Annotated in this window: 56 protein-coding genes (1 of these 56 running past the window's edge); 30 read left to right on the top strand and 26 right to left on the bottom strand. The window is 73.0% G+C overall.

Features of this window, described 5'->3' with window-relative positions; genetic code table 11:
- On the top strand, positions 1-709 hold the end of the coding sequence (locus SM418_RS32205; RefSeq protein ID WP_371945117.1) for an error-prone DNA polymerase. 2,564 nt of this gene lie to the left of the window's left edge; only the last 709 of its 3,273 coding nucleotides appear in the window; the start codon falls outside the window, past its left edge; it ends in the stop codon at positions 707-709.
- Between the two features lie 113 nt (positions 710-822).
- The gene (locus SM418_RS32200) at positions 823-2,970 is read left to right on the top strand and encodes a protein kinase domain-containing protein (RefSeq protein WP_371945119.1); all 2,148 of its coding nucleotides are present in this window, start codon (positions 823-825) and stop codon (positions 2,968-2,970) included.
- Positions 2,971-2,980: 10 nt separating this feature from the next.
- On the opposite strand, the gene SM418_RS32195 is transcribed toward SM418_RS32200, so the two are convergent.
- Entirely contained in the window at positions 2,981-3,910 is a 930-nt protein-coding gene (locus SM418_RS32195) for a Ppx/GppA family phosphatase (protein ID WP_371945121.1), read from the bottom strand.
- A gap of 63 nt (positions 3,911-3,973) precedes the next feature.
- Here SM418_RS32195 and SM418_RS32190 point away from each other — a divergent pair, with 63 nt between their 5' ends.
- Complete coding sequence (locus SM418_RS32190) at positions 3,974-4,402, top strand: PH domain-containing protein (protein ID WP_371945123.1); 429 nt, start codon at positions 3,974-3,976, stop codon at positions 4,400-4,402.
- Here the strand turns inward: SM418_RS32190 and SM418_RS32185 are convergent.
- Positions 4,399-5,301 carry a ribokinase gene (locus tag SM418_RS32185; protein WP_371945125.1) on the bottom strand — a complete coding sequence of 301 codons (903 nt, stop codon included), beginning with the start codon at positions 5,299-5,301 and terminating at the stop codon, positions 4,399-4,401. The two genes, SM418_RS32190 and SM418_RS32185, sit on opposite strands and share 4 nt — an antisense overlap.
- A gap of 151 nt (positions 5,302-5,452) precedes the next feature.
- On the opposite strand from SM418_RS32185, the gene SM418_RS32180 reads away from it, so the two are divergent.
- Both SM418_RS32180 and SM418_RS32175 read left to right on the top strand, forming a co-directional pair.
- Positions 5,453-6,256, top strand: a complete 804-nt coding sequence (locus SM418_RS32180; protein ID WP_371945126.1) for an SAM-dependent methyltransferase — start codon at positions 5,453-5,455, stop codon at positions 6,254-6,256.
- 157 nt (positions 6,257-6,413) lie between these two features.
- Positions 6,414-8,345, top strand: coding sequence for a methyltransferase (locus tag SM418_RS32175; protein WP_371945128.1), 1,932 nt, complete (start codon positions 6,414-6,416; stop codon positions 8,343-8,345).
- On the opposite strand, the gene SM418_RS32170 is transcribed toward SM418_RS32175, so the two are convergent.
- Positions 8,318-9,493: a M20 metallopeptidase family protein gene (locus SM418_RS32170; protein WP_371945130.1), complete on the bottom strand. Its 1,176-nt coding sequence runs from the start codon at positions 9,491-9,493 to the stop codon at positions 8,318-8,320. The genes SM418_RS32175 and SM418_RS32170 overlap by 28 nt on opposite strands.
- A gap of 29 nt (positions 9,494-9,522) precedes the next feature.
- Between SM418_RS32170 and SM418_RS32165 the strand changes: the two genes are divergently transcribed.
- The 8 genes from SM418_RS32165 to SM418_RS32130 all read left to right on the top strand — a co-directional run bounded on the left by SM418_RS32165 (position 9,523) and on the right by SM418_RS32130 (position 19,622).
- The gene (locus SM418_RS32165; RefSeq protein WP_371945131.1) at positions 9,523-9,729 is read left to right on the top strand and encodes a hypothetical protein; all 207 of its coding nucleotides are present in this window, start codon (positions 9,523-9,525) and stop codon (positions 9,727-9,729) included.
- Positions 9,730-9,770: 41 nt separating this feature from the next.
- Positions 9,771-10,484 (top strand): (Fe-S)-binding protein, encoded by a 714-nt coding sequence (locus SM418_RS32160; RefSeq protein WP_371945132.1) that lies wholly within the window; start codon positions 9,771-9,773, stop codon positions 10,482-10,484.
- Positions 10,481-11,935 (top strand): LutB/LldF family L-lactate oxidation iron-sulfur protein, encoded by a 1,455-nt coding sequence (locus SM418_RS32155; RefSeq protein WP_371945133.1) that lies wholly within the window; start codon positions 10,481-10,483, stop codon positions 11,933-11,935. Before SM418_RS32160 ends, SM418_RS32155 begins: the two co-directional genes overlap by 4 nt.
- On the top strand, positions 11,932-12,552 hold the full coding sequence (locus SM418_RS32150; protein WP_371945134.1) for a LutC/YkgG family protein: 621 nt from the start codon (positions 11,932-11,934) through the stop codon (positions 12,550-12,552). Before SM418_RS32155 ends, SM418_RS32150 begins: the two co-directional genes overlap by 4 nt.
- The gene (locus SM418_RS32145) at positions 12,549-12,671 is read left to right on the top strand and encodes a hypothetical protein (RefSeq protein ID WP_371945136.1); all 123 of its coding nucleotides are present in this window, start codon (positions 12,549-12,551) and stop codon (positions 12,669-12,671) included. The genes SM418_RS32150 and SM418_RS32145 overlap by 4 nt, the downstream gene beginning before the upstream one ends.
- A 252-nt stretch (positions 12,672-12,923) precedes the next feature.
- A complete protein-coding gene (locus SM418_RS32140) occupies positions 12,924-15,857 on the top strand; it encodes a helix-turn-helix transcriptional regulator (RefSeq protein WP_371945137.1) in 2,934 nt (977 codons plus the stop codon).
- Positions 15,858-16,010: 153 nt separating this feature from the next.
- Positions 16,011-17,105, top strand: a complete 1,095-nt coding sequence (locus SM418_RS32135; RefSeq protein WP_371945138.1) for an alpha/beta hydrolase — start codon at positions 16,011-16,013, stop codon at positions 17,103-17,105.
- 3 nt (positions 17,106-17,108) lie between these two features.
- The gene (locus SM418_RS32130) at positions 17,109-19,622 is read left to right on the top strand and encodes a GMC oxidoreductase (RefSeq protein WP_371945139.1); all 2,514 of its coding nucleotides are present in this window, start codon (positions 17,109-17,111) and stop codon (positions 19,620-19,622) included.
- 172 nt (positions 19,623-19,794) lie between these two features.
- Here the strand turns inward: SM418_RS32130 and SM418_RS32125 are convergent, their stop codons facing one another.
- From SM418_RS32125 to SM418_RS32115, 3 genes are all read right to left on the bottom strand, one after another.
- Complete coding sequence (locus SM418_RS32125; RefSeq protein WP_371945140.1) at positions 19,795-20,244, bottom strand: SRPBCC family protein; 450 nt, start codon at positions 20,242-20,244, stop codon at positions 19,795-19,797.
- 58 nt (positions 20,245-20,302) lie between these two features.
- Complete coding sequence (locus SM418_RS32120; protein ID WP_371945141.1) at positions 20,303-20,728, bottom strand: PPOX class F420-dependent oxidoreductase; 426 nt, start codon at positions 20,726-20,728, stop codon at positions 20,303-20,305.
- 67 nt (positions 20,729-20,795) lie between these two features.
- Positions 20,796-21,503: a hypothetical protein gene (locus SM418_RS32115; protein ID WP_371945143.1), complete on the bottom strand. Its 708-nt coding sequence runs from the start codon at positions 21,501-21,503 to the stop codon at positions 20,796-20,798.
- A gap of 328 nt (positions 21,504-21,831) precedes the next feature.
- On the opposite strand from SM418_RS32115, the gene SM418_RS32110 reads away from it, so the two are divergent.
- From SM418_RS32110 to SM418_RS32100, 3 genes are all read left to right on the top strand, one after another.
- Positions 21,832-22,428 carry a sigma-70 family RNA polymerase sigma factor gene (locus tag SM418_RS32110; protein WP_443098412.1) on the top strand — a complete coding sequence of 199 codons (597 nt, stop codon included), beginning with the start codon at positions 21,832-21,834 and terminating at the stop codon, positions 22,426-22,428.
- The gene (locus tag SM418_RS32105) at positions 22,425-23,156 is read left to right on the top strand and encodes an anti-sigma factor family protein (protein WP_371945144.1); all 732 of its coding nucleotides are present in this window, start codon (positions 22,425-22,427) and stop codon (positions 23,154-23,156) included. The genes SM418_RS32110 and SM418_RS32105 overlap by 4 nt, the downstream gene beginning before the upstream one ends.
- A gap of 82 nt (positions 23,157-23,238) precedes the next feature.
- Positions 23,239-23,943, top strand: coding sequence for a hypothetical protein (locus tag SM418_RS32100; RefSeq protein WP_371945146.1), 705 nt, complete (start codon positions 23,239-23,241; stop codon positions 23,941-23,943).
- A gap of 16 nt (positions 23,944-23,959) precedes the next feature.
- On the opposite strand, the gene SM418_RS32095 is transcribed toward SM418_RS32100, so the two are convergent.
- Both SM418_RS32095 and SM418_RS32090 read right to left on the bottom strand, forming a co-directional pair.
- On the bottom strand, positions 23,960-24,784 hold the full coding sequence (locus SM418_RS32095; protein ID WP_371945148.1) for an ABC transporter permease: 825 nt from the start codon (positions 24,782-24,784) through the stop codon (positions 23,960-23,962).
- Complete coding sequence (locus tag SM418_RS32090; protein WP_371945150.1) at positions 24,781-25,737, bottom strand: ATP-binding cassette domain-containing protein; 957 nt, start codon at positions 25,735-25,737, stop codon at positions 24,781-24,783. Before SM418_RS32090 ends, SM418_RS32095 begins: the two co-directional genes overlap by 4 nt.
- A 93-nt stretch (positions 25,738-25,830) precedes the next feature.
- Here SM418_RS32090 and SM418_RS32085 point away from each other — a divergent pair, with 93 nt between their 5' ends.
- Entirely contained in the window at positions 25,831-26,580 is a 750-nt protein-coding gene (locus SM418_RS32085; protein WP_371945152.1) for a TetR/AcrR family transcriptional regulator, read from the top strand.
- On the opposite strand, the gene SM418_RS32080 is transcribed toward SM418_RS32085, so the two are convergent.
- Entirely contained in the window at positions 26,567-29,158 is a 2,592-nt protein-coding gene (locus SM418_RS32080; protein WP_371945153.1) for an ATP-dependent RNA helicase, read from the bottom strand. The genes SM418_RS32085 and SM418_RS32080 overlap by 14 nt on opposite strands.
- Here SM418_RS32080 and SM418_RS32075 point away from each other — a divergent pair.
- Positions 29,120-29,350 (top strand): hypothetical protein, encoded by a 231-nt coding sequence (locus tag SM418_RS32075; RefSeq protein ID WP_371945155.1) that lies wholly within the window; start codon positions 29,120-29,122, stop codon positions 29,348-29,350. The two genes, SM418_RS32080 and SM418_RS32075, sit on opposite strands and share 39 nt — an antisense overlap.
- Before the next feature lie 98 nt (positions 29,351-29,448).
- Entirely contained in the window at positions 29,449-30,213 is a 765-nt protein-coding gene (locus SM418_RS32070) for an NERD domain-containing protein (RefSeq protein WP_371945157.1), read from the top strand.
- Between the two features lie 45 nt (positions 30,214-30,258).
- Here the strand turns inward: SM418_RS32070 and SM418_RS32065 are convergent, their stop codons facing one another.
- Together SM418_RS32065 and SM418_RS32060 are read right to left on the bottom strand one after the other, a co-directional pair.
- A complete protein-coding gene (locus SM418_RS32065; RefSeq protein WP_371945205.1) occupies positions 30,259-30,666 on the bottom strand; it encodes a hypothetical protein in 408 nt (135 codons plus the stop codon).
- A gap of 121 nt (positions 30,667-30,787) precedes the next feature.
- Entirely contained in the window at positions 30,788-31,153 is a 366-nt protein-coding gene (locus SM418_RS32060) for a hypothetical protein (RefSeq protein ID WP_371945158.1), read from the bottom strand.
- A gap of 104 nt (positions 31,154-31,257) precedes the next feature.
- Here SM418_RS32060 and SM418_RS32055 point away from each other — a divergent pair, with 104 nt between their 5' ends.
- On the top strand, positions 31,258-31,989 hold the full coding sequence (locus SM418_RS32055) for a histidine phosphatase family protein (RefSeq protein ID WP_371945160.1): 732 nt from the start codon (positions 31,258-31,260) through the stop codon (positions 31,987-31,989).
- Positions 31,990-32,025: 36 nt separating this feature from the next.
- Here SM418_RS32055 and SM418_RS32050 read toward each other — a convergent pair whose 3' ends face one another.
- Entirely contained in the window at positions 32,026-33,483 is a 1,458-nt protein-coding gene (locus tag SM418_RS32050; RefSeq protein WP_371945162.1) for a helix-turn-helix domain-containing protein, read from the bottom strand.
- A gap of 558 nt (positions 33,484-34,041) precedes the next feature.
- Here SM418_RS32050 and SM418_RS32045 point away from each other — a divergent pair.
- The 4 genes from SM418_RS32045 to SM418_RS32030 all read left to right on the top strand — a co-directional run bounded on the left by SM418_RS32045 (position 34,042) and on the right by SM418_RS32030 (position 38,223).
- Positions 34,042-34,605: a hypothetical protein gene (locus SM418_RS32045; protein ID WP_371945164.1), complete on the top strand. Its 564-nt coding sequence runs from the start codon at positions 34,042-34,044 to the stop codon at positions 34,603-34,605.
- A gap of 40 nt (positions 34,606-34,645) precedes the next feature.
- Positions 34,646-35,704, top strand: coding sequence for a threonine aldolase family protein (locus tag SM418_RS32040; RefSeq protein ID WP_371945166.1), 1,059 nt, complete (start codon positions 34,646-34,648; stop codon positions 35,702-35,704).
- Positions 35,705-35,803: 99 nt separating this feature from the next.
- On the top strand, positions 35,804-36,994 hold the full coding sequence (locus SM418_RS32035) for a thiolase C-terminal domain-containing protein (RefSeq protein ID WP_371945168.1): 1,191 nt from the start codon (positions 35,804-35,806) through the stop codon (positions 36,992-36,994).
- A 317-nt stretch (positions 36,995-37,311) separates the two neighbouring features.
- Positions 37,312-38,223, top strand: coding sequence for an oxygenase MpaB family protein (locus SM418_RS32030; RefSeq protein ID WP_371945169.1), 912 nt, complete (start codon positions 37,312-37,314; stop codon positions 38,221-38,223).
- Positions 38,224-38,441: 218 nt separating this feature from the next.
- Here SM418_RS32030 and SM418_RS32025 read toward each other — a convergent pair whose 3' ends face one another.
- Positions 38,442-39,593, bottom strand: a complete 1,152-nt coding sequence (locus tag SM418_RS32025; protein WP_371945170.1) for an aminotransferase class I/II-fold pyridoxal phosphate-dependent enzyme — start codon at positions 39,591-39,593, stop codon at positions 38,442-38,444.
- Positions 39,594-39,841: 248 nt separating this feature from the next.
- Between SM418_RS32025 and SM418_RS32020 the strand changes: the two genes are divergently transcribed.
- On the top strand, positions 39,842-40,870 hold the full coding sequence (locus SM418_RS32020) for a lysylphosphatidylglycerol synthase transmembrane domain-containing protein (RefSeq protein WP_371945172.1): 1,029 nt from the start codon (positions 39,842-39,844) through the stop codon (positions 40,868-40,870).
- A gap of 18 nt (positions 40,871-40,888) precedes the next feature.
- Here SM418_RS32020 and SM418_RS32015 read toward each other — a convergent pair whose 3' ends face one another.
- The 4 genes from SM418_RS32015 to SM418_RS32000 all read right to left on the bottom strand — a co-directional run bounded on the left by SM418_RS32015 (position 40,889) and on the right by SM418_RS32000 (position 43,454).
- On the bottom strand, positions 40,889-41,698 hold the full coding sequence (locus SM418_RS32015) for an amidohydrolase family protein (RefSeq protein ID WP_371945174.1): 810 nt from the start codon (positions 41,696-41,698) through the stop codon (positions 40,889-40,891).
- Positions 41,688-42,260 (bottom strand): TetR/AcrR family transcriptional regulator, encoded by a 573-nt coding sequence (locus SM418_RS32010; RefSeq protein WP_371945176.1) that lies wholly within the window; start codon positions 42,258-42,260, stop codon positions 41,688-41,690. Before SM418_RS32010 ends, SM418_RS32015 begins: the two co-directional genes overlap by 11 nt.
- Before the next feature lie 106 nt (positions 42,261-42,366).
- A complete protein-coding gene (locus SM418_RS32005; protein ID WP_371945178.1) occupies positions 42,367-43,182 on the bottom strand; it encodes an SGNH/GDSL hydrolase family protein in 816 nt (271 codons plus the stop codon).
- Positions 43,183-43,319: 137 nt separating this feature from the next.
- The gene (locus SM418_RS32000; protein ID WP_371945180.1) at positions 43,320-43,454 is read right to left on the bottom strand and encodes a hypothetical protein; all 135 of its coding nucleotides are present in this window, start codon (positions 43,452-43,454) and stop codon (positions 43,320-43,322) included.
- A 58-nt stretch (positions 43,455-43,512) separates the two neighbouring features.
- Between SM418_RS32000 and SM418_RS31995 the strand changes: the two genes are divergently transcribed.
- Entirely contained in the window at positions 43,513-44,019 is a 507-nt protein-coding gene (locus tag SM418_RS31995) for an NUDIX domain-containing protein (protein ID WP_371945182.1), read from the top strand.
- Positions 44,020-44,036: 17 nt separating this feature from the next.
- Positions 44,037-44,438 (top strand): PPOX class F420-dependent oxidoreductase, encoded by a 402-nt coding sequence (locus SM418_RS31990; RefSeq protein WP_371945184.1) that lies wholly within the window; start codon positions 44,037-44,039, stop codon positions 44,436-44,438.
- Between the two features lie 78 nt (positions 44,439-44,516).
- On the opposite strand, the gene SM418_RS31985 is transcribed toward SM418_RS31990, so the two are convergent.
- The 3 genes from SM418_RS31985 to SM418_RS31975 form a co-directional block, all read right to left on the bottom strand.
- Positions 44,517-44,966 (bottom strand): CBS domain-containing protein, encoded by a 450-nt coding sequence (locus tag SM418_RS31985; RefSeq protein WP_371945186.1) that lies wholly within the window; start codon positions 44,964-44,966, stop codon positions 44,517-44,519.
- 253 nt (positions 44,967-45,219) lie between these two features.
- Positions 45,220-47,871 carry a tetratricopeptide repeat protein gene (locus SM418_RS31980; RefSeq protein ID WP_371945188.1) on the bottom strand — a complete coding sequence of 884 codons (2,652 nt, stop codon included), beginning with the start codon at positions 47,869-47,871 and terminating at the stop codon, positions 45,220-45,222.
- 1 nt (position 47,872) lies between these two features.
- Positions 47,873-48,175: a trypco2 family protein gene (locus SM418_RS31975; RefSeq protein WP_371945190.1), complete on the bottom strand. Its 303-nt coding sequence runs from the start codon at positions 48,173-48,175 to the stop codon at positions 47,873-47,875.
- A 196-nt stretch (positions 48,176-48,371) separates the two neighbouring features.
- Between SM418_RS31975 and SM418_RS31970 the strand changes: the two genes are divergently transcribed.
- On the top strand, positions 48,372-48,551 hold the full coding sequence (locus SM418_RS31970) for a hypothetical protein (RefSeq protein WP_371945192.1): 180 nt from the start codon (positions 48,372-48,374) through the stop codon (positions 48,549-48,551).
- A 159-nt stretch (positions 48,552-48,710) separates the two neighbouring features.
- On the opposite strand, the gene SM418_RS31965 is transcribed toward SM418_RS31970, so the two are convergent.
- Positions 48,711-49,292 (bottom strand): dihydrofolate reductase family protein, encoded by a 582-nt coding sequence (locus tag SM418_RS31965; protein WP_371945194.1) that lies wholly within the window; start codon positions 49,290-49,292, stop codon positions 48,711-48,713.
- Positions 49,293-49,432: 140 nt separating this feature from the next.
- Here SM418_RS31965 and SM418_RS31960 point away from each other — a divergent pair, with 140 nt between their 5' ends.
- The gene (locus SM418_RS31960; RefSeq protein WP_371945196.1) at positions 49,433-50,734 is read left to right on the top strand and encodes an NAD(P)/FAD-dependent oxidoreductase; all 1,302 of its coding nucleotides are present in this window, start codon (positions 49,433-49,435) and stop codon (positions 50,732-50,734) included.
- Positions 50,735-50,740: 6 nt separating this feature from the next.
- On the opposite strand, the gene SM418_RS31955 is transcribed toward SM418_RS31960, so the two are convergent.
- The 5 genes from SM418_RS31955 to SM418_RS31935 form a co-directional block, all read right to left on the bottom strand.
- Complete coding sequence (locus SM418_RS31955) at positions 50,741-51,970, bottom strand: MFS transporter (RefSeq protein WP_371945197.1); 1,230 nt, start codon at positions 51,968-51,970, stop codon at positions 50,741-50,743.
- A gap of 244 nt (positions 51,971-52,214) precedes the next feature.
- Positions 52,215-52,901 (bottom strand): DUF6082 family protein, encoded by a 687-nt coding sequence (locus SM418_RS31950; protein WP_371945198.1) that lies wholly within the window; start codon positions 52,899-52,901, stop codon positions 52,215-52,217.
- A gap of 90 nt (positions 52,902-52,991) precedes the next feature.
- A complete protein-coding gene (locus SM418_RS31945; RefSeq protein WP_371945200.1) occupies positions 52,992-53,762 on the bottom strand; it encodes an MBL fold metallo-hydrolase in 771 nt (256 codons plus the stop codon).
- 127 nt (positions 53,763-53,889) lie between these two features.
- Positions 53,890-54,081, bottom strand: a complete 192-nt coding sequence (locus tag SM418_RS31940) for a DUF397 domain-containing protein (RefSeq protein ID WP_371945201.1) — start codon at positions 54,079-54,081, stop codon at positions 53,890-53,892.
- Positions 54,065-54,901 (bottom strand): helix-turn-helix domain-containing protein, encoded by an 837-nt coding sequence (locus SM418_RS31935; RefSeq protein WP_371945202.1) that lies wholly within the window; start codon positions 54,899-54,901, stop codon positions 54,065-54,067. The genes SM418_RS31940 and SM418_RS31935 overlap by 17 nt, the downstream gene beginning before the upstream one ends.
- 90 nt (positions 54,902-54,991) lie before the next feature.
- Between SM418_RS31935 and SM418_RS31930 the strand changes: the two genes are divergently transcribed.
- Entirely contained in the window at positions 54,992-55,456 is a 465-nt protein-coding gene (locus tag SM418_RS31930; RefSeq protein WP_371945203.1) for an ATP-binding protein, read from the top strand.
- Positions 55,457-55,526 lie beyond the last annotated feature (70 nt).

Below are 55,526 nucleotides of genomic sequence, written 5' to 3'. Positions count from 1 at the left end.
GCACGCGCCGAACGAGCCGCAGCCGGCGATCCGGCTGGGCCTGTCCGGAATCCGCAACCTGGGCGACGCCACGGCCGAGGCCGTCGCGGCGGGACGTCCCTACACGGGCATGGAGGACCTCGCCCGGCGCGTGCCGCTGTCGGCCGGGGCGCTGGAGGCGCTCGCCACCGCGGGCGCGTTCGACGGGCTCGGCCTGTCGCGGCGGGAGGCGCTGTGGGCGGCGGGCGCGCTGGCCGGTTCCGGCCCGGGGCAGCTGGAGGGCGTCACGCCGGGCGCGTCGGCGCCCGCGCTGCCCGCGATGACGCCCATCGAGGAGACCCTCGCCGACCTGTGGGCCACCGGCGTCTCCCGCGTCCACCCGGTCGCGCACGTCCGGGAGGCGCTCGACGAGCTCGGCGCCCTGTCGTCGGCGCGGCTCGCCGGGACGCCGGGCGAGACCAACGTCGTCGTCGCCGGGCTCGTCACCCACCGGCAGCGCCCGCCGACCGCCGGCGGCATCGTGTTCATGACGCTGGAGGACGAGACCGGCATCGTCAACGTGGTGTGCCCGCCGCAGGTGTTCCAGCGGCACCGGGGCCTCGCCGTCGACTCGCAGGCGCTGCTGGTCAGCGGGCGGCTGGAGCGCGCCGACGGGGTCGCCAGCGTCCGCGCGACCCGGCTGCGGCGGCTGCCCGTCCCCGGCCGGGTGCGGGCGCGCAATTTCCATTGATCCCCGGACGCTAGAACCTTGGGCCGCCCTCTGTCATCGTAAGGAAGCGTTGGGGCCGCGTGCCGCCGCGGGGGCGGCCGCCAAGACGCGGCTCGCGGAGAAAGGTGATCTCCATGGACGGGCCGCGAGCGCCCTCCCTGCGCGAGCTGCGCCCGGACGACCCCACGCGGATCGGCCGGTACCGGATCGAGGCCAAGGTCGGCGAGGGCGGGATGGGCGCCGTCTACCTGGGCCGCGACGAGGCGGGACGTCCCGTCGCGGTCAAGGTCGTCCGCGCGGAGCTGGCCGGCGACCGGACGTTCCTCGCCCGCTTCCACGACGAGGCCGCCAACGCCCAGCGGGTCGCGTCGTTCTGCACCGCGCAGGTCCTCGAACACGGCGAGGACCTCGGTCTCGCCTACATGGTGACCGAGTACATCGACGGGCCGTCGCTGCTGGAGCACGTCGGCGCGAAGGGCGCGCTGTCGCCCGGCATGCTGCACGGCGTCGCGGTCGGCGTCGCCGCCGCGCTCGTCGCCATCCACAGCGCGGGGCTGGTGCACCGCGACCTGAAGCCGAGCAACGTGCTGCTGTCCATCTCCGGCCCCCGGGTGATCGACTTCGGGATCGCCCGCGCGCTGGACGTGGCCTCGTCCCACACCCGGACCGGGCAGGTCGTCGGCACGCCCGGCTGGATCGCGCCCGAGCAGATCACCACGCAGCAGGTCACCCCGGCGGTGGACGTGTTCGCCTGGGGCTGCCTCGTCGCCTATGCGGCGAGCGGCCGCAACCCGTTCGGGCAGGGCTCGTTCCAGCTGCTCGCGGCGCGCGCCGTGCACGCCGAACCCGAGCTCGGCGACCTGCCGCCGTCGCTGTCCGCGCTCGTCCGGGCGGCGCTGAGCAAGGACCCCGCCGCCCGGCCGGACGCCCGCGACCTGCTGCTCTCCCTGGTCGGCGGCGCCGGCGAGGCCGCCGTGACGACCGAGCTGGGCGAAGCGTGGACGTCGCCCCCGGCCGCCGGGAACCCCGGTGTCACCTCGTACGACACCCCCGCGCCCGCACCCGCACCCGCTCCGCCCGTCCCACAACAGCCCGTCCCACAACAGCCCGTCCCACAACAGCCCGTCCCGCAACAGCCCGTCCCGCAACAGCCCAGCACGCAGCCGCCCGTCCCGCAGCAGCCTCTCCCCCAGCAGCGTCTCCAGCAGCAGCCCGTCGCCGCGCCGCCCGTGCCGGAGCCGCGGACGCAGCCGGTGTACGAGCGCCGGACCGACCCGCCCACCGAGCGCGAGTACGCGGTCCCCCCGCCCGTCCTTCCCCGGACCTCGCGTCGGAGCGAGTGGCCGTCCCGGCGGACCACGCTCATCGCCTCCAGCGTGGCGGGCGTGCTGGTGGCGGCGGCCGTGGCGGGCGGCGTCTACTACCTGACCCGGCCGTCCGGCAGCGCGGAGAACACGGGCGCGACACCGGGGGCGTTCCCGACCGGGCAGATGCTGGTCCGCGTCGACACCGAATCCGGCTGGCCGAAGTCGTGCCACGCCGACATCGGCCTCTTCACGCCCGGCAACGGGGATGTGCAAACGCTGGCGAGCGGGTCGAGCTGCGACATCCTGCCCGAGCGGTCACCGGACCGGAGGCTCATCGCGTTCACCCGGACGGGCGGCGGCAAGTCCGAGGCATGGGTGATGAACGCCGACGGCAGCGATCCCAGCAAGGTCACCGACATCGCCGGCGGACGCGTGACCTGGTCCCCCGACGGCAAGCGCCTCGCCTACATGGGCAGGCAGGGCGGCACCAAGCAGATCTTCGCGATCACCCTGCAGGACCACAAGGTCACCCAGCTCACCACGGACGCCTCCGCGAAGGACGACCCGATGTGGTCGTCCAAGGGCCTCGTCTTCTGGAGCAAGCGCGACGGCGGTGTCGAGCAGATCTACACCCTCGACCCGGCCCGTCCCGGCGGCGACTGGAAGCGGCTCACGAACGACCGCGTCCGGTCGGTGGACCCGGAATGGTCGCCCGACGGCTCGAGGATCGCCTTCACCCGGGGAACGTCCGAGGTCAGCAGCATCTGGACGATGTCCGCCGACGGATCCGCCGCGGGGCCGGTGACGTCCGGCGGCGGGCACGACCAGGACCCGGCGTGGTCCGCCGACGGCCGGTGGATCTGCTACGTGCGCGGCCCGGTCGCCGCACCCGTGATCCGCGCCGTCCGGGCGGACGGCACCGAAGACCGCGTCCTCACCCCCAAGAACCGCGTCCTCGGCCACCCGAACTGGTAGCCCGGCGGGCTCAGCCGACGATCATGTCGAGGCGGCGCAGGATGACGCCCTCGCGCAGCGCCCACGGGCAGATCTCCAGCTCGGTCAGCTCGAACAGGTCCATCGCGGCGTCCGCGACGATCCCGCCCGCGAGCAGCTGCTCGGCGCGGCTCTCCGACACGCCGGGCAGCTCGGCGCGCTCGGCGGACGGCATCGGCGCGAGCTTGTCCGCCCAGTCCGTCACGTCGGAGTGGGACAGGGTGCGGCGCTGGAACGGTCCCTCGGCGGACGGCGCGGCCCCGGCGATCCGGGCGAGCTGCCGGAACGTCTTGGACGTGGCCACCGCGTGGTCGGCGGGCCCGTACCTGGCGACGTCGCCGACCTGCCGGGCGATCTCGGCCCGGACGTGCCGGCGCACGTCGCGGATCTCGTCGGGCGGCGGCGGGTCGGCGGTGAACCGGTCGCGGGTGAGCCGGCCGGCGCCGAGCGGCAGCGAGATCGCGACGTCCGGCTCCTCGTCGATGCCGGACGCGATCTCCAGCGAGCCGCCGCCGATGTCCACGACGAGCAGCCGCCCCGACGACCAGCCGAACCAGCGCCGGACGGCGAGGAACGTCAGCCGCGCCTCCTCCTCGCCGGGCAGCGCGCGGATGTCGATCGACTTGTCGGCGCGGATGCGGCCGAGGACGTCCTCGCCGTTGGCGGCGTCGCGGACTGCGGAGGTGGCGAACGCGACCAGGTCCTCGACGCCCTTGTCCTCGGCGATCCGCAGCGCCTCGTCGACGAAGTCGCGCAGCAGCGCCTCGCCCTCCTCGGACAGGCGGTCGGCGTCGTCGAGGTGGGCGGCGAGCCGCAGATCGGCCTTGTGGGAGCACGCGGGAAGGGGCCGCGCCCCCCGGTGGGCGTCCACCACCAGCAGGTGCACGGTGTTCGAGCCCACGTCCAGCACGCCGAGTCGCATGCCTGTGACGCTACCGGACGCGCGCGGCCCGGGCGGGGGCCGGTAGCGGCTACGGTGGCGGGCATGAACGCGGGAGCACGGCGGCGGTGGCGGGTACCCCCAGGTCAGGTGGCGGTGAAGTGCGCCGCGGCGGCGGCCGTCACGGCCCTCGCGGTCCTCTACGGCCACGACCCGCAGTTCGTGTTCCTCGCGGCCGCGGCGGCGGTGGGGCTGAACGCGCTCGCGCTGCGCGACCTGGTCGCGCCGGTCCGGCTCGCCGCCGACGAGGGCGGGCTCACGGTCGTGACCGGCTACGCGGGGCGCCGCCGCGTCGCGTGGGACGAGATCAGCGCGATCCGGGTGGACGAGCGGCGCCGGCTCCTGCTGCGCACCCGGATGCTGGAGATCGAGACCGCCGACGACCTGCATCTGCTCAGCGCGTTCGACCTCGGAGCCGACGTCCACGACGTCGCCGACGAGCTGTACCGGCTGCGGGCCCGGACGAGCCGCTAGGGCTCGGGCAGTTCGTCCGGCGTGGGGTAGGAGCTCTGCGCGCCCGGCTTGCGGACGGCGGCCGCGCCCACGCGGGCCGCGTACCGGGCGGCGTCGCGCAGCGCGTCGCCGCGGGCGAGGCGCAGGCACAGCGCGGCGGTGAAGGCGTCGCCCGCCCCGGTCGTGTCGACGGCGTCCGCCTTCGGGGACGGGATGCCCGTGACGCCCTCGCCGTCGGCGACCACGACGCCGTCGGCGCCCAGCGTGACGACGACCGAGCGGGGCCCGGAGCCGGCGAGCGCCGCCGCCAGCTCGCCGGCGTCGCCGGCGCCGTCCAGCAGGAACGCCGCCTCGTGCTCGTTGACGACGAGGGGGTCGCACAGGGCGAGCAGCTCGCCCGGGACGGGCGCGGGCGGCGACAGGTTGAGGACGACGCGTCCGCCCGCCTCCGCCGCGGCGCGGGCGGCGGCCTCCACGGCGGGCAGCGGAACCTCCAGCTGGAACGACACGACGGACGCCCCGGCGATCATCGCGCGGGCGGCCTCGACGTCCGCCGGGCCGAGCCGGGCGTTGGCGCCGGGCGAGACGATGATGCTGTTGTCGCCGTCCGGCCCGATCGTGATCAGCGCGACGCCGGTCGGCACTCCGGGCGTGGTCGCCAGGTGGGCGAGGTCCACGCCGTCCGCGGCGAGCGCGCCGCGCAGCAAGTCGCCGTGCCCGTCGTCGCCGACCCGCCCGACGATCCCGGCCCGGCCGCCGAGCCGCGCGGCGGCGACCGCCTGGTTGGCGCCCTTGCCGCCCGGATGGACGACGAGGTCGGAGCCGAGCACGGTCTCCCCCGGCGCGGGCCGCCGGTCGACCCCGACCACCAGATCCGCGTTGACCGACCCGACCACGACGACGTCCCAGCGCTCACTCACGGTGTAACGACTACAGGTGCGGCGGCCTTTCGCGCAAGCGCTGGTCACACCGGGTGCGGCCGGCCGGGTCGCCGGCCTCGGCGAGAACCTCGCCCCGGGGCCGTCGCCCGTCCGTGTTGCCGCCGGCCCCCGATGGCACGATCATGACCCGGTGACCGACTTCTCGGACGGGGCCGCCGCCGGCCTGGACACCGGATCCCCCAACGTGGCGCGGATGTACGACTACTGGCTCGGCGGCAAGGACAACTTCGCCGCCGACCGGGAGGCCGCCGAACGCGTCGTCGAGATCTCCGAGGGCCGGGTGGTGCGCGGCGTCCGCCTCAACCGCGCCTTCATGCGCGAGGCGGTGCGCGCCTGCGCCGCGGCCGGCGTCCGCCAGTTCCTCGATCTCGGCTCCGGGCTGCCGACGCGGGAGAACGTGCACGAGGCCGTGACGTCCGTGGCGCCGGACGCGCGGACCGTCTACGTCGACTACGACCCGGTCGTGTGCGCGCACGGCCGCGCGCTCCTCGCCGGCGCGGAGAACGCGGGATTCGCCGAGGCGGACCTGCGCCGGCCGGACGGCGTGCTCGCGCACCCCGCCGTCCGCGACATGATCGACTTCTCCGAGCCGGTGGCGCTGCTGCTGGTGTCGGTGCTGCACTTCGTGGACGACGCCGACGACCCGGCCGCGCTCGTCGCCCGGTACCGGGACGCGCTGGCTCCCGGCAGCCGGCTGATCCTCTCGCACCTGGCCACGGACGCCTTCCCGGAGCAGATGTCGCTGACCGAGCAGGTCTACGAGGGCGCGAGCGCCCGGCTCGGCGCCCGCCCGAGCGCGCAGATCCGCGGGTTCTTCGACGGGTTCGAGCTGCTGCCGCCGGGCCTCGCCGGCCCCCGCGAGTGGCTGGACGGCGGCGTGGCGAGCGACGGCGAACGGTTCGCCGGCCTCGTCGGCATGGGTGAATTGCGATAAAGGCCCAATCACGGCCGATATCGCGGCCGAAACCGGTCCGGTAACGCGGCACACGCCATAGAAATCCGCCGTCCCGCCCACGATGCTGGTTGCGGAGCACATTCCGCATTCCCCTTGGACGCGCACTCGGGAGGCAGGGACGTTGGACCGTACACGAGTGTTTCTGGCCTGGTCCCAGCAGGTCCCCGAGGACGGCCCGCTGCGCAAGGCGCTCGACATCGTCAAGCGGCAGCTCGGCGAGCGCGACTGCGAGGTCTACGACTGGAGCGAGCAGCAGCACATCCGCAACATCGGGGCGGAGATCGAGGAGCAGATCCAGCTCTGCGACCTGATGATCATCGAGGGGTCCTCGGGCCGTCCCAACCTGGCGTTCGAGGTGGGCTTCGCCCGCTGCGCCGACATCCCGGTGATCGTGCTGAAGCAGGAGGACTCCGACGACCTGCCGGAGGACTTCGGCGCCCCCAAGTACCTGCGGTACCCGAACGACGCCAGCTGGGAGGCGAACTTCAAGCGGTTCGAGGCGGACCTGCGCCGCCTGCTGGACGGGCTGCAGACCGGTGTGCTCAGCCCCGGGCACCGCGAGCTGCGCCGCGCCCGCGGCGAGTTCCACCGCGGCGTCCAGCAGGTCCTCGACGCCCACGCCGGCGACCACGCCCACCTCTACCTGATGGACGGCCTGGTCCGGGCGCTGTCGGGAGCCGTCCGGGAGGGCGGGCAGTCCGTCATCACCGCGCACTCCGAGTACTACGTGCGCATGTTCAACGCGCTGCAGAAGAACAAGGACGTGCGGGTCAAGGCGATCGCGGACCTCACCGAGGACGTCGAGCCCTTCTGGAAGTCGAGCAAGCCCGACCTGAGCACGCCGGTCGGCGAACGCGTCTTCCTGATCGACTGGCGCCTCTTCTTCGAGGGCGAGGCGGAGCTTTCGCGCTACATCGACACCTGGCGCAAGGAACTGCAGCGCTACAAGGACTACAAGATCTACGTCGCGACCAAGGACGACATCGACCGGCGCGCCCGGCATCCGTTCAGCAGCGAGTCGATCGGCCTCAACCTGCTGCTCATCGAGAGCGACGCGACCTTCGGCGGGTACCGCCGCAGCCGCAACGGCGGCCACCAGACGTTCGTGATGGAGCACGACGAGCACCGCTGCGAGAACGCCCGCGTGTTCTACAACGCGGTGCTGGAGGGCGCGGTCGAGTTCGAGTGCACCGACGACTTCGTCACCCTCAAGCGAGCCTGGCTCACCAAGCACCGGATCGGCCGCTGGGACGCGGCCTGGACGCAGCAGACCGAGCGCCGCCCGCCGGTCTACTTCGACCGGTACGACCAGCACGCCCGTTGCTGGATCCCGCTCTACAACGAGCTGATCTCCGAGTGCGCCGCGGCCGTCGCCCGCGAGGTGCTGCACATCCGCCAGGGCACCGGGAAACCGGTGAACCTGCTGGAGATCGGGCACGGCACCGGCAGCCTGACCGCCCGCATCCTGCCGTGGATCAAGCATCTGCGGGCGCCGTCGGAGGCGCTCGGCGACCTCCCGCCGGTCGGCCACTACTACGCCGTCGACCGCGCCGAGCAGATGCACGACCTGGCGCGCGAGTACCTGGGCGACGACGTCAACGCGCGCGTCTACCTGCTCCGGCAGATCGCGTGGCAGGGCGTGCGCGACGACCTGCAGTACGACGTGGTCTTCGGCTCGCTGGTGTCGCACTTCATGCTCGACCGGAACGCGGGACCGGCGAGCGCCGACTCGTTCTTCGCCGAGTGCGCCAAGCGGCTGCGGCCCGGCGGGAGCCTGGTGTTCTCCGACGCGTTCGGGGTCGACGAGGACGCGGGCGTCGACGCCGCCGAGGCGGTCGCGCAGTGGCGCGACTCGATGATCGCCAACGGGCTGTCGGAGGAGTACGCCGACGGCTTCATCACCGGCAACCCGGACATGTGCAACGCGTTCTCCTCCGCGGAGCTGAGGCGGGCGGCCGAGTCGCAGGGCTTCGTCTCCGTGGGCGCGCACTCGATCGGGACGCTGCCGCTGTTCAAGGTGCTGGTCTTCCGGCGGCCGGATCAGGAGGCGGCGGCCCCCGCGACGTAGCCGACGGCGAGCGCCCGTGCCACGGCGCGCACCGCCTCGTCCGGCGGGAGGAAGGTCGGCCGGTGCAGCGGGACCCGCGTGAACCCCGGCGCGCCGTCCAGCCCAACGAAGATCATGAGCGCCGGGCACACCGCCCGGTAGTGCGCGAAGTCGTCGCCCCCGCAGGACTTCCAGGGCGGCGCGATCGCGAACCCCGCCGGCTCCGCCAGCTCGCGGGCGGCGCGGGCGAGGCCCGCGTCGTTCACCAGGGCCGGCTCGCTCTTGGGGAAGGTGAGCGCCGCCGTGCAGCCGTGCGCGGCGGCGATGTGCTCGGCCATGCCGGCCACGGCGCGGCGCAGCCGGTCCTGGTCGTCCTCGTCGAGCGCCCGTACGGTCGCCATGACCTCGGCCCGTCCGGGGATGACGTTCTCCGCCGACCCGGCCCGGACGCTCCCGACGGTGAGCGTCGCCGCCCGCACCGGGTCGACGCGGCGCCCGACGAGCCCGTGCAGGCCGACCACGAGGTGCGCCATCGCCAGCACCGGATCGGTGGCCCGGTGCGGGTAGGCCGCGTGGCCGCCGGCGCCCTCGACGACGATGTGCACCGCGTCGGCGGCGGCGTTCACGGGGCCCGGCTCGATGCCGAGGCCGCCCCACGGCAGGTCGGGGTGGACGTGCGCGGCGACCGCGGCCCGCACGCCCGCGCCGAGCGCCGGCTCGTTCACGAGGGCCAGCGCGCCGGACGGGGACCGCTCCTCGCTCGGCTGGAAGACCGCGACCAGCCGCGCCGGCAGGACGTCCCGCATCCGGTGCGCGGCGCGGACGAGCGCGGTGAGGGCGGCGAGGTGCACGTCGTGGCCGCAGGCGTGCATGTGCCCGTTCGCCGCCGCGTGCGGCGACCCGGTCCGTTCGGCGATGGCGAGCCCGTCCAGTTCGGCCCGAACCCAGACCGCGCCGCGTCCCGGCAGGCCGGTGGACGCCAGCCTGCCGGTGCCCGCGAAGGGCGCCCCCGTGACCGGGAGATCGCCTTCGACCAGCGCGATCGTGGCGTGCTCGTGCGCGCCGAGTTCCGGGACGGCGTGCAGCCGGTGCCGCAGCTTCACCGCGGCGGGCAGTTCCTCGTCCAGGACGCGCAGCAGGTCCGACAGGGAGAAGCCGCCGAAACCCATCCGGACCGCCCGTCTCGAAGCTCACGATCATGATCGCACCGGCGGCGGGCCGCACCAAGCCCGCGCCCTGTCCGGCTCCGGCCCGGGTGGACAGTTTCGCCTATCGCGTCCGCTGCTCGCGCCAGGCGCTCTGGCGCGGTCGGCGGGCCACCGGTCGGCGGGCCCGCGCGATCGTGTTCGTCACCGCGCCGACGGGCTGCGGCGATGCGCCGACTGACGCGGCCTTGATCGGGTAGAAACGGCATCGATTTCTCGGCCGCCGCCCTGGAGGCGCCTCATGAAGGTCGCGCTGTTCCTCACCTGCGTCAACGACACGATGTTCCCGGGGACGGGGAAGGCGATGGTGCGGCTGCTGCGGCGGCTCGGCCACGACGTCGAGTTCCCCGAGTCGCAGACCTGCTGCGGGCAGATGCACCTCAACACCGGGTACCGGCGGCAGGCGCTGCCCCTGGTGAAGGGGTTCGCGGAGACGTTCGAGCCGTACGAGGCGATCGTGACGCCGTCCGCGTCGTGCGCCGCGATGGTCCGCGACTGGCATCCGAAGCTGGCGCCGCGCACCGCCGGGGTCGCCTCCCGCGTGTACGAGCTGTCGGAGTTCCTGGTGGACGTCCTCGGCGTCACCGACGTCGGCGCCTACTTCCCGCACCGCGTCACCTACCACCCGACGTGCCACTCGCTGCGGATGCTGCACGTCGGCGACCGTCCGCTGCGGCTGCTGCGCCAGGTGCGCGGCATCGACCTGGCCGACCTGCCGGACGCGGCCGAGTGCTGCGGGTTCGGCGGGACGTTCGCGCTGAAGAACTCCGAGGTGTCGGCGGCGATGTGCGCCGACAAGGTCACCGCCGTCCGGGAGACGAGGGCCGAGGCGCTGTGCGCGGCCGACAACTCGTGCCTGATGCACATCGGCGGCGCGCTCACCCGCACGCGGGCGGGCGTGCGGACCGTCCACCTGGTCGAGATCCTCGCGTCGACGGAGGAGGACCCGTCATGACCTCTCCTGCCATGCCGACCTACCTCGGGATGCCCTCGTTCCCGGACGCGGCGCGGCGGGCCGTGGCCGACACGCGGCTGCGCGGCAACCTCGCGCACGCGACCGCCACGATCCGGGGGCGGCGCGCCGGGGCCGTCGCCGAGCTGGCGGACTGGCCCGCGCTGCGCGAGGCGGGCAAGCAGATCAAGGACCACGTCCTGGAGAACCTCGGCCACTACCTGCGGCTGCTGGAGGAGAAGGTCACCGGGGCCGGCGGGACGGTGCACTGGGCGCGGGACGCCGCCGAGGCCAACCGGATCGTCGCGGACCTGGTGAAGGCGACCGGGGAGACCGAGGTCGTCAAGGTCAAGTCGATGGCGACGCAGGAGATCGGCCTCAACGAGTTCCTCGCCGAGGAGGGCGTCACCGCCTACGAGACCGACCTCGCCGAACTGATCGTCCAGCTCGGGGACGACCGGCCGTCGCACATCCTCGTTCCGGCCATCCACCGGAACAGGTCCGACATCCGCGACATCTTCCTGCGCGCGATGGAGGACGCGCCGGAAGATCTGACCGACTCCCCCGCCGAGCTGGCGGAGGCCGCGCGGCGGCACCTGCGCGCCAAGTTCCTGTCGGCGAAGGTCGGGGTGTCGGGCGTGAACTTCGCCGTCGCCGACACCGGCACCCTCGTCGTCCTGGAGTCGGAGGGCAACGGGCGGATGTGCCTCACCCTCCCCGAGACCCTGATCTCCGTGATGGGCGTGGAGAAGATCGTGCCGAGCTGGCGGGACCTGGAGGTGTTCCTCCAACTGCTCCCCCGCTCGTCCACCGCGGAGCGGATGAACCCCTACACCTCCACCTGGACGGGCGTCTCCCCCGGCGACGGCCCGCGCGACTTCCACCTCGTCCTGCTGGACAACGGCCGCACCGCCACCCTGGCCGACGAGGTGGGCCGGCAGGCGCTGCGCTGCATCCGCTGCTCGGCGTGCCTGAACGTCTGCCCGGTCTACCGGCGCGCGGGCGGCCACGCCTACGGGTCGCCGTACCCGGGGCCGATCGGCGCGATCCTGTCCCCGCAGATCAAGGGCATCGGATCGGACGTGGACGCCTCCCTGCCGTACGCCTCGTCGCTGTGCGGGGCGTGCTTCGAGGTGTGCCCGGTCGCGATCGACATCCCGGAGGTGCTCGTCCACCTGCGCGCCCGCGCGGTGGAGGAGGGCCCGCGCCATCCGCTGGAGCGGGTGGCGATGACGGCGGCCGGGTGGACGCTGCGCTCCCCCACCCGCCTCGGCCTCGCCCAGCGCGCCGCGTCCGCGAGCCGCCGGATCGTGGCGCGCGGCGGCCGGATCCGGCGGCTGCCCGGGCCGCTGAACGCCTGGACCGAGACGCGGGACGCGCCCGCCCCGCCGCCCGAGTCTTTCCGCGCCTGGTGGGCCCGGACGGACGGCGGCCGCAAGGAGGAGGACGAGTGAACGCCCGCGAGGAGATCCTCCGCCGGATAGAGGGCATCGTGCCCACCCGGCCGGCCGCCGACGTCGCGGCCTCCTACGACCGGATCGACCGCTCCTACCTGCGCCGCCACCACGAGGACGGCGTCCTCGACCTGTTCGCCGAGCGGGTCGCCGACTACCGCGCGACGGTCCTGCGGGTCGACGCGTCCGAACTGCCCTCGGCGGTCGCCGGGCGGCTGGCGGCCCGCCCCGGCTCCTACGGCGTCCCCGCCGACCTGCCCGCCGAGTGGACGGCGGCGACGGGCGCGCCACTCGTCCGCGACCCGTCCCCGCCGTCGCTCGACGGCCTGGCGGGCGCGGTCACCGGCTGCGCCGTCGCGATCGCGGAGACCGGCACGATCGTCCTGGACCACGGCGCCGCGCAGGGGCCGCGCGCCCTGTCGCTCGTGCCCGACTACCACCTGATCGTCGTTCTCGCGGACCAGGTCGCGCCGGACGTCCCCGAGGCGCTCGAACGGCTCGACCCGTCCAGCCCGCTGACGTTCGTGTCGGGGCCGTCGGCGACGAGCGACATCGAACTGTCGCGCGTGGAGGGCGTGCACGGGCCCCGCACGCTGGAGGTACTGGTCGTCCAATGAGCGAAGCGACTTTCGCGGCCACGACCTCCGCCGCCACACCCCGTCCGGCGACGAGTCCCGCTGGAGGGGAGGCCGCCGTCCGCCTCGGCCTGGAGAGCCGAGCCGGCTCGGAGACCTGACCCGGCCACCGGATGTCACGGCGCCGCGACGGTTTACCCACCCGAGGTTGACATGGGGCGCCCGAGGGCCGTTCATTGCTATGTACACACGGTCACGGAGGAGGCCGCCCCGTGGAGGTCACGCGCGGGCGCGGGCGTGTTGCCCCACCTTATTGACGTTCTACCCGATAAGGTAATTCCGCAATTCTCAGGGACCACAACGAGAAGCATGATCACGGCGTATCGACCGCCTGGCGCTGTTGGGATGTGGACATGCAGGGTCGTGCGGCGCGCGGGGCCGGGGTCTCCGGCAACGCTCCGCTGGTCGGGCGACGGGACGCGCTGCACGAGATAGACCGCGTCCTCGACGCGACCGAGGGCGGCTACGGCTTCCTGGCGATGGTCGGCGAGCCCGGCGCGGGCAAGACGCGGCTGCTGAACGAGCTGGCCGACGGCGCGGTCACGCGGGAGCTGCCCTTCGTGGCCGGGCGCGCGGCCGAGTTCGAGCAGGAGATGCCGTTCGGCGCGGTGGTCGACGCGCTCGACGACCGTCTCGAGGAGCACACGCTCGGCCTGTCGGCGGGCGCGCTGCGCCTGCTCGGGACGGTGTTCCCCGCGCTGGCCGAGCTGACCGGCGAGCCGGCCTTCGCCTCGCCGGAGTCGCAGGTGGCGCGGTACCAGCTGCACCGCACCGTCCGGCACCTGCTGGAGGAGCTGGCCGAGCCGTCCGGGCTGGTGCTGATCCTGGACGACCTGCACTGGGCCGACGACGCGACGATCGAGCTGCTCGACCATCTCGTCCGGCATCCGCCGCGCGCCCGGGTGCTGGTCGCGGTCGCCTACCGCCCGGCGCAGGCGTCGCCGCGGCTGGCGGCGCTGGTGGACGCGGCCGGCCCGCAGGGCGTGCGGGTGACCGTCGACCCGCTCACGCAGAGCGAGGTGCGCGAGTTCCTCGGCCCGGAGGTCAGCCGGTCGCGGTGCGACGCGCTGTTCAAGGCCAGCGGCGGCAACCCGTTCTACCTCGAGGCGCTCGCCAAGATGGCGGACGGCATCGCCCCCGTGGCCGGAAACGGCCTCGACCGGCAGTGGGAGAAGGGCGTCGCGAACCTGACCGAGGTGCCGCCGGCGGTCCGGGCGGCGCTGCAGGTGGAACTCAGCGCGCTGCCGCCGCAGGCGCTGCAGATGGCGCGCGGCGCGGCCGTCGCCGCCGACGTGTTCGAGCCCGCGCTCGCCGCGGTCGCCGCGGAGATGGAGCAGGGCGACGCGCTCGCCGCGATCGACGTGCTGACCGGCCACGACGTGGTGCGGCCCGCGCCGGGCGGCCGGTTCCGGTTCCGGCATCCCCTGGTGCGGCACATCGCCTACGCCTCCACGGCGGCGGGCTGGCGGATCGCGGCGCACTCGCGGGTGGCGGCGCGGCTGTCCGCGCTGGGCGCGCCGGCGGCCGTGCGCGCCCACCATGTGGTGCGGTCCGCGCGGTTCGGCGACCGCGAGGCGATCCGGACGCTGGTGGAGGCCGCCCGCGTCGTCGCGCTGCAGGCGCCCGGCACCGCCGCGTACTGGCTGCAGGCCGCGCTCGACCTGATGCCCGACGCCGCCGACCAGACCTACCCCGACCGGCGGGAGCTCCTCGTCGAGCTGACCCGGGTGCAGGCCGTCAGCGGGCACGCCGAAGAGGGCCGCGAGACCGCGCGGACCCTGCTCGGGCTGCTGCCGCCCGACGACATCGCCCGCCGGGCGCGGACCGTCCACATGTGCGCGATCATGGAGCGGCAGATCGGCCGGATCCACGAGGCCCGCGCCCTGGTGCTGGACGAGCTGCGCCTCATCACCGACCGGCAGACCCCCGAGGCCGTGCTGCTGCGGATCCGGCTCGTCGCCGACCGCATCCAGCGGATCGACACCCGCGGGTCCCACGCCATCCTGGAGACCATTCCGGACAGCGCCCCCGGGTGGGGCGCGGGGCTGACGGCGGCGGTCGCGTCGATGCGCCCGATGGTCGCCTACGGGCGCGGCGAGGTCGAGGAGGCGATCGGCCACGCGCAGACCGCCGACCGGCTGTTCGCCGCCGCGTCCGACAACGAGTTCGCCGACTGCCTGGACTGCTTCGCCTGGCTGGTGTTCGCCGAAGGCTTCCTCGGCATGTACGACGAGGCGCTGCGGCACGCGGAGCGGCTGGTGTCGATCACCCAGGCGACCGGGCAGACGTACGTACTCGGCTACATGCTGGCCGGGCAGTCCCGCGCCCTGGCCCAGCTGGGACGGCTGGAGGAGGCCTCCGCCGTCGCCGACGAGGCCACCGCGGTCGGCCGCGACCTGCGCTCGCAGGAGGTGCTGGCCTACGGGCTGATCCAGCAGTGCCTGACCGCGTCCTGGATGGGCGACCACGAGCGGGCGGTGCGGGCCGGGGACGAGGCCGTCGCCAACGACACCGGTTCGGGCGAGTGGTGGACGCACATGGCGCACGTCGCCCGCGCCATCGCGATCATCAACGAGGGCCGGCTGGAGGAGGGCGCCACCACGCTGATCGAGGCGTGCGGCGACGGCACCCTCGGCCTGGACTTCGGCACGCTCGGCATATGCGCGGAGGCGCTCGCGCACGTCCGCGCCGCGCAGGACGACGCCGCCGACGCCGCGAACTGGGCCGGCATCGCCGAGGCGATCGCCAACCCGGCGCTGCCCGGCGACATCGGCCTCGCCCGCCTCGCCCGCGCCCACGCGGTGCGCGCCGCCGACCCGGCCGCCTCCGCGACCCTGGCCGCCGAGGCCGCCGACCTGCTCGCCAAGGCCGGGCGGCGGCCGGAGGCGGGCCGCGCCGAACTGGCCGCCGGGCTCGCGCACGCCGCCGCCGGCGACCGCCCGCAGGCCCGGGAGCGGCTGCGCGCCGCCGCGGAGATCTTCGAGTCCTGCGGGATGCGGGGGCTGCACGCGCAGGTCGTCCGCGAGCAGCGCCGCCTCGGCGTCCGGGTGCCCGCCGCCGGGACGCCCGCGAAGAGCGCCAAGGGCAGGAAGGACCTCCCGTTCGGGCTGTCGCCGCGCGAGCACGAGATCGCGCTGCTGGTCGCCGACGGCCTCGGCAACCAGCAGATCGCCGAGCGGCTGTACCTCAGCGTCCGGACGGTCGAGACACACCTGTCCCGCGTCTTCGCCAAGATAGGTGTGACCTCGCGGGTCGGCGTCGCGACCGCGATGAACCGTTCCGAGTAGTTCCGACACGCGGTTGTCGTTCCGACACTTGGTTCACGTAGGTCCCGTACGTGCACCGAATCCTGTCGCACACGTAAGTACGGGTTCTCCACGATGCCGCGCCGATATTCGCGTTTGGCAAGGTTGGATCGTCAGAAAGCGGAGGAGACGGACATGGATCAGCAGCGGATCGCGCGCTTCACGCACGCGGGCGTCGCCGGCGCCGAGGTGTCCGTGCACCCCTTCGCCACCGACGACGGGCTGGGCCTGAACCTGACCCGGTTCCGCCGGGCCGACAGCGACGACGTCGTCCTGCTGGTGCACGGCCTGACGACCTCCAGCGACATGTACATCATGCCGGAGCACACCAACCTGGTGAACTACCTGCACGACGCCGGGTTCGGCGACGTGTGGGCGGCCGACTACCGGATCAGCGGCCGGTTCCCCTACAACGCCGAGACGCAGCGGAACGACCTCGACACCATCGCGCTCCACGACCACCCCGCGGCGCTCGCCGAGCTGCGCCGCCACATCGGGGACCGCCGGCTCCACGTGATCACGCACTGCGTGGGCGCGATCTCGTTCTCGATGGCGCTGTTCGCCGGCACCGTCACCGGTGTCACCAGCCTGGTCTGCAACAGCGTCTCGGTCACCCCGCGGACGCCGCGCTGGTCGCGGATCAAGCTCGGCTACGGGCCCGCGCTGATGGAGTACGCCGTCGGGCCGTGCCAGCTCGACCCGCGGTACGGGACCGCTCCGGTCATGACGCGCGGCTGGCTGCTCGCCAAGGCGGTCGCGCCGTTCCACCGCGAGTGCGCCGAGCCCGCCTGCCACATGCTCAGCTTCATGTGGGGCGGCGGGAAACCGATCTTCTCGCACGAGAAGATGTCGCCGGTCACGCACGGCCGGCTGCCCGACCTGTTCGGGGCCTGCAACGTCAACTACTACCGGCACATCCACGCGATGGTGAAGGCCGGCCGCGCGGTGAAGTACCGCCCGCGCGACCCCCGCTTCGCGGCGCTGCCGGACGACTACCTGTCGCGCGCCGACACGGTCACGACACCGATCCTGTTCCTCACCGGAGACCGCAACCACGTGTTCACCGACTCCAACATCGTCTGCCACCGCACGCTGGACGAGATCACGCCCGGCCTGCACGAGCTGGCGATCCTGCCCGGCTACGGCCACCAGGACCCGTTCATGGGCGAGAACTCCGCCACCGAGGTCTTCCCGCAGGTCGTGGACTTCCTGAAGCGGAAGGCGGGCTGATCGATGAGCGGAGCGGAGGGTCAGCGGAGCCGAGGCCGCCGCCCGGCCCCCGAGTCGGGGGCCCCGGGGGCGTCCCCGAAGGGGGGCGGGGCGGCGGTCGAGCACGCCGGCGCCGTCGTGGTCGGGTCCGGGTTCGGCGGATCCGTCGCCGCGTACCGGCTGGCGGAGGCCGGCGAGTCGGTCGTCCTGCTGGAGCGCGGGCAGCCGTACCCGCCGGGGTCCTTCCCCCGCTCGCCGGCCGAGATGGGACGGGCCTTCTGGGACCCGGCCGAGGGCCTGTACGGGATGTTCGACGTCTGGAGTTTCAGCGGCTGCGACTCGGTCGTGTCCTCCGGGCTCGGCGGCGGGTCGCTGATCTACGCGAACGTGCTGCTGCGCAAGGACGAGCGCTGGTTCGTCAACGACCGCCCGGACGGCGGCCACGATCCGTGGCCGATCACCCGCGCCGACCTCGACCCGCACTACGACGCGGTCGAGCGGATGATGGGCGCGACGCCGTACCCGCTGGAGCAGGTCCCGTTCGACGACACCCCGAAGACGCACGCCATGCAGGACGCGGCGGCCGAGCTCGGGCTGGAGATCTCGCTGCCGCCGCTCGCGGTCAGCTTCGCCTCGCGTCCCGGCGGCCGGCCGGGGCTGAGCCTGCCGATCGCGGACGCGGGCTACGGCAACATCCACGGCGCCGGGCGGCGGACGTGCAGGCTGTGCGGCGAGTGCGACATCGGCTGCAACGACGGCGCCAAGAACAGCCTCGACCACACCTACCTGTCGGCGGCCGCGCACCACGGCGCCGACATCCGCACCTCCCACGAGGTCAAGGCGATCCGGCCGCGGCCGGGCGGCGGGTACGAGGTCGACTACGTCCACCACGCCGACCTGGCGGCGAAGAAGATCCGCCAGCCCGTCCGGACGATCTCCTGCGACCGGCTGATCCTGGGCGCCGGCACCTACGGCACGACGTACCTGCTGCTGAAGTCGCGGGCGGCGTTCCCCGGGCTGCCGGCCGCACTCGGCACCCGGTTCAGCGGCAACGGCGACCTGCTGACGTTCCTGCTGCGCGCCAAGGACCGCAACCGCGTCCGGCCGCTGAACGCCGCCCGCGGGCCGGTGATCACCACCGCGATCCGGCTTCCGGACGCGCTGGACGGCGTGCCCGGCGCGGGCCGCGGCGCCTACATCGAGGACGGCGGCTACCCCGGCTTCACCGACTGGATCGTCGACAGCCTCGACCTCGGCAACGACTTCGAGCGCGCGGTGAAGTTCCTGTGGAACCGGTTCACCGAGTTCTTCAAGGACGCGCCGGACACGAACCTGTCCAAGGAGATCGCCGACCTGATCGGCGACGGCGCCCTCACGGTCAGCTCGCTGCCGCTGCTCGGCATGGGCCGCGACACCGCCGACGGGCGGCTGCACCTCAGCGGCGGCCGGCTCGCCGCCGACTGGAGGGCCGAGACCAGCGAGGCGCTGTTCAACCGCGTCCGCAAGACGATGCGGGGGATCGCGGACGTGCTCGGCGCCGACTACGCCGACAACCCGATGTGGTTCCGCAAGCGCGTCATCACCGTCCATCCGCTGGGCGGCGCCCCCATGGGCGCCCACCCGGGCGAGGGCGTCTGCGACGCCTTCGGCGAGGTGTTCGGGTTCCCGGGCCTCTACATCGCCGACGGGGCGGCGATGCCCGGACCGGTGGGCCCGAACCCCTCGCTCACCATCGCCGCGCACGCCGACCGGTTGGCCACGCGGCTGCTGGAGGACACGTCCGCACGACGGCGTGCGGCCCGGTCCGCGACCGTCCCGTCCGCCGCGGGGGCCGAGCCGGCCGGGGGAGCCGGCTCGCTTGGCGGGGCGGGGAACGGCTCGGCGTACGGCCTCGACTCGGGGAGCCGCGGCGGGGCACGGGGACCGTCCACCGCGGCGGGCCATACGTCGCTGTCGTTCACCGAGGAGATGAAGGGGTTCGTCACCTACGGGGAGCGCGACCCGCGGATCGGCGAGCTCGCGGACGGGCGCCGGCCGCTGTCGTTCCGGCTGACGATCACCGCGGACGACACCGACCGGTTCCTCACCGAGCCCGGCCACGAGGCGAAGGCCGAGGGGTGGATCGACGTCGGCGGGCAGGGGGGCCGCTGCCCGGTCGAGCGGGGCATGTTCAACCTGTTCGTCGCGGACGGCGCGGACGACCGGCGGCTGATGAGGTACCGGCTGTTCTACCGCGACGGCGAGGACCGGCGGCGGACGCTGAGCGGGCACAAGAACGTCCTGCACGGGCCGCCCACGCGGATCTGGCCGGACACCTCCACGCTGTACGTGCGGCTGCTGGACGGCCACGTCGGCGAGGAGGCGGAGGACGGCGCGGACGTCGTCGCGGCGGGGGTGCTGCACATCCGGCTGACGGACTTCGCGCGGCAGTTGACGACCTTCCGCACGTCCGGCCCTGACGGGGCGGGCAAGCTCCTCCACTTCGGCAAATTCTTTGCCGGGGAGCTTTGGGAGGTGTACGGCCCGGATCCCGTCTGAACGGGATCCGACAAGGGGGGCCGGATCGTGCAGGCCGAGGGAACTGCGGGGTGCTCTCGGCCTGCACCTTTTTCCGCCGGAGGCCGCGCGGGGGGTCGCGCGGTCTCCGGCCCATGCCCGCGCCCTACCCGCCCGCCCTGCCCGTCCTGCCTGCCCGCCTTACATGCGTGCCCTATATGTCGCCGGCGCGGCGGGCGGGGCAGTCGGCCGGGCAGTTCTCCAGGTGCGCGGGGAGCCGGCGGGTGAACAACTTCAGCATCAGCCGCAGCACGGGCGCCACCAGCGGGCGGGTGCCGGGGATCAGCGGCTCGAACGCCGCCTCCCAGCGGATGACCGTCCCGGAGTCGCCGGCCTCCAGGTGGATGTCGGAGCGGTAGCGGCGCACCGGCATCCCCGACAGGGCGACGTAGCCGAAGTGCGAGTACGGCTCGTAGGCGACGGTCTGCTCGCTGACGGGCCAGATCTTCTTGACCGTCCCGACGCCGTAGGTGGTGGTGTCACCCTTGCGCACCTGCTTGGCGGGCATGGGGAACTTCCCCCACGCCCCCCACGCCTCGGGGACGGCCAGGTGCCGGAACACCTCTTCGGGCGTGGCGCTGGTGGTGGCGGTGGCCTGCATCATCACCGAACCGTAGCCACCCGCGCACCGCCGCACAAGGCCGCCGGCCCGGCGCCGCGCGTCAGCCGGCCTGCCCGTAGAGGCGTTCGACGCGCAGTCGCACGACCAGGCGGCGGTCCTCGACCATGACGCGCCGGTACTCGTCCCAGTCGGGGTGCTCGCCGCGGATGTCGCGGTACACCCGCACGAGCTCCTCCACGGCCGCGTCGTGCGGGTCCGCGGCGACGGCGGTCAGCTCGGCGGTGCCCTCGGCGACGACCCAGGACCAGCCGTCCGGGGCGCTGACGTGCAGGCTGGCGCGCGGGTCGCGGGCCAGGTTGCGGGCCTTGGCCCGGTCCGCGGTGATCGAGATCCGGACGAGCCGGCGGGCCTCGTCGAAGTGGTAGTTGACGGTGGACAGCTGCGGCCGCCCGTCCCGCTTCAGCGTGGCCAGCACCCCGAGGTCCCGGTCCTCCAGCAGCTTCACCAGCGCCGCGTCGTCCGCCATCGTCCGCCTCCGTGGAAGTGATCCGCTTTCCCTCGCACAACCACGGGCGGCCCCGGCTCCTTCCCCGTCAGCGAGCGGCGGCGGTCGGCAGGGCCAGGACGCGGGCGTGCGAGGGCGGACCGGCGGCCGGTCCGCCCCGCTCGCCGCCGGCGTCGGCGCCCCGGCGGCGCGCGGGGCGGGTGGCGCTGCGGGCGGCGCGGCCGGTGTGGATGTGGCCGCGGAACGTCATGCCCTTCGCGACGAGCTTGACCGCCTGGAAGTCGTGCGGCGGCAGCGCGCAGAACCCGGTCCGGACGACGTCGTCGAACAGCGAGTCCGAGACGACGTAGGCCAGGTCGCGGCCGGAGTCGTCGGACAGCAGGCGGCGCAGCGGTCCGGCGTCCAGCAGCCGCTGGACGACGATCGGCGCGTCGCCTGCCGGCCCGAACGGCCCCGCCGTCAGCGTGCCGTGGTGCAGCGCGAGCCGCACCCGCAGCCGGAACCGGCCGGCGTCCCGGTTGACCTCGTGCAGCGCCTGGTCGAGGCCGATCACGAAGTCGCCGGCGACCGGCGCCGGGTCGACGCCGTCCGGCAGCGTGGCGAGCTCGCCGTCCCCGCCGACCTGCTTGTCCCAGACGGCGCGGTCGAGGCCGACGCCGCGCGCGGCGCGGTCGAGCGCGTCCGACAGCTGCCGCTGCGCGAGCAGCTGCTCGCGCGTGTCCCGCTTGCTGTAGCCCTGGATGTCCACCGCCAGCAGCAGGCGGTAGCTGAGCTGTGCTTCCCCGTTTCCTTCCATCGTGCCGATCCCGCCCCTCGGTCCTCTGTGTGGGCAATTGGGCCTGATGCCCTCATTCGCTCCAAGCGTGGAGTGAGCGTTGCCCCGGCGGAGAACTCCGTGTCGAGATCGTGTCGCCGTCCGTACGCAGCTTGGACGCGATGCGGTGATCGTCCGCACCGGAAGGCAAGGAAAACCTGTCGAACTAGTAAGGGAGCTTCCGGAAAATCCACCACAAACCGGTCTCGGTTGAACCGGCCTGCCGCGGAATCGCGTACTGCCTCCCAGCGTGACACCCGACTCACGGTCACCCGCGTCGTCCCGCCCCCGCACCCGCCCGGAGACCCCGATGGCCCACAGATCACCGGCCGCCTCGGCCACCCGCGAACGCCCGCCCGGACCGTGGAGCTGGTTCCGCGGCCCGCAGCCCGCGGGCGGCGTGGACGACCAGGTGATCGTGACCGAGCTGTACCGCGTGTACGGGCGCCCGCTGCTGTCGTTCGTCCTCCGCCTCACCGGCGGCGACCGGCACTGGGCCGAGGACGTCGTGCAGGAGACCATGATCCGCGCGTGGCGGAGCGCGCACCAGCTCGACGAGAACGCGGCCTCGCTGCTGCCCTGGCTGGCGACGGTCGCCCGCCGGATCGTCATCGACGACCAGCGCCGCAAGAACGCACGGCCGCAGGAGGCGGGCGAGGGCCCGCTGGAGAAAATGCGGGTGCCCGACGGGTTGGAGGATCTGCTGCGCTCCGTCGTCGTTTCCGAAGCCCTCCTCGCGCTGTCCCCCGCCCACCGCGAGGTCCTCAACGAGACCTTCTTCCGGGACCGCTCGGTCAACGAGGCGGCCAGGCATCTCGGCATCCCCGTGGGCACGGTGAAGTCCCGGGTCTACTACGCGCTCAGGGCGCTGCGCGTCGCCCTGGAGGAGAGGGGCGTGACGCCATGAGCGCGGACATGCTGCACATCGACGTCGGCGCCTACGCCCTCGGCCTGCTGGAGGAGCCGGACCGCCGCGCGTTCGAGGCGCACCTGTCGGCGTGCATGGCCTGCCACGAGGAGCTCGGCGCGCTGCGGGGGCTCGCCCAGACGCTGGACGGCATCGGGCCGATCGCCGAACCGGCCGACGCGATGCCGGTCCCACCCGAGCCCGCCGCGGTCTCGGACCTGATGCGGCACAGGATCGGCAGGCAGCGGCGGCGCCGGGCCGCGCGCGCGCTGGCCGCGGCCGCCGCCGGGGTCGTGCTGCTGGGCGGGGCGCTCGGCGCCGGTTTCACGCTCGGCGCCGACCGGGACGCGACGCCCTCCCCGCCGGCGCGGCAGGACGACGGGACGGCCGCGCTGCTGCGGGACGGGCGGCGGACATCGGCCACCGACGCGGGCACCGGCGTCACCGGGACGGTCGCCACGCAGCAGAAGGCGTGGGGCAGCCGGATCGGAATGCGGCTGAGCAGGGTCCGGGGGCCGCTGGAATGCGAGCTGGTCGCGGTGGACGAGCGCGGCGACGCGCACACCGTCGTCGGCTGGTCCGTCCCCGCCAAGGGCTACGGGCTGCCGGGATCGCCGCAGCCGCAGCTCGCGCTGCAGGGCGGCACGGCGCTGCGTCCCGAGGAGATCAGCCGGTTCGAGGTCCGCGCGATCGGCGAGGGCCGCACCCTGCTGACCCTCCCCGCGTAGGGACCCGCGGCGCGTCCCGGCCGGCCCGGCCGCACCGCACGCCCGGGACGCGCCGCTCCCTTCCGTCTCATACGCTGGCGGGGTGAGTGCGAGCCGGTCTTCGACAGGCCCCGAGCTGATGCTGCCGGGGCTCCGCGACGTGTACGCGGCCTACGTCCGGGAGTCCGACGCCCTTCCGGCGCTGCCCGGCCCCCTGCAGGCGGAGGTGTGGGCGTCCGCGCAGCTCGGCGCGCTGGAGGCCGCGGCCCCGCACGCGCAGGGCCGGCGCGCCGCGCTCGGCGACCTGATCGGCTGCCTGCGGGCGGCGGCCACGCCCGGCGCGCGGGCGTTCCTGCGCGCGATCGCCGCGATCGGCCCGGTCGAGGGACGCAGGGCGGCGGGACGCGCCGCCGACGCGCTCGGCGACGTCCCGGCGGCCCCCTGGGAGGAGTCGCTCGGACGGGTCGTGCCCGGCCAGGCGTGGCTGATCCAGGAGGGCCCGCTGGACGGCGACCGCCTGGTCTGCGAATTCCGCTACCAGGGCGCCGGCACCGCCGGGATGCACGCCCTGGCGGTGCGGCTCTCCTACGGCGACGGCCCGGCCGAGGTCGTGATCGTCGGGGACGTCCCGGCGCTGATGGGCGCGGCGCGGCAGGCGATGCAGGCCGAGCTGTGCGTCGTCCAGCCCTACGACGCCGCCGCCGTGGGGGCGAGGCTCCGCACCGTGCTGAACGGCACGGAGCCACTCCCCGAGGCGTGCTACCCGGCGCTGCCGCTGGCCCGCCACCGCGCCGCCCTCCTGCCCTGACCGCGGAAGGGCGGCCCTAGCCGCCGAGGGCGCGGTACCGGCGGATCGACAGCGGGACGAACACCGCCGCGATCACCAGCGGCCACACGACCGCCATCAGCAGGCTGTGCTGCGCCGCCCACGAGCCGCCGCCCGCCGAGCCACTGCCCACCGAGCCACTGCCCGCCGGGTCGCCGAACAGCTCGCGGCATGCCGTGACCGTCGCCGACATCGGGTTCCACTCGGCGACCGCGCCCAGCCAGCCGGGCATGGTGCTCGGCGCGATCAGCGCGCTGGACAGGAACCCGATCGGCCAGACCAGGATCTGCACGGCCACCACCGACTCCGGCCCCTTGGCGATCAGGCCCAGGTAGACGCCCGTCCAGATGAGCGAGAACCGCAGGAGCAGCAGGAGCCCGAACGCGGCGAGGGCCTTCGCGGCGCCGTCCTGGACGCGCCAGCCGATCAGCACCCCGCACGCCGCCATCACGGCCAGCCCGGCGACCGCGTAGATCATGTCCGCCCCGACCCGGCCGGCCACGACCGCGGACGGGGACATCGGCATCGTGCGGAACCGGTCGGTCACGCCCTTCGCCGCGTCGCCCGCGACGCGCACGAACGTCTCCTCGACGCCGAACGCCATCGTCAGAGCGAACATGCCGGGGACGATGAACGCGCGGTAGCTCCCCCCGCCGGGGACGTCCATCTGCCCGCCGAACAGGTAGCCCATCATCAGCACGACCATCACCGGGAACAGCAGCCCCATGGCGATCTGGCCGGGCTGCCGCCGCCAGTGGGCGAGGGCCCGCCCGGTCAGCGTCCACCCGTCGGCGACGGCCCAGCGAAGCGCCTGAGCGCTCACGAGGGCACCTCCTCCTTCTCGGTGAGGTGCAGGAACACCTCGTCCAGTGTGGGGCGGCGGAGGCCGATGTCGGCGACCTTGACGCCCGACTCGTCCAGGGCGCGGACGGCCTCGGTGAGCGCGGCGGCCCGCCCGGACACCGGCGCCCCGATCCGCAGTGCCTCGGCGTCCACGTCGACCTCCCCGGCCGCGACCCGGCCGACGATTCCGGCCGCCTCCGGCAGCGCGGCGGGATCGTCCACGACGACCTCGATCCGGTCGCCGCCGAGCCGCTTCTTCAGCTCGTCGGGGGTGCCCTCGGCGATGACGCGGCCGTGGTCGATCACCGAGACCGCGGACGCGAGCCGGTCGGCCTCCTCCAGGTACTGGGTGGTCAGCAGGACGGTCGTCCCGCCGTCCACCAGCGCGCGGATCGCGTCCCAGACCTCGCTGCGGGCGCGCGGGTCGAGGCCGGTCGTCGGCTCGTCCAGGAACAGCACCGGCGGCGCGAGGATCATGGACGCGGCGAGGTCGAGCCGCCGCCGCATGCCGCCGGAGTACTCCCCCGCGGCCTTGTCCGCGGCGCCGGTGAGGCGGAAGCGCTCCAGCAGCTCGTCCGCCCGCCGCCGCGCCCGCTTCGCGCCGAGGTGGTGGAGGCGGCCGAACATGACGAGGTTCTGCCGCCCGCCGAGGATCTCGTCGACGGCCGCGCGCTGCCCGACCAGCCCGATGCCGCGCCGCACCTCGGCCGCCTCGCGCACGACGTCGTGCCCGGCGACCCGGGCGCTCCCGCCGTCCGGCGCGGTCAGCGTGGTCAGGACGCGGACGGCCGTGGTCTTTCCGGCGCCGTTCGGGCCGAGCAGCCCGTGCACGGTGCCGGCGGGCACGCGCAGGTCCAGCCCGGCCAGGGCCTCGGTGTCGCCGTATCGCTTGCGCAGCCCTTCGGCGACGACCGCGAACCGCGGTTCGGCCATGCGCCCTCCCTAACTATGTACAGAGTACGGATTAACCATCGCCGGCCAATATACCGTACGTCGTACAGAGTTTCGTCCTGAGAGGATCGGACGGTGACCGAGTACAGCGGGGGCGGTGACCCGAGGCGCAGCCTGGAACTGCTGTGGGGCGTGCGGGAGCGGCCGAAGCGGGGGCCGAAGCCGCGGCTGACCGCCGAGGAGATCGTCCGCACCGCGATCGCGCTGGCCGACGCCGAGGGGCTGGACGCCCTGTCCATGCGCCGCATCGCCGACGAGCTGGGCGTGTCCCCCATGTCGATCTACACCTACGTCCCCGGCAAGGCCGAGCTGATCGACGTCATGCTCGACCGGGCGTTCGGCGAGCTGACCCCGCCCGGCGACGGGACGTGGCGGGCCCGGCTGGAGCACATCGCCCGCGACGAATGGGCGCTGTTCCACCGGCACCCGTGGCTGCTGCAGATCACGACGGTGCGCCCGCCGATGGGCCCGAACACGCTCGGCAAGTACGAGTACGAGTTGCGCGCCGTGGACGGCCTCGGCCTCACCGACGTGGAGATGGACTCGGTCGTCGCGCTCGTCACCGGCTTCGCCGAGAGCGCCGCCCGCGTCTCGGTCAACGCCGCCGAGGCCGAGCGGCGCAGCGGCATGAGCGACGAGCAGTGGTGGGAGTCGGTCGCGCCCGTGCTCGGCACGCTCGTGAACGAGGCCGACTACCCCCTCGGAACCCGGGTCGGCACCGCCGCCGGGCAGGAGTACAGCGCGGCCGTCGCCCCCGGGCGCGCGTTCGAGTTCGGCCTCGCCCGCGTCCTGGACGGCATCGAGGTCCTGATCAACTCCCGCTAGCGCGCTTCGTCCGCCTCGTCGGGACGGCGCTCGCGGGGTCCTCGGGCCAGGGGTGCCTCGGGTAGCGTCCGCGCAGCTCGGCCCGGACCGCCTTGTAGCCCTCCCGCCAGAACGAGGCGAGGTCGGCGGTGACGGCGGCGGGACGTCCCGCCGGGGAGAGCAGGTGCACCACCAGCGGGACGCGGCCGCCGGCGAGCGAGGGCGCGGCGTCCCAGCCGAACAGCTCCTGCAGCTTCACCGCGAGGACGGGCCGCTCCCCCGAGTAGTCCACCCGGATCCGCGACCCGGACGGCACCTCGACGCGTTCGGGCGCGTACTCGTCCAGCCGCTTGGCCTGGTCCCAGGGCAGGAGGCCGCGCAGCATCCCGGCGACGTCGACCCGGGCCAGGTCGGCGCGCCGCCGCGCCGCCGCGAGCCACTGCTCGACCCGCTCCAGCAGCGCCGCGTCGTCGACGGCCGGCCACGGCTCCCCGAGCGCCTCGCGCAGGAAGGCCAGCCGCCGCCGCAGCGCGACGGCGGCCGGCGTCCAGGTGAGCAGTCCGAGCCCTTCGGAGCGCAGGCCGTCCAGCAGCGCGGCCCGCACCAGGTCGGGATCGGGGTCGCGCAGCGGCCGGGCGTCCAGTTCGATCGCGCCGAGCCGCTCGACGCGCCGGGCCGCCACGTCGCCGCCCCGCCAGGCGACCTCCTCGGCCGTCTCCAGCAGCGGCGCCGCCGCGGACCGCGCCACGTCCTCGTCGATCACCACGGCCTGCCGGACCCGCGCCGACGCCGACCCGGCCGGACGGTCGGCCTCGGCGATCGCGAGCCACTCCGGCCGCGCCCCGGCGAGCGCCGTCCCGTCCGCGAGCACGGCGCCCGTCCCGGACGCCATCAGGTACCCGCTCCCCCGCCGCGCCCGCGCCACCCGCTCCGGGAACGCCAGCGCCACCACGACGCCTGCGACATGATCGTCGCGTTGCCCGCCGGGAGGCGCGCCCCCGCCCCGGCGCGCCGAATCCGGGCGAGGTCCGCGCTCCGCCGGGGTCCCGCCCGGACCGGACGGCCCGGCCTCCGGGGACGGGTGGCCAAGGGACCTGCGGAGGCGCGTAGCCTCGTCGCGCCACCGCGCGGCATGGGCGTCGGCGGGACGGCTCTGGCGGCGGAGCGCCCGCCAGGTGGCGGTCAGATCGTCGCCGGCGGAGCGGGGCGGGGGCTCGGAGAGCAGGGCGACGATCTCGGACGCGGCGCCGTCGCCGACCTCGGCGGCGCCGTCGATCAGGGCGCGGGCGAGGCGCGGGTGAAGGCCGACGCCGGCCAGGCGGCGGCCCCTGCCGGTGACCTGGCCGTCGTGCACCGCGCCGAGGGCGTGCAAGGTGGCGCGGGCGGCGTCCATCGCGGCCGGTGGGGGCGGGTCGGGCAGGGCGAGACCGGCGGCGTCCGGATCGCCCCAGCAGGCCGCCTGGAGCGCGAAGCCGGTCAGGTCGGCCAGCTCGATCTCGGGGCGCGGGCGGGCGGGGAGGCGGTCGTGCTCGGCCGGTGTCCAGCAGCGGTAGACGGCGCCGGGGGCCTCGCGTCCGGCGCGTCCGGCACGCTGGTCGGCGATGGCGCGGGACGCGCGGACGGTGGTGAGCGACCCGAGGCCGCGGGCGTGGTCGGTGCGGGGCTCGCGGGCGAGGCCGGAGTCCACCACCGCGCGGACGCCGGGCACGGTGAGGCTCGACTCGGCGACCGACGTGGCGAGGACGATCCGGCGGCGGGACGCCGGCGCGAGCACCTCGTCCTGCACGGAGCGGGGCGCCTGGCCGTGGATCTGCAGGACGTCGGCGCCCCCACCGGCGAGCATCCCGGCGACGCGGGCGATCTCCCCGACCCCGGGCAGGAAGCACAGCACGTCGCCGTCGCGTTCGGCCACCGCGCGGCGGACGGTCGCGGCGACGTGCGCGAGGAACGCCGGGTCAACGCGCAGGCCGTGCGGCGGGGGGACGGGGCGCTCGGGCGGCACCCAGATCGTCTCGACCGGGTGCAGCGCCGCCTCGGTCTCCACGACGGGCGCACCGCCGAGGACGCGCGCCCACGGGCCGGTGTCGGCGGTCGCGGACGCGGCGACCAGCCGCAGGTCCGGGCGGAGCGTGGCGCGGACGTCCAGCAGGAACGCCAGCGCGGTGTCGGCGTCCAGGTGCCGCTCATGGCACTCGTCGAGGATCACCGTCCCGACATCGGCCAGTTCGGGGTCGAATTGCAGGCGCTGCAGGACCACGCCCGTGGTGACGACGTCCACGCGGGTGCCGGGACGGTTCTCCCCGCGGACGGTGACGCCGACCCGGTCGCCGACGCGCTCGCCGAGGAGCCAGGCCATCCGGCGGGCGGCGGCGCGGGCGGCGAGCCGGCGGGGCTCCAGGACGAGGACCTTCCCTTCGGCGGGCGGGCCGCCGAGGGCGAGCCCGGCGAGGGCGAGCGGGACGAGGGTCGTCTTGCCGGTGCCGGGCGGCGCGGCCAGCACCGCCGTGCCGCTGGAGCCCGCTCCGCCGCCGTCCAGGGCCGCGCGCAGCGCGGGGACGGCGTGGCGGACGGGGAGGTTCTCGGCGGCGCTGAGGTGCATCGCCCCAGTCTGCCGCGCCCGCCCGGCGCACCGAAATCCATTGCGATGAAAAAGGCTCTGTTCATTGCGATGGAAGTTGCATCGAGCCTTTCGTGCATTCACCGGGATACGTTCCGTATTCTTCCCCGAACCGTCGAGTCCAACCCGAACATGAAAGACCAGGTGAGGATTGCCTTCAAGGCCGAGAAGTGACTTTGCAGTTTGACTTACGTCACCCTTCCCACTGTGGCGGCACAGTTCCGGGTATCAGCATAATATTGAAGTCATCGCAGGGTGCTGGGAGGTTGGTCATGTTCGGCAGCTCCATCTACCTCAGGGACAGGGTCGCGTTCACCGGCGGTTCGCCTCAGGCGGTGTACGAGGAGCTCTGGCAGCGCGGCCGAAAAGGGAGATTGCGGACCCGCGCATTTCTGGGTGGGACGACGCTCCTACTGTGCGGGCTGCTCGTCAACGCAGTTTTCGGCATCGTCATGGCACTTTTGGTGACGGCCGCGGACGTGCTCGTCCATTGGCGCGTTTACCACTCGTCCCGGGTGTGGCGGCTCGGGCTGCGCGGCGAGGAGCGCATGAACCGGGTGCTGCGCTACACGCTGGAACGGCGCGGCCACCGGGTGCTTTACGCGCGGACGGTCCCCGGGCACGGGTCCGCCGACGAACTGGTGATCGGGCCGGGCGGGGTGTGGCTGGTCCACAACGAGGCGTGGAACCCCGACTCGGAGATCTCCCACCACGGCGGCAAGCTGTTCATCGACGGCCGCACCCAGTCCAAGCTGGTGGCCGCGCTGACCGCGCGGGCCGAGGCCGCCGCCCAGGCGATCTCCGCCGTCGCCGAGGTACCGGTGACGGTGACGCCCGTGCTGGCGGTGCACGGCGGCAGGCTCGTCCGCACGCCGTTCGCCGCCGACGGCATCGTCTTCGCGCCGCCGCTGAAGCTGATCCGCTGGATGCGCCGCAACCCGACCGCCGACCTGTCCCCCGACGAGGTGGAGGCGGTCACGCGGGCCGCCGTCCACGCCCTGCCCATCGGCGGCCGCTCGCTCTCGGCCGCGGCCTAGGCGCCGGGCACCGCGATGCTCACCAGACACCTGTGGCCGGAGGGCTCACGCGCCGCCGCCCACAGGGCGCCCACCGCCCGCGGGGGTCCCGCCGACCGCGCGGGCGGTGCGGCGCAGCCACAGCAGTCCCACGACCGGCAGCACCAGGGGGACGAAGCCGTAGCCGCGCCCGTACATCGACCAGACCGTCTCGTCGGGGAACGCGGCGGCGTCGGCGACGCTGAGCGTGCCCACCACCAGCACGCCGGCCAGCTCGATCGAGCAGGCGGCGACGGCGACCCGGAACGAGGTCCGGCCGCCGCGGGCCAGCGCGACCGTCGCCAGGACGTAGACGGCCGCGGCGAGCGCCGACAGGACGTAGGCGAGCGGCGCCTCGGAGTACCGGGTGGCGATCTGCACCGCCGCCCGCGCACCGGCCGCGAGCGCGAACACCGCGTAGACGGCGACCAGCAGCCGCCCCGGCCCGGCCGCGGTGCCGGGGCGGGTCCCGCCCGTGCGGGCGGCGTCGCCGGCGCGGGCGCCGTCGCCCGCGCGGGCCCCGGGCCGGACGTGCCCGGCCCCCGCTCGTTCCGATTCAGCCACCGGTGCCACTCCACAACTGGTTCAGCCGGACGACCATGACGGCGACGGCCACCCCGGCGACGACGATCACGGCGGAGCCCCACCGGGAGCGCTCCAGCAGCCCCCACCCGGCGCCGGCGAGCGGGACGAGCAGGGAGCCCGCCAGGTAGCCGGCGAAGGTGGCCGAGCCGTCCGGCCCCCCGCCTCCCGCCAGCTTGCCGAACCCGACGACCGCCTGCGCGATCAGCAGGACTTCGAGGACGCCGAGGGCTGCGACCTGCCCGAGGTCCATCGCCCGGTTACGCAGCGTCGCCACCAGCGCGTAGGCGGCGGTCAGCAGCGCCACCACGATGATCACGGTGCCCAGGACGTCGGTCACGGCAACGAGAGTACTACCGCGCGTAGAGCACGGCGGCACCGCGTCGCGGCGGGGACCGGGGGCCGCATCGCGGCGGGGTCCGGGGACCGCGCGGGCATGGCAGCATGGCGAGCGTGAGTGCGCTGCAGTGGCTGAACCTGACCCGGCACGGTGAGAGCACCGGCAACCTCGCCTACCAGGCGGTGCGCGGCACCGACGCCGAGGAGGCCGGCATCGTCGAACGCGACGCCGACATCCCGCTCTCGGCCGCGGGCCGCGACCAGGCGGCGACGCTCGGCCGCTGGCTCGCCGGCCTGCCCGAGCAGGAGCGCCCGACGCACGTGATCGCCTCCCCCTACCTGCGCACCCTCGACACCGCGAAGATCGCGCTCGGCCGGACGTCCTACGCCGCCCCGCAGGACCCGGGCGGCCTGGTCGTGCGGGTGGACGAGCGGCTCCGCGACCGCGAGCAGGGCGTCCTGCAGGGCCTCACCGCGCTCGGCGTCCGCCGCCGGTTCCCGGGCGAGGCGGCCCGGCTGCGGCAGCTCGGCAAGTTCTACTACCGCCCGCCCGGCGGGGAGTCGTGGACCGACCTGGCGCTGCGGCTGCGCAGCTTCTACCGCGACCTGGAGGCCGACGCCCCCGGCGGCCGGGTCCTCGTCGTCACGCACGACGCGATCGTCGTCATGACCCGCTACCTGGTCGAGAACCTCACCGAGCGGGACATCATGGAGATCGAGCGGGAGCCGGTCGCCAACGCCTCGCTCACCCGGTGGCGCAGCGACGGCTCCGAGCTGCAGGCCGTCTGCTACAACGACTGCTCCCACCTCTCCGACATCGGCGCGCCCGCCCCCTAGAGCCCCGCCACCACAGCCCGTCCCCAGGGCCCGTCCTCAGGGCCCGCCGCTAGGTTCGCCGCGGCGCAGGCGGTCGCTGCGCGAGGCGACGGCGGCCCGCCGCGGATCGCCCGCCGGCAGGACGGCGCGGAGGCGTTCGAGGGCCTCCAGGTCGGCGCGGCCGGGCTCGGTCTGCACGTAGGTCCACAGCGCGTCGGCGCGGCCTCCGTCGAGGACCTGCCGCCGCATCCGCACCGCCAGCTCGTCGCGTTCCTCCCGGATGGCGGGCGCGTCCGAGCGGGGCAGCAGCTCGCCGCCGTACAGCCGGGCGGCGCCGGCGACGTCGTCCTCGTCCAGCAGCCGCCGGACGGTGAGGAAGTCGGCCTCGACGGCGCAGCCGAGCCGGTAGGGCCGGGCGCGGACGATGTCGCCGAGCTGCTGGCGGAGCCGGTGGATCTCGGGACGGACGGTCGCGGGGCTGCCGTCCTCGCCGTACAGGTACAGCGAGAGCCGGTCGCCGCTCAGCCCGCGCGGATGCAGCGCGAGCAGCGCGAGGATCTCGGCGTGCCGCAGCGTCAGGCCGAACCGCCGCCCGTCCAGCAGGCCGTGCGGCCGGCCGTCGCCGAGGAACGACAGCGTCAGCAGCGGCCCGTGCACGGCGGGCCGTGCCCCTCCCTCGACCCGCGGGCCGGGCACCGCGACCGCGCCGACCCGGCCGGCCGGCCGGAGCAGGAAGGCCTCGCCGAGCGGCTCGGCGACGGCAACGCGGCCGTCCGGAAGCACGACCGTCCCGCCGGGTTCGGGCGCGGGCACCCGGCGTCCGCGCAGCCCGTCCGCGCCCGCGGCGAGGATCCGGCCGGTGGCGGTGACGAGCAGCCCCGCCCCGCCGAGCCCGCGCAGGTGCGGCAGGAGCCGCTCGCGAAGCCGCTCGTCCCGGGCCAGCATCGCGTTCTCCAGCCGCGCCTCGACCAGCCGCGCGGCGGCGGCGACGAGCGCGACGGTCGCCGGGTGCAGCGCCGCGACGGTCGCGCTGATGTCGATGCAGCCGGCCACCCGCGCCGAGTCGGGGTCGACGATCGGGGCGCCGGCGCACGACCAGCCGTGCAGGACGTGCGCGACGTGCTCGGCGGCGTAGACGTACTCGGGCCGCCCGGTGGCGAGCGCGGTGCCGATGCCGTTCGTGCCGACGGCGTCCTCCGACCAGCGGAACCCCTCGGTCAGCCCGACCGCCTCGGCGGCCCGCCGGGCGGCGGGCGGGCCCTGCGTCCACAGCACGTGCCCGGCCGCGTCGGAGATCACCACCAGGTGCTCGGTCTCGTCGGCGACCCGCCGCAGCAGCGCCTCCAGCATCGGCAGGTGCGACCGGAGCGGGTGGGCGCCGCGGGCGTCGGCGAGGACGTCCCGGTCGAACACCAGCGGGGCCGCGTCGATGGCGACGTCGACGCCGGCCTCCCGGGAGCGCCGCCAGGAATCGGAGATGGGCGGGCGGACGGCCACCGGATCGTGCACCACCATCAGTCCTTTTCCCCTGGAGAGAACCTCGGCCCGTCTGAGGATCCGCCCATCGGGGGTTCCGCGCAACCGATTCAAGGGATCTCGCACGGCCGGATCTGGACACGCTGCGTAGTCGAGCAGTCGCAACCTGCGTGCAACGTGGGGGCGCTTAGCGTTACCGGCGGCTGGGAGACGAAGGGCCATCCCGAGGGTTCCGCCGTCCCGTAGCGCGTCCGGGGGGAATGCGCACGGGGCGGCGGGCCGGGACCCGTCGGCGCGGGGCGCTCCCGGCGATCACGGGGAGGACGAACACCGCATGCTCTGCCTGACCTGTCACCGTGTCCGCCCGGCGCTCAGCCGGGCGGACTACACGGCCGAACGCGCCTGGCTCATCATCCGCCGGGGCCTGTGCACCTGCGCCGCGCCGACACCGCCGGCGCCGCCGCGAACGCGGCGCGCGCCGGCCGTCCGCAAACACGCGCATTCCCCGAAATAAACATCGTCGTTTACAAAATGTTCACGGGCGGTTCGCCTAGAGTTCAGGGAGAATCCATTCGAACCGCCCCAGGAGGGAGCGCCATGACCGTGATCCCGGGTCTCGTCCGCCGCGCCGCCGCCGAGGCGGAGCGCCATCTGCGCGGAGGCATCGGCCTCTTCGTCAGGGTGGGACGAGATCTGGAGCGGTCCGTGGAGCTCGGGCGGCTGCTCCCCGGCTACATCGAGCGCGTGACGATCCTAGAGCAGGCCGTCCACGACCAGGACGCCGAGCTCCGCACGATCCGCACCGAGCTCGACTCCCTCGTCGGGCAGCTCAACGACCGGCTGCTGCCGCGCATCGACGAGCGGATGGACGACACCGAGCGCGACCTGGCCGCCGTCGCCACCAGCCTGATCCGCACCGGCCGCGACACCGCCGGCAACGGCGCCCGGCTGGAGTCCGCCGAGCGGCGCATCGGCGACCTGCGCACCAAGATCGCGCAGCTGGAGCAGCGGACCGGGCTCTGGCGCGACCTGCAGTCCACCGTGGCCAGGTTCGGCGACGACCTCGACGCGATGCGCGCCCGCATGGCGCTGCGCGCCGCCGAGCCGCCGGCCGACGCCTCCCCGGCGCCGGTGCAGAACATCACCGACCGACCCGCGTAGACGGAGAAAGGGCGCGGCGGGCGTCCGGGAGAATGGACGCATGACGCAGCCGCCCGAGAACCGTCCCGCCGACGCGCGCGGATTCGCCAGCGACAACCAGGCGAGCGTCCATCCGGACGTCCTCGCCGCCCTGGCCGAGGTCAACGGCGGGCACCAGCCCGCCTACGGCGACGACGCCGTCACCGGCCGGCTCCGCGACGTCGTCCGCCGGCACTTCGGCGACCGGGCCGAGGTGTTCCCGGTGTTCAACGGGACGGGCGCGAACGTCGTGTCGCTGCAGGCGATGTCGGAACGGTGGAGCGCGGTCGTGTGCCCGGAGTCCGCGCACATCAACACCGACGAGTGCGGCGCCGCCGAGAAGATCGCCGGGCTGAAGCTGATCACCGTCCCGGCGCCGGACGGCAAGCTCACGCCCGAGCTGGTCGCCGCGCACGCGACCGGATTCGGCAACGTCCAGCGGCGGGAGCCCGCCGTCGTGTCGATCACCCAGAGCACCGAGCTGGGCACCGTCTACACCGCCGCGGAGACGGCGGCCGTCGCGGCGGCGGCGCACGAGCGTGGCCTCACCGTGCACATGGACGGCGCCCGCATCGCCAACGCCGCCGCGTCCCTCGGCGTCCCGCTGCGCGCCCTCACCACCGATGCGGGCGTGGACGTCCTGTCGTTCGGCGGCACCAAGAACGGTCTGCTGCTCGGCGAGGCGATCGTCGTGCTGAACCCGGACGCGGTGCGCGGTGTCGGCTACCTGCGCAAGTCGAGCATGCAACTGGCGTCCAAGATGCGGTACGTGTCGGCGCAGCTCGTCGCCCTGCTGGACGGCGACCTGTGGCTGCGCAACGCAACCCGCGCCAACGCGATGGCCCGCCGCCTGGAGGCCGCCGCCCGGGCCGTCCCCGGCGTGGAGATCACCCAGGCCGTGCAGGCCAACGCGGTCTTCGCGGTCATCCCGAAGGACGTGGCCGAGCGGCTGCGCAAGCGGTTCCCCTTCTACACCTGGGACGAGGCGACCGGCGAGGTCCGCTGGGTCTGCTCGTTCGACACCACCGAGGACGACGTGGACGCGTTCGCCGCCGCCCTCGCCTCCGAGATGTCCGACTGACCAGCGGCTTCATCCCGATCAACGGGAGCGCTCCGGCCGCCGGGCGCGCGGCGGGTTATCGTACTTCCGAACAAGATTCGGTTACAGGAGGCGAGCCCGATGGCCAACCGCACCTTCGTCGTCGGCGTGGGCATGACCAAGTTCGAGAAGCCCGGCTCCCGCGACTGGGAGTACCCCGACATGGCCAAGGAGGCCGTCGGCAAGGCCCTGGAGGACGCCGGCGTCGGCTACGACAAGATCGAGATGGCCTACGCCGGCTCGATGTACGGGTCGATGGGCCAGCGCGCCCTCTACGAGACCGGCATGACCGGCATCCCCGTGATGACCGTCATGAACGCGTGCGCGACCGGCTCCAGCGCGTTGTTCCTCGCCCGGCAGGCCGTCCGCGGCGGCCTCGCCGACTGCGCGCTCGCGGTCGGCATGGAGAAGATGAAGAAGGGCTCCCTCGGCGCCGGCGTCGGCGAGTCCAAGGTCACCATCATCGACCACCACCTGCGCTCCATGACCGCCGGGCGCGAATGGGAGCTGGACAAGGCGCCCATGCCGCAGATGTTCGGCAACGCCGGCCGCGAGCACATGGAGAAGTACGGCTCCACCCCCGACCACTACGCCTGGATCGGCTGGAAGAACCACAAGCACTCGGTCAACAACCCCTACGCGCAGTTCCAGACCGAGTACACGCTCGACGACGTCAAGAACGCCACGATGATCTTCGACCCGCTGACCAAGCTGCAGTGCTCCCCCACCTCCGACGGGGCCGGCGCCGCGCTCGTGGTCAGCGAGCGGTTCCTGGACGAGAACGACCTGTGGGACCAGGCCATCGAGATCGCCGGCCACCACATCGCCACCGACACGCCGCAGAGCTTCGAGGACCACTCCTCCATCCAGGTCGTCGGCTTCGGCGTCTCCCAGCGGGCCGCCCGCAAGGCGATGGACGAGGCGCAGGTCTCCATCGACGACGTCGACGTCATCGAGCTCCACGACTGCTTCAGCGCCAACGAGCTGATCACCTACGAGGCGCTCGGCATGGCCGAGGTAGGCGAGGGCCACAAGCTCATCGACGACGCGGCCACCACCTACGGCGGCACGTGGGTCGTCAACCCGTCCGGCGGCCTGATCTCCAAGGGCCACCCCCTCGGCGCCACCGGACTCGCCCAGTGCGCCGAACTGACCTGGCAACTGCGCGGCCAGGCCGACAAGCGCCAGGTGGAGGGCGCCCGCGTCGCCCTCCAGCACAACATCGGCCTCGGCAGCGCCTGCGCGGTCGCCGTCTACAAGCAGGCTCGTTAGCAGCGTTGCCCCAGGGGGCGACCCCCTGGAACCCCCGTTGACGACGCAGGCGATCCTCGCGCCGCCGTTGCGGTCCGTCGCGCCCGTGCGGGCGTGCGCGGCGTCGCTGCGGTCGCCTGCGTCGTCGGGCATGCCCGCTGCGCTCGCAGAGCTCGCTCCGCGTGCCTGCCCGTGCTCCGACGGCTGAGGTCCGGTCCAAGAGGGTGAGAGCCTTGTGCTCCCCACGAATGCTATGGGGTTCGGACTTGCGACAAGAATTGACTCTTGTCTCATGCGGGTTATGCTCGGCGTAAGTGGTCGACCGGTCAGGAGCCGCGATGCCCGCCTCGTCCTCGCCCATCGCCGCCGCCCGGTCGCGCTCAGCCCGGACGGTCCCGCACGCGCCGCTCGTTCCAGGCACGCTGCTCTGGCGGCACGCCGGTGACCTGCGGTCACTGCTCCCCGGGGCGGCCGCCGGGCTGATGCAGCTCATGCATCCCGGCATCGGCGCCGGAGTCGGCGAGCACTCGGCGTTCTTCAACGCGCCCTTCGACCGGATCAACCGTTCCGTCCCGCAGATCTGGGCGACGATCCTCGCGCCGGACGGCGCCATCCGCGCCCGCGGCATCCGCGACCTGCACCGCGCCATCGGCGGCGTGGACGAGCACGCCCGCCGCTACCACGCCCTCGAACCCGAGACGTTCTGGTGGGCGCACGCCACCTTCACCTGGGAGATCTTCAAGGCCGCCGAGACGTTCCACCCCGGCACCCTCACCGCCGAGGACCACGAGCAGATGTACGCCGAGACCGTCACCTGGTACTCCCGTTACGGCGTCAGCATGCGGCCGGTCCCCGCCGACTACGCGGCGTTCCAGTCCAAGTTCTGGCACATCTGCGCCAGGACGCTCGAACTCACCCCGGCCGCCGCGCGCGCCCTGGATATCGCCAAGCACGGCTCCGAAACCGTCACGGTCCTGCCCGTCGGCGGCCCCCGCCTCGACCGCGCCGGACGCATGGTCTTCGAGCGCCCGCTGCGCCTGATCACCTTCGGCTGCCTGCCGCCGCTCGTCCGGGAACGCTTCGACATCCCGTGGTCACCGCTCGACCAGGCCCGGTTCGCCGCCCTCGCCATGGCCAATCGGCAGGGCTACCGCATGATGCCCAGCGGCATCAACCACTGGGCCCTGCGCAGCATGCTCCGCTACATCGGCGCGCAGACCCGCGAGGAGCGGTACCGGCCCGCCGCGTGAGCCACTACCTCGATCTCCTACACGAGGCGAACGTCCTTGAGCCGAGCCCGCGACGGCCTTGGCGTTGCGATCGCGTCCGAAGGCAGGTTTCGAGCCCGCGAGAAACCTGATCGCGCAGCGAGCCCCTGGGCAAGCCGGAGCGATGCAGCGATCGCCGCTTCGCCCGTTGAAGGAGGGCGCCCCAGCGCCCGACGCCGAGAGCGAAGCAATGAACACGCTTACACGGCGGCCGCGGTCTGGGGGCGGAGTTCCTCGCACGCGGTGAGGATCCGGCGGACGTCCCCGCCGGAAAGCCCGGCGTGGGCCGAGAGCCGGACGAGGGTGCGGCCCACCGATGCCGCCGGCGGGAACAGGGCCGCGCTGAAGATGTCGCGGCCGACCAGCGCGTCCCGCATGAGGGTCGCCTCGGACTCCGAGCCCGCCTCCAGCGCGATGATCTGCGTGTCGGACTCGACCAGCCGGTAGCCGAGACCCGCCAGGCCGTCCCGCAGCCGGGCCGTGACGTCGCGGAGCCGGGAGCGCCGCCAGCCCTCCCTGCGGACGATCTTCAGCGCCGCCGCCAGGCCGGCGACTTCGTGCGGCAGCAGCGTCGAGCCGAACGCCGCCGGGAGCGCGGTGTGGGTGAAGTAGTCCGCGAAGCCGGGACGGTCGCAGGCGATCAGGCCGGCGCGTCCCGGCAGGGCCTTCGCCAGGCTCGCCGTGCGGAAGTCGACGCGGCCGGTGAGCCCCAGCGCGGCGACCATGCCCTCACCGCGGTCGCCGTGCGTGCCGATCGAATGCGACTCGTCCACGACCAGGAGGCAGCCGTGCTCCTCGGCCATCTCCACCAGGTCGGGCAGCGGGGAGACCGAGCCGTCGGTGCTGTAGACGGCGTCCACGCCGATCACGCCGGAGCCGCCCACCTCGATCCGGCGCCGCAGGTGGTCGAGGTCGTTGTGGCGGAAGCCGGCGGCCTCGGCGCCCGCCGCGCGCGCCCCCTCCCACAGCGACATGTGGGCGAGGACGTCCAGGTAGACGGGGACGTCCGGGCCCGCGACCACCTGCAGGAGCCCGGTGTTGGCCGTCCACCCCGAGGAGCACAGCACCCCGGCCTGCGCGCCCAGGTGCCGGGCGAACCCCTCGCCGAGGACGACCTGGGGGTGGTCGTCGGGGAGGCAGGGGCCGGTCGCGGGCGCCGGGGGCTCGGCCGCCCGCAGGCTGGTGATCATGGCCTCGGTGATCGCCGGATGCTCGGCCAGCGCGAGATAGTCGCTGCAGGTCAGGACGATCGCCCGGTCCCCCCGGGCCCTGGCCGGCCGGGGACGGCGACCGCCCCGAGTACCCCTGAACACCCTGATGCGTTCGCCCAGCCGCTGGTGAGCGCTGGTCATGGTCGTCACACTCCCCGGTCAAACGATGGTCACTTACCGTAGTGGACCCTGATCATAGTGTGAAAATAATCTCTTGCGAAGACCAAACCCCGCACGTCTCCAAGGGAAATCCGCGCTACCCCGGCTGCGCGCGACCCGTGCCCGGGGCGGGGTTTGCGGGCCCGGCGAGCTACTCGTCCCTTATCGTTCGCTTCACCGGGTATCAGCTGGTCGCATGCACTTCATTTGCGTCGCCGAACACTTGGAGTGTGAAAACGATCGCCGCCAGCGCTGACCGCGCGGTGTCCGCCGGGCTTTCCGGCTCCGGCGCCGACGCCACGCCGCTTCCCATCGCCCAGCGGATCCATCGGGCCGGCTGGGCGGTCCTCGCGGTGCTCCTGGCGGGTCTGGCCACCGCCCTGCTGGTGACCTACGGCCCGCCGGGGCCGGCCGTGCCCGCGCTCGGCGACCTGCGCTGGGAGTTCCTGCCCGCCCTGGTCCTGCTCTGCGTGCTGCACTACGTGTGCTCCGCCGTCGCGCTGCGCGGCGCCGCGGGCCGCCCGCTGCCGCTGGTCGCCACGACGCTCGCGCAGTTCACCGCGTCCGCCGCCAACCGGATCACCCCGGGCGGTCTCGGCGCCGTCGCCGTCAACACCCGCTATCTCGTGTGCCGCGGGCTGCCGCTGCCGCGCGCCGCTGTCGCCGTCGCCGTCCTGCAGGTGGCGGGCGTCCCGGCCGACCTGCTGCTGATGGCCGCCGTCCTCGGCCTCGGCGGCGGGAACGACCGGACGCTGGACGCGCTGGGCGAGCACGCCGCGCGTGCCGCCGGGCTGCTGCCGCCCGTCCCGCTGCTCATCGCGGGCGGGGTGCTGCTGCCCGCCGCCGTGCTGTGGGTCCGGCGCGCGGCCGGCTCCGGCGCCGTCCGCCGGGCCGCCGCCGGGTTCACCGAACTGTGCCGCCGCCCGCGCGACCTGCTGCTCACCCTGGCCGCGTCCGCCGGGACCACGTTCGTCCTCGGCGTGGCGTTCGCGCTCAGCGTCCTCGCCGTCCCAGGCACCGGGGCGGGCCCGGCGGACGTCCGCACGCTCGTCGCCGCCTACCTGGTCGGAGCCGCCGCGGGCTCCGCCGTCCCGCTGCCCGGCGGCGTCGGGTCCACCGAGACGGCACTCGTCGCCGCGCTCGCCGCCCTCGGCTTCGACGCCGGCCCGTCGCTGCAGGCCGTTCTGCTGTTCCGCGCGATCACGTTCTGGGCGCCCGTCCCGCTGGGTCTGCTCTCCTGCCGGACGCTCCGGCGCTGACCTTTACATTGTAGATCACTATAGGCGGAAGACCTTCACGGCGTTGCCCGACAGGAACGCCTCCCTGGCCGGCTCGCCGAGACCGAGCTCGTCCAGGCCCTTCAGCGCCCGGTCGGCGGTCACCATCGGATAGTTGGTGCCGAACATGACCTTGTGGTGCCTGTCCTGCACCATGTACCGGACGAGTTCCGGCGGATACCTGCGCACCGTGTAGGCGGACGTGTCGATGTAGACGTTCGGGTGCTTGCGGCAGACCGCGATCATCTCCTCGGTCCACGGGTAGCCGATGTGCCCGCCGACGATGACGAGTTCGGGGAAGTCGAGCGCCACCTGGTCGATGTACGGGATGGGCCGTCCCGTCTCACTCGGACGCAGCGGACCGGTGTGCCCGACCTGCGTGCAGAAGGGAACCCCCAGCTCCACGCATTCCGCGAACAGGGGGTAGTAGCGGCGGTCGGTGGGCGGCAGCTCCCAGAGCCACGGCACCACGCGCAGCCCCTTGAACCCCAGTTCGCGCACGCACCGCCTCAGCTCCCGCACGGCCTCCATGGGCTTGCGCAGGTCCACCGAGGCGATGCCCACGAGCCGGTCAGGGGCCTGCTCGACGAACGAGGCGACCTCGTCGTTGCTCACCAGGTCGCCCTCCGGCCCGTACCAGGCGCAGATGAGGCCGACGTCCACTCCCCCGGCGTCCATGGCGGCGACCGTGGAGGCGACCGGTATCTCCTCTGCGGGAGGCTTCGTCCCGAGCCAGCGCCACAGCGAGGCGAGCATCTCGTGCTGCAGAAACCGTGCCGTGCCGTGCTGCATCCATGCGTCAACCAGCATGGTCACCTCCCAACGACCGCCACGCGGCCTCGCTCAGCCATACGATCTGCTCTTCGTCCGGTTCCGGGATCTGACCGTTCAGCCACAGCCGGCACAGCTCCTGCGCGGGTCCGAGCCAGAGGACGAACGCGGTCGTCCCGTCCACTCCGATCAGCGCGCCGTGCCGCACCTGCGCGCGCCACCAGCCGCGCACCTCGCGGTAGAACGCCCTGTTGCGCTCGTCCAGCGCCGCGCTCGCGGCAGGACGTTCGGTGAACATGAACCGGGCCCTGCCGGGATTCTCCTTGCACCACCGCACGTGGAAGGCCACGGCGCCGGGCACCGCCTCGCGCGCGCTGCCATGCGCCTTCAGTGCGGTGAGGAACGCGTCCTGGTACATGGCGATGCACTCGACGAACAGCGCCTCCGCCACCTGCTCCCTGCCGGAGAAGTGGTGGTAGAAACTGCCGACGCTCACGCCGCTCGCCGTCCGGAGCGCGCTCAGCGTCGTTCCGGCGACGCCGTCCCGCCCGAACAGCTCCAGCGCCGCCCGCAGGATTCTGTCCCGCCCGACCTCACTCACAGAACAATATTCTGGCACGCCGCTCGGTCACCTACGGCGTTCCGTCGGTTCCCCAGGCAGCGGACGGCCCCGGCCGGCGGGCCGGGGCCGGGGCTCCTGAGTCCGGTCAGGTCTGGTTCTGCAAAGCCAGGCTGGCGGAGCCGGTCAGCGCGGGCAGGTAGCCGAGGCGGTGGCCCAGCGCGGTCGGGTGGTAGGACGACTCGATCGGGATCGTCACCGCGTTGAGCCAGCCGTCGCCCGAGCAGAGCTCGTGGCCGGTGAACTCGTCCCGCACGTCCGACCAGGTGAACCCGGCGCGCCCCGCGGCCTTGGCGATGACGCCGTCGAGCGTGTCGGCGGCGCCGTTCAGCGCGGTGCGCTTGGCGTTGCTGAGCCCCACGCACACACTGACGATCTTGTAGAGGTGCGGGTAGCCGAGCACGACCACACGCGCGGACGGCGACTTCGCGCGGATCTTGCCGTAGAGCGAGTCGAGCTTGCCCGGCAGAGTGTTCTCCATGTAGCTCTGCGCCTCCGCCACCCTGCTCTGGCACGTCGAGGCGGAGGACAGGACGCAGGTCTCCATCACGTCGCTGAACCCGGCGTCGTTGCCGCCGGCCGTGATGCTCACGAGCGTCGTGGACGAGCTGAGCGCGTCGAGCTGGCCGCTCGCGACGGTCGTTGTGGTCGCCCCCGAGCAGGCCACGAACTTGAACGAGTTCGTCGAGTGCGCCGCCGCCCACAGGTTCGGGTAGGCGTTGGCGCTGCGGTTGCACGACCCGCTGCCGGAGTCGTAGCTTCCGGCCCCCGTGCCGGAGGAGTAGGAGTCCCCGAGTGCGACGTAGTCGGTCCCGGCCGCCGAGGCGGTGGTGGACCACAGCAGTGATGTGGCGGCGAGGGTCACCGCACCGAGAGCGGCCAGACAGGGGCGGGTGAGACGCATCTGCACTCCGGAGCGTCGTATCGAATTGTGGCTCCCGCCTTATACCCGTTCCACCATTCTCCGAAGCCCCGGATCTGATCAACAACCTTTGTCAGAATTCGCCATTGAAATCTGAAATCTCACGAAAATTGCAGCTGTCACGTCACCAGCGGTGACAAAGCATTTTCCGGATAATCCCGGCCGTCCCAGAGATCACACGGATCCCGTTCGTCCACCTTCCCGGCCCGCCCGGCGGTCGGCGTGCGCGGAATGGCGGACAGCGCGCCGAGCACCCGCGGCTCGCCCTCGCGCCGGGTCGGCGATCTTCCACGGCGGGCTAGCATCGGGGTGATGAAGATCCCCATCGGCGTGCCGCGCCGCGCGCGCGGGCGTACCGGGGCGCTGGCCGCGGCGGTCTGGAAGCGGCTCGGCGGGCGGACGCAGTGGCGGCTCGCCCGGTTCAGGCATCAGACGTTCCTCGTGTACGCGGGCGGGATCGTCCGGGACGAGCGGGGCCGCATCCTGTTGCTGCGGCACCGGCTGTGGCCCGCGTACCGGGCGTGGGGGCTGCCCGGCGGGTACGTCGACGCCGGAGAGCGGATCGAGGACGCGGTCGCCCGGGAGGTGCGGGAGGAGACCGCCCTGGAGGTGGCGGTCGCCGGGCGTCCGCTGCGGCTCGCGGGCGGCTTCCGGCACCGGGTCGAGGCCTACTACGAGGCCCGGGTCGTCGGCGGGCTGCTCGAACTGGACGCGGCGGAGATCCTCGAGGCCCGCTGGTTCCCGCTGGACGGGCTGCCGGACGAGATGTCGCCCCGGCTCCGAGACGTCATCCTCGCACTTGACCTCAAGCCGGGTTGAGGTAGCACGGTGCAGGCATGAGCCTCACCGAGAGCGAACGCGAATACCTGTCCACGCAGTTGCTCGGCCGCCTGGCGACCGTGGGTCCGAAGGGCGACCCGCAGAACAACCCCGTCAATTTCCGCTATAACCCCGAGACCGGAACCATCGACATCCGCGGATGGAACCTCACCAAGTCCCGCAAGTACCGTAATCTGCGCGACAACGATCAGGTGGCGTTCGTCGTCGACGAGCTCGTCTCCGTCGGCCCCTGGGTCGTGCGGGGCATCGAGATCCGGGGACGAGCCGAGACCACCGTCGCGGAGGCCGCCGAGGACGCGCATTTCGGCAACGACGTCATCCGCATTCATCCCAGAACCGTGTTCACCTGGGGGATCGACCCGGAGTCCGAAGGGATGAGCAAACGCACCATCGCGTAACGGGTCGTCCGGGTCCTGGTGAGGTCGGCCGATCTCCTTGCAGCCGTCCGGCCGGCGGTTCAGGTGCCGGGCGTCGCCTCACGTCCCGGGCGGGGGCTCCTGGAGGGCGAAACGGTCTGCGGTGGCGTGGCATTTGGGGCAGCGGGCCGGCGCGTGCTCGCCGCGGACGACCTCGCCGCAGACGGCGCACGCCCACTCGGTGGTCAGCAGCGCCATGACGTCCGAGCGGGCGACGACCCCGACGAGTTCGCGCCCCGCCAGCACCGGGACGCGCCGGATGCGCCGCTCCAGCAGCAGGTGGCGGGCCTCCTCGACGTCGGTGTCCTCGGTGACGCTGATGACGCCGGTGGTCATCACGTCGGCGGCGGTGCTCCCCTCGCGGGCCAGCAGGTCGTACTCGCTGACCAGGCCCACGACGGCGCCGTGCGCGTCGACGACGGGGACGGCGCTGATCCGGCGGGCGCGCAGCAGGGCCGCGACGTCGGGCACGGGCGCGTCCCGTTCCACGGTGATCACCGGGCTCGTCATGATCTCTTTGACCTTCACTGCTGCCGCCCCAGGGTCAAGCGGGCTCCCCGCACCTTCCGGTGGATGAGCCCATGCGTCGTCCTCCTATATGACCTTAGATGTCGCGATCGTTCCGGTCGCACCCGGGCGACCGGAACGGCCCACTCGTCCGCAGGTCGCTGTCACTCCTTCCCCGATATCGCACGGATGATCCGGACGTCCGGTGGGCCGCGTCCGGGGGGCGGGTAGCGCGCGACGTGCGGCGGGGACGGCGTCACGCTCCGGCATCGCCGTCCTCGGAAAGGCTCGCAAGGAGTTCCCGCACTTCGGCGACCCTGGTGGGAGCGTCGATCTCGACGAGCAGATCGAGTGCTTCGGAGTAGGCCATCCGGGCCTCGGACAGCCGTCCGGTATGGCGTTGGACGCCGCCCAGAATGCACAACATCGTGGCCAGACCCGCCTTGTTCTTGATCTCTCGATGGAATGCGACCGCCGGTGCGAGTACCTCTTCGGCGTCGGCGAAACGGCCGAGGCCCTCGTAGGCCAGCGCCAGGTGCCATGCACACCAGACCACCTCGTCGCGGTCGCCGCGCCGCTCGCCCATGGCCATGGCGCGCTCCAGGACGCGGGCGGCGTCCGCATGCCGGCCGAGCTGGCGGTACGCGTCGCCGATGTGCGCGGCCAGCCAGATCTCGCCCGCCGTGTCGTCCAGGCTCCGGTAGAGGGCCTGCGCCTCGGCGTAACGGTCAAGGGCCTGCTCAGGCTGGCCGAGATCGCACTGGAAGTCGCCGAAGTGGGTCAGAACCCACGCCTCCTTGGCCGGATCGTCCATGGAGCGGACCACCTCCAGCGCGCGTTCGTAGAGCGGCGGCGTCTCGGCCGCGCGGCCGATGATCCTGCGCGCCTCGGCGAGGTGGATCAGCGATCCGAGCTCGGCGGGGGCGTCCCCGATGCGGTGCGCCGCCCGGACGGCGAGGTCCTTGACCGCGGCCATCTCCTCCCAGTGCCCGCGGTAGAAGAGCAGGCCGTAGAGCGATTCCGCGATCCGGACGACGCGCCCGTCCTCCCCCGCCTCCGCGGCGGCGCGAAGGCTCGCCTGCACGTTGAGGGATTCGTCGGCGAACCAAGCGATCGCCTCGGCCGGCGGCTGCTCGTGGGCGCCGGGCCGGGACATCCACTCGTGCAGGCGGTCGCCGTACCAGTCCAGCGAGCGCCGGAACGCCTCCCGCCGCTCGGACGGCGTCTCCTCGGCCTCCACGCGTTCCCTCGCGTACAGCCGGAGAAGGTCGTGGAGGCGGTAGCGGTCCTCGCCCGCGACCTCGATCAGATGACGGTCCGTCATCTCCCCGAGCATGCGCTCGGCGTCCTCGTCGTCGACGCCGCCGGTGCGCGCGACCACGGCTGCGGTGAAGTCCCGGCCCGCGAGGACGCCCAGCCGGCGGAACAGCGACGCCGTGTCGGGCCGCAGGGACCGGTAGCTGAGTTCGAAGCTGCTGCGCACTCCCCTGTCCTCGCCCTCAAGATGGGACATACGCCTGGTCTCGTCCAGGAGGTCGGACAGGTAGCGTGCCAGCGATCCGCGTCTCATCACGAGGTGGGCGGCGGCGATGCGTATCGCCAAGGGAAGCCCCGCCAGGAGCTGGACGATCTTCCGCGCGGAAGGCCGGTCGCGGTCCACCGCCTCGGTGCCGACGATCCGCTCGAACAGCCGGAGCCCGTCGGGGTCGGGAAGCGGGTCGAGGCGGAGCCGGTCGGCGCCGTCCACCGAGGCCAGCGTGGTCCGGCTGGTCACGATCACGGCCGTGCCGGGGGACGCGGGCAGGAGCGGGGCGGCCTGCCGTTTCTCGGACACGTTGTCGAGCAGCAGCAGGCTCGGCCCCTTCCCCAACTGCGTCTGGAACTCGCGCCGGCGCTGCGCCGGGTCGTCCGGCAACTTGTCGCCGGACATGCCGAACGCGGCCAGGACCTCCACCATGGCGGCGTCCGCGGTGGACGCGGCGGCGACGTCCACCCGGATCCGCGCGTGCGTGAACGTGGCGGCGAGCCTGTGGGCGAGTTCATTGGCCAGTTCGGTCTTCCCGACCCCCGCCATGCCGTGCAGCACGACCAGCGGACAGGTCTCGGTCAACCGGTCCGTGAGCAGGGCGGTCGCCTTCTCGATCACCTCGTCCCGGTCGGTGAAGTCCGGGAGCGACCGCTCCAGGTTCATGTGGCCGGTCGAGGACCGAGGAGCGCCGGCCGGGCGCGGGAGCCGGATCATCGCGTCCAGGCCGAGTTCCGGCCACCAGGGGGCGTCCCGCATGGTGTCCGCCCAGTGGTCCAGCGGGGCGACGGTCAGCGCGGACGTCCCCTCGACCACATGATGTTCGATCACCACGCCGACGGCGAGCGCTTTGCCTGCGGCGTCCTGGGCGAACACCACGGCCCCGGACATCCCCTGCCATTCGCTCAGACCCCGCCTGCCGGACGGACGAGGCGCCGACGTGGTGCGCAACTCGATCAGGTTCGTGCGCAGGTTCGAGCCGGTAGGGATGTCACCGTCCACCTGAGCGCTGTCGCGCCGCGGGACCGTGCCCGGCTCCCCCGGACGCTCCTTCCACCTGGGGAAGCCGATCGCCCAGCACGACTCGATCACGCCTGTGCGGGAGCGATCGACGCGGGCGAAACGGACCGGCGGCAGGTCGAGCAGGAAGGATTCACCGGTCACCTGCAGGAGGGCGAGATCTCGGGGTTCGTCCAGCATGACCAGCTCGGCGGGGTGCTCCGTCTCGTCCACCGGCCGGACGAGCAGTGCCTCGGCGTCCAGGACGTTGTGCGCCGCCGACAGCACCCACCGCCCGCCGACCAGGCAGCCGGAGCCCACACTCCACCGGCCGCCGGGGCTTCGGCGCAGCACCTCGACGGCACGGGCCGTGTTCTCGGGCATGTCAGGGCTCGCCCCCGAGATCGCGGGTCACCTTGATCGGACGGCCTTCGTCGTCGAGCGGCGGTTCCAGCGTGACCGTCACGCGCTGGATCTCCTCCCTCCGGTAGGAGCCGTCACCGCCCATCTCCAGGACCCAGAACTTCGCTTTTCCTGACGCTCCGGCCTGCCGCGTGACGCCTACGTGGAATTCGAGTTGTATCTGGCCGACACCGAAACCGAACTCTGCATCCTCCCCGGCCGCCAAGGCCTCCAGCAGTTCGGCGCGGAGCGCGGCGATGCTCTCAGCGAGTCCAAGTTGGCCCATGAAATCCTCCTGTATCCGCATTTCGGCGAGGGCCCGTCCGGCTCCGACCGCCCCTCGACGCCGGAAAGGCGGCGCTCCCCCCGCGGCCCGCATCGCGATCCTCCACGAGCTTCGTCGCCGAGAGGAGAGGTTCAGCCCATGCGGCCAGAGAAGGCCATTTCGAGATCAAGACTTCCCTCAGCGAGCCGGGGCTCGTGTGTCGACGGTCAGCGCGGACCAACGCCCCTTCCAGCCAAGTGGACGCTTCCAGACGACGTTGAGCGAGAAGACACTGATCGCGCTACGCGACCTCGAACAGGCAACGCAGCGCATCGCTGCGAAGTCCGAGGGGAAGCTCGATTTCAGCAATCATCCGATCGACCCAGCCAACGCATGAATTTTCATTGAAGCCCTGGGGGCAGCGAAAACGAGGCTGCGAGAGGGAATTTCAAGTCGCTCTCGATCCGTAATTCGACGAGGTCCTCCGACCCTCAACTGAAATGGCGCCACGAGTTGACGGGCCTCGACGTTGAGCTGAGAAGTTGCTGGTCGCCGGTCAGGGGAGGCGGTAGTACAGGTGGGTTACGCCGGTTCCCTGGATTGTGCGGTACGGGTCCTTCAGGTGGACGGGGGCCGTGGACGGGCCGGGGAAGAAGGGGATGCCCTCGCCCAGCAGGACGGGGACGAGGTCGATCCAGATCTCGTCCAGTAGTCCCGCGTCCAGGCAGGACTGGGCGGTGAGGCCGCCGGCGACGCTCACGATCCCGTCGCCTGCGGCGGCGGAGGCCTCGCTGACCGCCCTCTCGATGCCGTCGGTGATGACGGTCAGGCCCGGGGGCGGGTCGTCGGGGGCCTCGTGCGTGACGAGCCAGACGGGGGCGTCGTAGGGGTGGCGGCCCTCCCAGCCGTGCGTGATGTCGTAGAGGCGGCGGCCGGTGATGACGGCGCCCAGGGCGTCCATCGTCTCGCGGATGTGGCGGGCGCTCGGCTCGAAGACGCGGAACGGCGGCATGTCGCTCACCGTCTGGATCTCGACCGGGCCGTTGCCGTACCAGCCGAACAGCTCGTCCACTCCGTCGGACGGATCGGCCACGTAGCCGTCCAGGGACATGCTCATCTCGGTCACGATGGTCGCCATGCTCTCCTCCCCTTCCCGATCGTCTGTCCCTGTACCGACCGGCGGGCGGCCCGGAACTCATCGGGACGGCGGCGGGCTGCGGTGCCGTTTTCGCCGGTGGGCCCGCGGGTACCCCAAGGAACCATCCGAGAGGGGGACGGGTGAGGCGTCCAAGGATCGTGATCGTCGGGGCCGGGTTCGCCGGGTTCCAGGCCGCCCGCACGCTGGCGCGGCTGGCCCGGGGCCGGGCGGACCTGATGGTGATCAACCCGACCGACTATTTCCTGTACGTGCCGCTGCTGCCGGAGGTCGCCGGGGGCCTGCTGGACCCGCGGCGGGTGGTGGTGTCCCTGACCGACGCGCTTCCCGGCGTGCGGCTGATCCTCGGCGAGGCGGACGGGATCGATCTCGGCGCCCGGACGGTCCGTTACACCGACCCGGAGGACGGGCCCGGCGAGATCCGGTATGACCGGCTCGTCCTGGCCGCCGGCAGCGTCAACAAGCTGCTGCCGATCCCCGGCGTGGCCGAGCACGCGCACGGATTCCGGGGCATTCCAGAAGCGCTGTACCTGCGCGACCACGTGATCCGGCAGATGGAACTGGCCGACGCCGCCCGCGATCCCGCCGAGCGGGCGGCGCGCTGCACCTTCGTGGTGGTCGGGGCGGGTTACACCGGCGTGGAGGTGACCGCGCACGGAGTGCTCCTCACCGAGGCCCTCCGGCGGCGGCTTCCGCGGCTGCGCGCTGAGCCGCGCTGGCTGCTGCTGGACGTGGCGCCCCGGGTGCTGCCCGAACTCGACGAGCGGCTGTCCCGCACGGCCGAGCGGGTGCTGCGCCGGCGCGGAGTCGAGGTCCGCACCCGCACGTCGGTCGAGGTGGCGGAACCGGGCGGTGTGCGGCTGACCGGCGGCCGCCGCGTGCCGACCAGGTCGCTCATCTGGTGCGTGGGGGTCCGTCCCGATCCGCTCGTGGAAGCGCTCGGCCTGGAGACGAGGAGGGGGCGGCTGGTCGTCGACGCGTATCTCAACGTCCCGGGCCACCCCGAGATCTTCGCGTGCGGTGACGCCGCCGCGGTCCCTGACGCGAACCGTCCCGGCGGGGTGACGCCGATGACCGCGCAGCACGCCGTCCGGCAGGGCAGGCTGGCCGCCCGCAACGTCGCCGCGTCCTACGGCACCGGCGTGATGTCCCCCTACCGGCACCGGGAGCTGGGGTTCGTGGTCGACCTGGGCGGCGGCCAGGCCGCCGCCAACCCGCTGCGGGTGCCGATGTCGGGGCTGCCCGCCAAGGCGGTGACCCGCGGCTACCACCTGCTGTCGCTGCCCGGGAACCGGACGCGCACCGCCGCGGAGTGGGTCCTGAACGCGCTCCTGCACCGCCAGGTCGTCCAGCTCGGCCTGGTCCGGTCTCCGCTGGTGCCGCTGGAGACCGCCGCGCCGGAACTTCCGCTGGTCCCGCACTGACGGCGTTCAGCGTCCTGGACGGGTGACGGCCAGCAGCACGAGGGACGCGGCCTGGACGGCAACGGTGAAGATGATCAAGATGGGGATGGAGCGGGCGTACAGGAAGCCGGCGAGGGTTCCGCCCGCCAGGGTGGCGGTGCCCATGACGGCCGCGAACAGCCCGTAGGCGGTGGCGCGCCGGTCGGGTTGGACGAGGTCGGCGACGGTGGCGCGGAGGGTGGATTCCTGGACGCCCAGCGCGGCGCCCCACAGCAACGCGCCGGCCACGACCATGGTGAGGGTGTCGGTGAAGGCCAGCACCGGCACGGCGGCCGACAGCAGCGGCAGCGCGGTCAGGGCGCGCGGGCCGACGCGGTCGTAGGCCCAGCCGGTGGCGAGCGCGGCGACGGCGTCGGTGCCCATGGCGGCGGCGTAGAGCACCGGCACCGCGGCGGCCGACAGCAGATCGCGCTGGACGAGGTGGAAGGAGATGACGCCGAAGGTGCTGAATCCGGCCATGGTGGTGGCCGTGAAGGCGGAGTAGACCCAGAAGGTGCGCGGCAGCCTGTCCGGACGGTCGCGCTGCGGGCCGTCCGGCTCCTGACGGGTGTCGCGGTGGCGGGGTTCGGGGATCTCGTAGGCGGTCGGGTCGGGGACACGCAGCCGGAGCCAGGCCAGCAGCGCGAGGGCGGCGATCCCCGGAACGGCCAGAACCCCCAGGGACGGCGCGTAGTCGTCGTGGGTGACGACCATCATCCCGGCCACGCTCAGCGGGCCGAGCACGGCGCCCACCTGGTCCATCGCCTCGTGGACGGCGAAGCCGCGACCGCGGCCCGTGACGGCGGTGGCGTGCGACAGCAGGGTGTCCTTGGCGGGGCTGCGCACGGCTTTGCCGACCCGTTCGGCGATGACCAGCGTGCACGCCGCCCACAGTGCGCCCGCGACACCGAGTACGGGCACGGACACCGCCGTCAGCACGTAGCCCGAGATCGTCCAGGCCCAGAACCGGCGGGAGCGGTCGGCCAGCGGACCCGAGCCCAGCCGCAGGACGAACGCGGCCGCCTCCCCCGCCCCGGTGACGACGCCGACGACCACGGCCGAGGCGCCGAGGGAGGCCAGCAGGGGGCCGGTGATCGAACGGGCGCCCTCGTAGACGACGTCCATCAGCATGCTGATCGCACCGAACGCCACCACGAACCGCCACGGCCGCAGGCCCGCCCGCGCGGCCCCGTTCCAGGCGTCCGGCTGGTGCTTCACACGGATTCCCCGGGAAGCGGACGGCGGTGCGTCATGCCCCGAACGTAACAGCCGTCGATGTCGACGGTAACGCCTGGTCACACCGTACGAGCGACGCTACGCCTCACCCCCGGGCCCGGTAGCGCACGCCCACGACTCCGCCGGTGGACGCCTGCTCGAAGTTCGGCCGTGGTGCGGCGTCGGGTGGGGCCGGGTTGAGGCGGTGGCCGACCGGGAGATCGTCGCGCCGCTGTGGCGGCGGCGCTCAGCGCCTTCGGATCTGGAGGGTGAGGGCGCGGCCGAGGACGGAGGCCAGGGTCACCGCTGCCGCCGCGCCGGCCACGAGCGCCCAGGGACGGCGGGTGCGTGTGCGGTCGGGTGGCGGGGCGGGGGCTCGGTCGTACTCCTCGTCCAGGATCTGGTGGAAGCGGCTGGCGCGTTTCGTGTGCGAGGTGCTCGTCCGTACCCGGCGGGCTTCACGCCAGTAGGCGCGTCCGGGGCGGGCGCTGAACATCTCGCGGGAGACGGCGCGCAGGCGGGTCTCGGGGAGCGCCTTCGTCTCGAAGGACAGCTGCCATTCGGAGATGATCATGTTGATGTACATGAGCTGCCGCCTGGCCTTACGATCCTCGCCCGCCGACACCGGGCCCCACGCCTCGTCGAGGTCGGGGTCGTCCATGGCCATCGTGAGCAGCTCGGCGGTCGCGATGCGCCGTGCCTCTTCACGCGCGATCTTCGTTTCGCGCGCCTGAAAGATGAGGGTGGCCACGATGCCGACCAGCGCGACCACCGCTACGAGGGCCGAGGGCGCACCGAAGCTCAGCCGCTCCCAGCGGGTGTCCGGTCCGTCGAACGCGCTCAGGGCCCAAAGGGAGGAGCCGATGAGACCGGCGGCCAGGAGGGCAAGGAGGCTGAGACCGAGCGTACTTGGACGCACACGGAGGGTAGGCATCTACGAATGCTAGGCCTGCCGGAGAGGGCAGCGGAGCCATTTTCCTCTGGTCGCGGGCGGCCAGTGTTGGACGTGCAGAGGTTGCGGGGGTCAGGCGACCGGGAAGGTGGCACCGGGGGCGGCGTAGTCGATGGGGCCGTCGAAGCGGGCCGAGGCACGGGCCACCGCCTGCTGCGGGGTGAGGAAGCGTCCGACGTGCGTGACGATCAACTTGCCCGCTTGGGCCGCGCGGGCGGTGTCACCGGTGTCCTCCGGCGTGTGGTGGACCTGTTCGCCCGAGTCCGGGACCTGGGCGCTCTCGGCCTCGCACAGCAGCACATCGCATCCGTCGGCCAGACTCGTCAGGGCCGGGCAGGGGGCCGTGTCCCCGGAGTAGACCAGTGACCGGTCCTCGGCCTCGACACGCAGGCCGAAAGCCGGCATGCCGTGTGAGACAGCCCGGCTGGTCAGGGTCAGCGCGCCGACCCGCGCCCGGTGCCCGTCGTGCAGTTCCTCGATGGCGAAGGCGGACTCGACCGGACTGCGGGTCGAGGTGTTGGTGAGGAAGTTCGCCAGACGGTCCGCGATGCCCGGCGGGCCGTACAGGGGAATCGGAGCGGCGAGCTGGATGTCGGCGTAGAGCGCGCCGTAGTAGGCGGTGAGGAGGTCCGCGCTGTGGTCGGCATGCAGATGCGAGATCCAGATCGCGTCCAGCTCGTCCAGCCGGACGTGCCGTTGCAGCTCAGCCAGCGTCCCGGTGCCCGCGTCCACCCACACCCGGGCGCCCGCGCCCGAGACCAGGTAGCCGGAACAGGGGTTGTCCACGCTCGGGTACGGCGTCGCGGAACCCAGAACCGTGAAACTGAGAAGCTCGCTGGTCATCCGTGCAGTCTAGAGCGCTTGATCCACTGGTATTGATCTTTACCGGGGCGCCGACCCGTCGCCTCCCCCGCCGGGCAGGCCGATCCTGGAGCGAGACTCTCACTCCAGGATCGGCCCCTTAGTCTCGTCAGGCGAGGTCGCGGGTCCCCGACTTGATCACCTGCAGCAGGTTCCCGAACTGTGCCCGATTCACGACCAGCCGCCCGCCGTCCGGGTCCTTGGAGTCCCGGACCCCGACTCCCTCGGGCAACGCGGCCATCTCGACGCAGGCTTCGTCGGTTGCGCTTCCACTGCGGGAACTCTTACGCCAGACCGTCATGAAAACCCTCCATGATCTCAAGGATCAGAGTCCTGGACGCTTCTTCGCTCAGCGCCTTCGCCCCAATCATCTCGAAATCTACGGCGAGCTCCCGCACTTCTACAGGATCTTGGACCAATCGCCCACCGTGGAACGCGCCGACGTAGGCGACGTCAGCCTCGAGGCTCATGACTTGAAACGGCCCGTTGAGGCCGATGTGCGCGCCGACCTTCCTCGGAACGATGCGGATGATCACGTTTGGCCGCTCCCCCAGATCAAGTAGATGCTGAAGTTGCGCCCTCATCACATCGAATCCGCCGACCGGGCGATCTATCGCATCCTCGTCAAGAAGGACAAGCAGGACAGGCGGATTCCGGCGCTCGAAGATCGCATTTTGCCGAGCGACCCGCGCTGCCAGCGCTCGGTCAACGTCTTTGACATCAGCCACACCAAGGAAAGCTCGCGCATAGTCATCTGTCTGCAGTGTGACGGGTATGACCTGCCCCTGGTAGATTCGGATGATTTCGGCCTTTGATTCGAATTCGATGTACTGCCGAAGCCAATCGGGATCATGGGACGTGTTGGCGAAGAAGATCAGCAACTCGAACATGCGCGGGGTGTCGTATCGCGCATCGAGCTTCCTGGCCTGGTCCTCGCCAATCTTGAGCCTGCCCGCCTCGATATTGGAAACAGTCGAACGAGCAGCATTGATGATCTGACCACACTGGGCCAGCGAGAGGCCGTGCTTCTCCCGCTCAAAACGCAGGGCATAGGCCAGGAAATGCCAGAGCGAGATCTTGGGATCGAGGGGGTCTCTAACGCGTGCCACGCCACCTCCCATGTTTCCGATTTTCGCAGATACACAGGAGGGTAGCCGTGGCGAACCATCCTTGGAGGGAAAACAAAGAAACAACACCCGAGAGGCTCGACCATGATCACAACGCCCGACTGCCTACTGATGCCCATTCTGGCGTCAAAGGCAGCTCCCGGTCTGGCGCGCACGCTCACGCGATCACGTCTCGACAAATGGGGTTTTATGCATATTTCGGACGATGCATTCCTCATCGCCTCGGAATTGATCACTAACGCCGTGACGGCCACCCCCGGAAAGGAGATCCGCTTTCAGTTCAGCCGTGACATCGCCGGCGTCCTCATCGCGGTGTGGGACTCGAGCCCGGCGCAGCCGCAGGCCCGCCCGATGACCGAGATGACGCTGGACACCCTCGACGTGTCGGAGGAGCGCTGGGAGGACAACGGCGGCCGGGGTCTGCCGATCGTCGCCGCCCTCGCCGCCTCATGCGGCCACACCCCCGACCCCCATGGCGGAAAATGGGTCTGGGCCAGTTGCGCCACGAGGCGCTCTGACATATCCCCGGCTCAGCCGGGAGGGACTTGAAGGGAGGTCTCTGGGTCTGATGGCTTACCCGAACCCGAAAGGGGGACGGGACAGGAGCATGCCAGGAAAG

It is taken from the genome of Actinomadura chokoriensis (genome assembly GCF_041463665.1).
In the GTDB taxonomy this organism is placed as follows: Bacteria; Actinomycetota; Actinomycetes; order Streptosporangiales; family Streptosporangiaceae; genus Spirillospora; species Spirillospora chokoriensis_A.
Note: the sequence above shows the minus strand (reverse complement) of the source record. Positions and strands in the feature narration are given on the sequence as shown.

Bases quoted from the DNA above. Each gene is read 5' to 3' on its own strand.
- SM418_RS32200 (WP_371945119.1), top strand. From the start codon at position 823: ATGGACGGGCCGCGAGCGCCCTCCCTGCGCGAGCTGCGCCCGGACGAC.
- SM418_RS32195 (WP_371945121.1), bottom strand. From the start codon at position 3,910: ATGCGACTCGGCGTGCTGGACGTGGGCTCGAACACCGTGCACCTGCTG.
- SM418_RS32190 (WP_371945123.1), top strand. From the start codon at position 3,974: ATGAACGCGGGAGCACGGCGGCGGTGGCGGGTACCCCCAGGTCAGGTG.
- SM418_RS32170 (WP_371945130.1), bottom strand. From the start codon at position 9,493: ATGGGTTTCGGCGGCTTCTCCCTGTCGGACCTGCTGCGCGTCCTGGAC.
- SM418_RS32165 (WP_371945131.1), top strand. From the start codon at position 9,523: ATGATCGCACCGGCGGCGGGCCGCACCAAGCCCGCGCCCTGTCCGGCT.
- SM418_RS32160 (WP_371945132.1), top strand. From the start codon at position 9,771: ATGAAGGTCGCGCTGTTCCTCACCTGCGTCAACGACACGATGTTCCCG.
- SM418_RS32155 (WP_371945133.1), top strand. From the start codon at position 10,481: ATGACCTCTCCTGCCATGCCGACCTACCTCGGGATGCCCTCGTTCCCG.
- SM418_RS32145 (WP_371945136.1), top strand. From the start codon at position 12,549: ATGAGCGAAGCGACTTTCGCGGCCACGACCTCCGCCGCCACACCCCGT.
- SM418_RS32140 (WP_371945137.1), top strand. From the start codon at position 12,924: ATGCAGGGTCGTGCGGCGCGCGGGGCCGGGGTCTCCGGCAACGCTCCG.
- SM418_RS32135 (WP_371945138.1), top strand. From the start codon at position 16,011: ATGGATCAGCAGCGGATCGCGCGCTTCACGCACGCGGGCGTCGCCGGC.
- SM418_RS32130 (WP_371945139.1), top strand. From the start codon at position 17,109: ATGAGCGGAGCGGAGGGTCAGCGGAGCCGAGGCCGCCGCCCGGCCCCC.
- SM418_RS32125 (WP_371945140.1), bottom strand. From the start codon at position 20,244: ATGATGCAGGCCACCGCCACCACCAGCGCCACGCCCGAAGAGGTGTTC.
- SM418_RS32120 (WP_371945141.1), bottom strand. From the start codon at position 20,728: ATGGCGGACGACGCGGCGCTGGTGAAGCTGCTGGAGGACCGGGACCTC.
- SM418_RS32115 (WP_371945143.1), bottom strand. From the start codon at position 21,503: ATGGAAGGAAACGGGGAAGCACAGCTCAGCTACCGCCTGCTGCTGGCG.
- SM418_RS32110 (WP_443098412.1), top strand. From the start codon at position 21,832: ATGGCCCACAGATCACCGGCCGCCTCGGCCACCCGCGAACGCCCGCCC.
- SM418_RS32105 (WP_371945144.1), top strand. From the start codon at position 22,425: ATGAGCGCGGACATGCTGCACATCGACGTCGGCGCCTACGCCCTCGGC.
- SM418_RS32090 (WP_371945150.1), bottom strand. From the start codon at position 25,737: ATGGCCGAACCGCGGTTCGCGGTCGTCGCCGAAGGGCTGCGCAAGCGA.
- SM418_RS32080 (WP_371945153.1), bottom strand. From the start codon at position 29,158: ATGCACCTCAGCGCCGCCGAGAACCTCCCCGTCCGCCACGCCGTCCCC.
- SM418_RS32070 (WP_371945157.1), top strand. From the start codon at position 29,449: ATGTTCGGCAGCTCCATCTACCTCAGGGACAGGGTCGCGTTCACCGGC.
- SM418_RS32055 (WP_371945160.1), top strand. From the start codon at position 31,258: ATGGCGAGCGTGAGTGCGCTGCAGTGGCTGAACCTGACCCGGCACGGT.
- SM418_RS32050 (WP_371945162.1), bottom strand. From the start codon at position 33,483: ATGGTGGTGCACGATCCGGTGGCCGTCCGCCCGCCCATCTCCGATTCC.
- SM418_RS32045 (WP_371945164.1), top strand. From the start codon at position 34,042: ATGACCGTGATCCCGGGTCTCGTCCGCCGCGCCGCCGCCGAGGCGGAG.
- SM418_RS32040 (WP_371945166.1), top strand. From the start codon at position 34,646: ATGACGCAGCCGCCCGAGAACCGTCCCGCCGACGCGCGCGGATTCGCC.
- SM418_RS32035 (WP_371945168.1), top strand. From the start codon at position 35,804: ATGGCCAACCGCACCTTCGTCGTCGGCGTGGGCATGACCAAGTTCGAG.
- SM418_RS32030 (WP_371945169.1), top strand. From the start codon at position 37,312: ATGCCCGCCTCGTCCTCGCCCATCGCCGCCGCCCGGTCGCGCTCAGCC.
- SM418_RS32025 (WP_371945170.1), bottom strand. From the start codon at position 39,593: ATGACCAGCGCTCACCAGCGGCTGGGCGAACGCATCAGGGTGTTCAGG.
- SM418_RS32015 (WP_371945174.1), bottom strand. From the start codon at position 41,698: ATGCTGGTTGACGCATGGATGCAGCACGGCACGGCACGGTTTCTGCAG.
- SM418_RS32005 (WP_371945178.1), bottom strand. From the start codon at position 43,182: ATGCGTCTCACCCGCCCCTGTCTGGCCGCTCTCGGTGCGGTGACCCTC.
- SM418_RS31995 (WP_371945182.1), top strand. From the start codon at position 43,513: ATGAAGATCCCCATCGGCGTGCCGCGCCGCGCGCGCGGGCGTACCGGG.
- SM418_RS31990 (WP_371945184.1), top strand. From the start codon at position 44,037: ATGAGCCTCACCGAGAGCGAACGCGAATACCTGTCCACGCAGTTGCTC.
- SM418_RS31985 (WP_371945186.1), bottom strand. From the start codon at position 44,966: ATGACGAGCCCGGTGATCACCGTGGAACGGGACGCGCCCGTGCCCGAC.
- SM418_RS31980 (WP_371945188.1), bottom strand. From the start codon at position 47,871: ATGCCCGAGAACACGGCCCGTGCCGTCGAGGTGCTGCGCCGAAGCCCC.
- SM418_RS31975 (WP_371945190.1), bottom strand. From the start codon at position 48,175: ATGGGCCAACTTGGACTCGCTGAGAGCATCGCCGCGCTCCGCGCCGAA.
- SM418_RS31965 (WP_371945194.1), bottom strand. From the start codon at position 49,292: ATGGCGACCATCGTGACCGAGATGAGCATGTCCCTGGACGGCTACGTG.
- SM418_RS31950 (WP_371945198.1), bottom strand. From the start codon at position 52,901: ATGCCTACCCTCCGTGTGCGTCCAAGTACGCTCGGTCTCAGCCTCCTT.
- SM418_RS31945 (WP_371945200.1), bottom strand. From the start codon at position 53,762: ATGACCAGCGAGCTTCTCAGTTTCACGGTTCTGGGTTCCGCGACGCCG.
- SM418_RS31940 (WP_371945201.1), bottom strand. From the start codon at position 54,081: ATGACGGTCTGGCGTAAGAGTTCCCGCAGTGGAAGCGCAACCGACGAA.
- SM418_RS31935 (WP_371945202.1), bottom strand. From the start codon at position 54,901: ATGGGAGGTGGCGTGGCACGCGTTAGAGACCCCCTCGATCCCAAGATC.
- SM418_RS31930 (WP_371945203.1), top strand. From the start codon at position 54,992: ATGATCACAACGCCCGACTGCCTACTGATGCCCATTCTGGCGTCAAAG.